Source organism: Pseudomonas sp. KK4, from assembly GCF_001984065.1.
Lineage (GTDB): Bacteria > Pseudomonadota > Gammaproteobacteria > Pseudomonadales > Pseudomonadaceae > Aquipseudomonas.
In genome coordinates this window covers 1-57,671 of sequence record NZ_LYVP01000011.1, presented here as the reverse complement: position 1 = coordinate 57,671, position 57,671 = coordinate 1, and the positions used below count along the sequence as shown (strand labels likewise).

The window sequence follows — 57,671 nt, the reverse complement described above, 5'->3', positions numbered from 1 at the left end:
AGCACCTCGGTTTCGGACTTAGAAACAGGTTTCCATGTTCTCGATAACGTTCAACTGCTCATCCACCAGGCACCCGGTGCGCCACTTGTCGAACGTCAGGCACGGGTGCGAAGTGCCGAACGAAATGATGTCGCCGACACGCAATTGAACCCCCGGCGCCACGGTCATGAACGCATGCTGGTCCATCACCGCCGTCACCTTGCAGGCGCCGACATCGTCGCCCTTGGCCGGCACCACGCCCGCCTTGTAGCGCAGCAGCGGCACCGGCAGACCGGCGTCGTAGGCCACGTCGCGCTTGCCCAGGGCGATGACCGCGAAGCCCGGCTCCGGCAACGACTGCACGTGGGCCCAGACTTCCAGCGCCGGGCGCAAGCCTTCGTGCAAATCGCTGCGGCGGTCGAGCACGCAGCATTGCGCTTCTTTATAAATGCCGTGGTCGTGGGCCACGTAACTGCCCGGGCGCAGCACGCTGAGGAACCGTCCACCGGCGTTCTGCGCTTCGAACTCCTCGGCAATCAGGTCATACCAGGCCGAACCGGACGCGGTGATGATCGGCTTGGGGATGGCGAACGCACCGCTGTCCTGCAACTGCACCGCCAGGCGCACCAGGGAGCCGGCGAACGCACGGATGCCGCTGACGGCGTGATCGCCATGGATCACCCCTTCGTAACCTTCGATGCCGGTCAGGGCCAACGCCGGTTGCGCGGCAATGGCCTTGGCCAGGTCGAGCACTTCCTGCTCGCTGCGGCAACCGCAGCGGCCGCCAACCACGCCGTACTCGATCATCACGTTCAGGCGCACGCCGCGGGAGGCGAAGTAGGCCCCCAAGTCCGCCACGTTGTCGGGGTGATCGACCATGCAATAGAAGTCGAACGTCGAATCGCTCAGCAGGTCGGCGATCAACGCCATGTTCGGCGTGCCCACCAGTTGGTTGGCCATCAACACCCGGCGTACGCCATGGGCGTAGGCGGCACGGGTTTGCGTGGCACTGGCCAGGGTAATGCCCCAGGCGCCGGCATCGAGTTGGCGACGAAACAGGGCCGGGGTCATGCTGGTCTTGCCATGGGGCGCCAGTTGCGCGCCGCTGTCGCTGACGAACTTCTGCATCCAGCGAATGTTGTGTTCCAGCGGCGCGCGATGCAGCACCAGCGCCGGCAGGCTGACATCACGCACCAGGCTGGCACCGAGTTGGGCGGCGCCTTTATCGACGTTGGCAGTATTTGGGGCAGAAGACATGATGGGATTCCTCATCCACGCGGCCGCGAGCAGCCGCTGTTATTCGTTGATACGCCGGGCCAGGCTGTTCGCGCTGTCGATCAGCACCCGGCGATAGTCGTTGTAATGGGCTTTGGCATCGGCCCGCGGGGCGACAATGCACAGGGTCGCGATGGCCACGCCGCTGGGGTCTTTGACCGGGGCGGCGAAGCAATGGGTGAAGGTGTCGGCCACGCTGTCGAAGGAAAAAAATCCATCGATGTGAGCCTGACGTATTTCGGCCAGGAACTGCTCAAGTGGCAGGCGCTCGCCGTTGGGCAGGATGAAGTCGTCGTGGTCGATCAGGTCGATGATCGCCTGATCGCTCAGGTGCGCCAGCAACAGGCGCCCGGACGCGGTCCAGGGGATCGGCGCGTTTTCGCCGATGTCCGAGGAAATGCGGAAATGCCGTTCGCCCTCCTTCATCAGCGCCACCGTGTATTTGCGCCCGTTGAGCAGGCACATCTGCGCGGTTTCGTGGGTCTGGCTGACGATCTCCTGCAAGGCGTGATCGGCCTCGCGGGTCAGGTCGAAATGCCGCAGGTGCGCCTGGCCGAGGAAGTACAGCTGGCGGCCGAGGTACACATGACCGTCCTTGCCCACCGGCTCCAGGATCCGTCGCTCCAGCAGCGAGGCCACCAGTTCGTAGACCGTGGATTTGGGACTGCCGATGCCGCTGGCGATTTCGTTCGGGCGCAGGGGCTGGCCGATTTCCTTGAGGAAATCGAGGATATCGAACGCCCGGTCCAGACCCCGTGCCCGACGTTTGATGGTGTCTTCGGTCATGTCAGTGGTTCCCCTTCAAAAATGCCGGGAGTTTACCCAGAGTTCCGCGGTGGCGGTTAGGCCGCCATCGCGGGCAATCCTCGCGCCTACGAAATCCTGTAGGAGCGAGGCTTGCCCGCGATGGGCGCGACTCGGTTCAGGCCTTTTTCTTGTAGGCGATGCAGTCGATCTCGACCTTGCAGTCGACCATCATGTTCGCCTGCACGCAGGCCCGGGCCGGGGCGTGTTCGGGTTTGAAGTACTCGGCAAACACTTTGTTGAAACTGGTGAAATCCCGCGGATCTTCCAGCCACACGCCAGCACGCACCACGTCTTCCAGGCCATAACCGGCCTCCTGGAGAATCGCGATCAGGTTCTTCATGGTCTGGTGAGTCTGCTCGACGATGCCGCCCACAATGATCTCGCCGTCAACCGCCGGCACCTGCCCGGAAACGTGCAGCCAGCCATCGGCCTCAACGGCGCGGGCGAAAGGGCGAGGCGTGCCGCCTGCAGCGGCGCTGCCGGTGCCGTAACGCGTAATGCTCATGGTGTTTCTCCTGATTGAAAAGGGTGTGTTTAAAACCGCGTGCTCTTGAGGAATTCAGCCAGCCGCGGCGACTGCGGGCGCTCGAACAGTTCCTTGGGCGGACCCTGCTCTTCGATGCGTCCCTGATTCATGAAAACGATCTTGTCGGAAACCTCGAAGGCAAAGCGCATTTCATGGGTCACCAGCAGCATGGTCATGCCTTCATCGGCCAGGCCCTTGATCACGTTGAGCACTTCGCTGACCAACTCCGGGTCGAGGGCCGACGTGACTTCGTCGAACAGCATCAGGCTGGGGTTCATGGCAATCGCCCGGGCAATCGCCACGCGCTGTTGCTGGCCACCGGACAACTGCCCCGGATAGTGATCGCGACGCTCCAGCAGGCCGACACGTTCCAGCCATTTTTCCGCCAGGGCCACCGCCTCGTCCTTGTGCAGTTTTTTCACCTTGAGCAAACCCAGGGTGATGTTCTGCAGCGCAGTCAGGTGCGGGAACAGGTTGAACTGCTGGAACGCCATGCCGGTCATGGCGCGATGACGGGCGATGACTTTTTCGGCATGCCGCACGCGCTTGCCGTTGACCTCGTCATAACCGATGGACTCGCCGTCGAGCAGGATCTGCCCGCCCTGGAACTCTTCGAGCATGTTCACGCAGCGCAGCAAGGTGGTCTTGCCCGAGCCGCTGGAACCGATCAGCGTCACCACGTTGCCACGCTGCATGGTCAGGTCGACGCCCTTGAGCACTTCGAGTTTGTCGTAGCGTTTGTGCAGGCCGCGAATGTCCAGCAAGGGTTGGCCGTTTTGTGCGTTGGTTTGGGTCTGGTTCATGGCAAGGCCACCCGCTTTTCAATGTGCCGGCCGAGTAACTCGATGCCGTAGTTGATGACGAAAAACAGAAATCCGGCGAACAGGTAGAACTCCAGGGTCATGAAGGTCCGGGCGATGATCTGCTGGGTGCTGAGCAGCAGCTCGGCCACGCCGATCACCGACAACAGGGTCGAGGCCTTGACGATTTCGGTGGACGAGTTGACCCAGGTCGGCAGGATCTGCCGCAAGGCCTGGGGCAACAGCACGTAGCCCAGGGCCTGATAGAACGTCAGGCCGATCGCCTTGCTCGCTTCCATCTGCCCACGGGGCAACGCCTGCAAGGCGCCGCGCACGATCTCGGAGACGTGGGAGCCGCAGAACAGCGTCAGTCCCAGGGCTCCGGCCTGGAATGCACTGATCTGCCAACCCAGCGCCGGCGCCATGTAGAAGCATGCCAGCACCAGCACGAACACCGGGGTGCCGCGAATCACGTCCACATAGAAACGAAACGGTGCGCGCATCCAGAACGTGCCGTAGGTCAGCACCAGGCCGGAGAAAACGCCGAGCACAGTGCCGAGCAAAATCGCCAGGGCCGAACACTGCACACTGGTCAGAAAGCCTTGCCACAACACGTCGCGGGCAATCCATAACTCATGCAGCCAACTGGGGGATTCGTACATGGGGCCTCCTATCGGCGGATCGCCAGACGCTGCTCGAGATAGCGCAGCATCATGGCAATGAGGTAACAGGCCGCAACATAGAGCGCTGTGGTCACCATCCAGGTTTCAATCACCCGGTAGCTCTCGACATTGATCTTGCGCGCGTAATAGGTCAGCTCCGGCACGGCGATCGCCGCTGCCAGCGAGGTGTCCTTGAACAGCGAAATGAAGTTGTTCGACAAGGCCGGCAACACATTGCGCAGCATCACCGGCACCGTGACGTAGGCCTTGACTTGCCATTCGCCCAGGCCAATCGCCAGGCCGGCTTCGCGCTGGCCCTTGGGAATGCTCAACAGGCCGCCGCGGAACACTTCGGTCAGGTAGGCCCCGGCATACAGCGACAGGGTGATGATGAACGAGGGAATCTTGTCCAGCCGGACGCCCAGGCTCGGCAAGGCGAAGTAGATCAACAGAATCAACACCAGAATCGGCGTGTTACGGACCACCGTGACATACACCGATGCCAGCACCCGCAGCGCGCGGTGCTTCGACAGCAAAGCAAACGCCATCAGCAGGCCGATCACGCAGCCGATGGCGATCGACACCAGCGCCAGCTCCAGGCCCAGTCCGAGCCCCGCCAGCAAGGTGTCGAAATCGCGCCACACGGCGGCAAAGTTCAACTGATAGTTCATGGTCGGCAGTACCTTGAGCGGGGCGCGTACGCCCCGCTGTCACAGGATCATTTGAATTCGGCGGGAAAACCAATGGCTGGGGTCGGCAGATCGACACCGAACCACTGCTTGAAGGAGGCCGCGTAGGCCGGGAACTCAACGCCGGTCATGGCTTCGTGCAGGGTGGTGTTGACGAAGTTCAGCCAGTCCTGATCGCCACGCTTGACCGCGCAGGCATAGGTTTGCGGGCTCCAGGCATACGCCGGGCTGCGGTAGCGGCCAGGGTTCTGCACCATCAGGTATTTCACCGAGGACTGGTCGGTGGCAGCGGCGTCGGCCCGGCCAGAGTTCACCGCCTGGTACATCAGGTCCACGCTGTCGTACTGGTCGACCTTGGCCTTGGGCAGCGCCTGGTGCACCAGTTCTTCGGCATACACGTTCTGCAGCACGGCCACGGTGACGCTGTCGCCGGCAGCCTTCATGTCCTCGATTTCCTTGTACTTGCTGTTGGCCGGCAACAACAGGCCGACACCTTCGCGGTAGTACGGCAGGGTGAACGCCACTTGCTGGGCGCGGCTGGCGGTCACGGTGATGAACTGGCAACTGATGTCGACTTTGTCGGTCAACAGATTGGGAATCCGCGCATCGGACGACTGCACCACGTACTCGACCTTGGCCGGGTCATTGAACAGACCTTTGGCGATGATGTGCCCGATATCGATATCGAAACCCTGCAACTTGCCATCCGCCCCCTGGAAGTGCCACGGCGCGTTGGTGCTGCCGGTGCCCACAATCAACTTGCCACGGGCCAGAACGCTATCGAGCTTACTGTCCGCCGCCTGGGCCACACCCACGGCAGCAGCAGACGCTGCAAACAGAAATACACACGCTTTGAACAAGGAAGGACGGCGATGCATGGCAAGCACTCCAGGGTGATGTTTATTCCGCTATACCGGAAGTAGGTATGTAACAACGGAACAGACAGCAGAAAGTGTGCCACAGGTCGTGCGGGGAATGTAGAGGGGATTGAAAAGTGTTTTGAATCAAACAGATGGGGTTGAGCGAGGAAAAGGCGTTACCGAAAGACAACGTGGCGTTGCGCTACCGTTGGCTACGTGCAGCGGGTAGTGAGTTCACAAATGGTGCGTGGGTGTTCCCTGATCGAACATCCAACGCAGAACACATGTGGGAGCGGGCTTGCTCGCGAAGGCGGTGGATCAGTCCGCGAATTTGTCGCTGATACAACGCTTTCGCGAGCAAGCCCGCTCCCACATTGGAATGCGTGCCGTGTAGGAGCGAGCTTGCTCGCGAAGGGCCTTCAGCCGTGGCGCACAATCACCCGTCGACGCGAGCCAGGAACACCCGCGTCACCCGCCGCTCTTGCACCGACATCACCGTCATGCGCCAGCCTTCCCATTCCTGGCTGTCACCGATCATCGGCAGGCGGTCCAGCAGGCTTACCACCAGCCCGGCCAGGGTCTGGTAGTCGTCGGTCGGTTCGGCGGCGAAGCCGGTGCGCTGGCGGACGCGGGTCAGGTTGAGCGCGCCGCTGACGACAAACCCACCCTTCTCCTCGATCACGTCCGGCCCTTCGATTTCGCTGGCGTCCGGCAATTCGCCGGCGATCGATTCGAGAATGTCGGTCATGGTCAGCACCCCGACGAAGTCGCCGAATTCGTTGACCACGAATGCGATGTGAGTCGACGCCTTGCGCATCTGCTCCAGGGCATTGAGGATCGAATAGCTGTCCAGCAGGTTGATGGTCTGGCGCGCCAGATGGGCCAGATCGGGCTCGTTGCCGGCCAGGACCTCCTTGAGCAACTCCTTCTTGTGCACAAAGCCCAATGGCTCATCCACCGCGCCGTCGCGAATCAGCGGCAGGCGCGAGTAGGACGAATGCATCAAGCGCGTACGAATGGTCTCGGCGTCATCGGCCAGGTCGATGTGATCGACATCGGCGCGCACGGTCATCAAGGTGCGGATCGGCCGCTCGGCCAGTTGCAGCACGCCACTGATCATCACCCGTTCACGGCGATCGAACAGTTCTTCGTTCGGCGCCTCGCCGTTGTCGAGCATGTCGGCGATTTCTTCACCCACCTCCTCCACCGCCAGTTTGCGTCCACCGAGCAAGCGCATCACCGCATGGGCGGTGCGCTCACGCATCGGTCGCAAGCCTTGCATCGAGCGTTTGCGCCGAGCCCGGGCGATCTGGTTGAACACCTCGATCAGGATCGAGAAACCGATGGCCGCATACAGATAGCCCTTGGGAATGTGGAAGCCCAGGCCTTCGGCGGTCAGCGCGAAGCCGATCATCATCAGGAAGCCCAGACACAGCATGATCACCGTCGGATGGGCGTTGACGAAGCGGGTCAGCGGTTTGCTGGCGACGATCATCAGGCCGATAGAAATGATCACCGCGATCATCATCACCGACAATTCATCGACCATGCCCACGGCGGTAATCACCGCATCGAGGGAGAACACCGCGTCCAATACCACGATCTGCGCCACGATCGGCCAGAACAACGCGTAGGCGGTGTTGGACGTGCGCTGGCCGACATGGCCTTCCAGGCGTTCGTGCAATTCCATGGTGGCCTTGAACAACAGGAACACACCGCCGAACAGCATGATCAGGTCACGGCCGGAGAAGCTCTTGTCGAACACCTCGAACAGCGGCTGGGTCAGGGTCACCAGCCAGGAAATACTGGCCAGCAGGCCCAGGCGCATCAACAACGCCAGGGACAGACCGATGATTCGCGCACGGTCGCGCTGCTCCGGCGGCAACTTGTCCGCGAGGATCGCGATGAACACCAGGTTGTCGATGCCCAGTACCAGTTCCAGCACAATCAGCGTCAACAGGCCCAGCCAGGCGGTGGGGTCGGCTAACCATTCCATATGAGGGTCTCGATCTCGTCAGTGAATTCAGAATGCCGAGCACGGCAAGGCGCGGCGCGGGGGCCGTGGGGACGCAGCGTCTGGGGTAATCAAAGGCGGAAAGACTGGGTGTCTGGCGTGCGTCAAGCGCGCGCAGTGGCGCGAGGGGAACGGGTGACTGGGGGGCTCCGTGAGGGTGTTCATGCAAGTCCTGAAAGGGAAAAAGGACTTGGATCGTACAGGCGGAAGTAACAATTCCTACAGCTGAAAATCATTTCAAGATCTGTAATCAAGCGTGCTCTTGCAGGCGCCATCGCGAGCAGGCTCGCTCCCACAAGGGGTCGCATTCCAATGTGGGAGCGAGCCTGCTCGCGATGATTTTTGCGCTCAGCCTTGTTTCACCCGCTCAATGTACTTGTTCACTGCCGGCGACTTTTCGAACCGTCTATGAATCAACGCCAGCCACGACGACGCCTCGCAATCGGCGATCGGCTTGTACAGCACATTCGGCAAACTGACATGGCCGACCACCGACTCCGGCACCACCGCCACCCCCTGCCCCAGTGACACCAGGGCAATCACCGCCACCAACCCACCGGGCTGCGCCCCGAGCCTGGGCGAGAAGCCGCCGCGGGCAGCGACTTGCAGGGTGCCGATGACCTGTTCGGGCAAGATGAAATTTTCGTTGTGCAGATGCGCCGAGTTGATCGTCGGCAAGCGGTTGAGCCAGGAGTCGACCGACAGCGCCAGCACGAACCCCTCGTCAATCAGACGTACTTGCTCGACGCCCTCGGGCATGGCCAGGGGGCCGCGGATGTAACCCAGATCGAAACGCCCCTCGAGGATCATGTTGGGCAGGCTGGCCATGGGGCTTTCCCGCACGTTGAGACTGACGTCCGGGTATTGCCCGGCAAAACCCTGCACCTGTTTTTGCAGCAGGCCGGAATACACCGCCGACGCGACATACCCCAACTCAATATGACCGATTTCCCCGCGACCGGCGCGCTGGGCATTGCGCTGGGCCGACTCGAACTGGCGCACCGTGGCATCGGCTTCGATCATCAACGCCGCGCCGGCCTCGGTCAGGCTGACGTCCCGGGCCTGGCGCACGAACAACCGCGCGCCCAGCTCCGCTTCCATGTCCTGGATCTGCCGGGTCAGCGTCGGCGGCGCGATCCCCAGTTGCTCGGCGGCACGGGTGAAGTTGCGATGCCGGGCCACGGCGAGGAAATAGCGGAAATGGCGGATGTCCATCGGTGCGTTAGCTCAAAGGTAATGAAATGACGGTGCGGGCCTAACAAAAGCGGCGTCAGCCAGCGATAAGCTGTCTGCAACCTTACACTAGAGACCCGCTGCCATGTCCGTCAAACCCAAGGTGAGCCCGCGCCTGACCTTGCTCACAGCCTCCGCGGTGTGCGCATTGATTGTGCTCGATACCAACATCGTCGCCGTTACCTTGCCAAGCATCGCGCGGGATCTGGGCGCCAACTTCGCGGACATCGAATGGGTGGTCAGCGCCTACATGCTGGCGTTCGCTGCGTTGTTGCTGCCCGCCGGCAGCCTGGCCGACCGCTTTGGCCGGCAGAAAACCCTGATGAGCGGCCTGGGCATTTTTATCCTCGCGTCGCTGGGTTGTGGTGCCGCGCCCAATGCACTGTTTCTCGACATCGCCCGCGCCATCAAAGGCGTTGGTGCAGCGCTGTTGTTGACCTCGGCGCTGGCGTCCATCGGCCATACCTTTCACGATGAAGTCGAACGGGCCAAGGCCTGGGCGTTCTGGGGCGGCTGCATGGGCGTGGCCATGACGGCGGCGCCGACCCTCGGCGGGCTGATCACCGAATACGTGGGCTGGCGCTGGATTTTCTTCCTTAATCTGCCGGTCGGCGGGTTCCTGATGTACATGGTGTGGCGCGCCGTTCCGGAATCGCGCGATGCCCAGGCTGCACGCCTCGATCCGTGGGGCAGCCTGGCATTCAGCGCCAGCCTGTTGTGCCTGATCTGGGGCCTGATCGAAGCCAATCGCATCGGCTGGAACAATCCCGTGACCTACATGCGCCTGTTCGGTGGTGCCGTGCTGCTGGGGCTGTTCGTGGTGATCGAGCGCCTGCAACAACGGCCGATGATCGACCTGAAGCTGTTCCGTCACCCGCGCTTCATCGGCGCGCTGCTCGGCATGTTCTTCTATGCGGCGTGCGCCCAGGTGATGATGACCATGCTGCCGTTCTACCTGCAGAACGGTCTGGGCTTCAGTGCCATTTGCGCAGGATTGGGCATGCTGCCGTTTGCCGTGACCATGCTGATCTTCCCGCGCATCGGCGCTCGCCTGACCGGTCGCGTGAGCCCGGCGAACATGATGGCCCTGGGTTTGACCCTGGTGGGCGCCGGCAACCTGCTCAGTGCCTGGGCGGTGACCAGCGGCGGCTACCTGCCCTTCGCCCTGGCCATTGCCGTGACAGGCGCCGGTGCCGGCCTGCTCAACGGCGACACCCAGAAGAACATCATGGCCTGCGTGCCCCGCGAGCGCACCGGCATGGCGTCGGGCATGAGCACCACCATGCGCTTCAGCGCGGTGATGCTGGGGATCGGCATCTACGGTGCGCTGTTGGCGGGCCACAGCCAACAGCTGCTGCACGACAGCCTCTCGGCGCAAGGCGGTCAGTGGCTGGAACATACCCAAGGCGTGGCTTCGCGGGTGGTGGCCGGTGACATGCCGGCGGCGCTGGACCTGTTGCCGCAAGAGGCGCGGTCGGTGGTCGAGCCCTTGGCGCGTCATGCGTTCGTCGGTGGCTTCAGTCTGCTGCTGTGGGTCGCGGGGCTGGCGGGATTGGTGGCGGCGTTGGTGGTCGGGACACTGATGCGCAATCCGATTCCGGTCCCCACCGTGAACCGCCCTGCAACCACCCCCGCCAACGCTAGGGCTTGATTGAGGCCAGGACCCGATTGGCATTGGCCTCACACGCCATGCCGTCGGGCTTTGCCTGGATGTTGTCGACCAACTCCAGCAAATGCGCCTTGGTTTGCGCCAGGTGCAGTTGCATGGCCTCAATCTGTTCGATCTTGCGTCGCAGGCTCAGCAGCAACTCGTCGTGCTTGAACGCCCCCGTCACGGTGTCCGGCAACAGCTGCTTCAATTCCTCCAGACTGAAACCCGCCTGCTGGGCGCACTGGATAATCTGCAGGGTTTGCAGAACCTGCGGCGGGTAACGCCGGTAACCATTGGCCTGGCGCTGCACCTGACGAATCAGCCCCTGCGCCTCGTAAAAACGAATGCGCGAAGCACTCAAACCACTCATTTGCGCCAACTCACCAATCTTCATGCTGCTCCTCATTGCCGGCTTGACATTGAAGTTAACTTTAAGCTTAGCCTCCACTCTTCACTGATGAGGAGTCAAGCATGTCGCCCTTTCAAGCGTTGAATCTGCCCAACGGTCAGATACTCGGTAACCGTATTGCCAAAGCCGCCATGGAGGAGAATCTCGCCGATGGCCATCAGGCGCCGGATGGGGCGCTGTTTCGCCTTTATCAGGCTTGGGCGGAGGGGGAAACCGCGCTGCTGTTGACCGGCAACGTAATGATCGACCGCCGCGCCATGACCGGTCCCGGTGGCGTGGTGCTGGAGGACGAGCGTCACCTTGAACGCTTCCGTGAATGGGCGCGGATCGGTCGTGCCGGCGGCGCGCATTTTTGGATGCAACTCAACCATCCGGGGCGTCAGACCATGGCCAACCTTGGCCAGCAAGCACTGGCGCCCTCCGCGGTAGCCCTGGACATGGGCGAATTCTCAAAGATGTTCGCGCACCCCAGGGCCATGAGCGAGTCGGACATCGAAGAGGTGATCGCGCGCTTCGCCACCAGTGCAAGTCTGGCGGAAAAGGCCGGTTTCAGCGGCGTACAGATTCATGCCGCCCACGGCTACCTGCTCAGCCAGTTCCTCTCGCCACTGACCAATCTTCGAACCGATCGCTGGGGTGGTTCGCTGGAAAATCGCGCGCGGTTGTTGCTGGCGGTGATCGACGCAGTGCGCAATGCCGTGTCGCCGCAGTTTTGCCTTTCAGTGAAGCTCAATTCGGCGGACTTCCAGCGCGGCGGTTTCGATGTCGACGATGCCCGGCAAGTGATCCTGTGGCTCAACGAAAAACAGATCGATCTACTGGAATTGTCCGGCGGCAGCTATGAGGCACCGGCGATGCAAGGCGAAGCCCGGGATGGCCGAACCCTGGCCCGTGAGGCGTACTTCCTGGAAATGGCCGGTCAACTGGCCGGCGTGGCGCTGATGCCGGTGATGGTGACCGGCGGGATCCGACGCCTGGCCATTGTCGAACAGGTGCTGGACAGCGGCATCGCCATGGCCGGGATCGGCACCGCACTGGCGGTTGAACCGCACCTGGTCAAACACTGGCGTGCAGGCAAGGACCTCCAGCCGCAACTGCCGCCGATTCGCTGGAAGCGAAAGACACTGGCATCCCTGGCGAACATGGCGGTGGTGAAATTCCAGCTTCATCGCCTGAGTCGCGGGCGCACCACCCGACCTCAGGTCTCGGCACTGTGGGCGCTGGTGGTGGATCGCTGGTATATCGGCCGGCGCACACGTCAGTATCGGCAGGCGATGGGGTCATGAGCAGAACTTGCCCCTACGGGGATTGGCGGCCATAAGCCAATTCATCGATATGCCGATAGTCGGCCTGCAACTGCGCCGCCAGCACCTTGCTGCGGCCCAGGCGAATCGGACCGCGTTCGATGTCGATCAGCAGTGCGGGGCAATTGAGGGCTGGCAGGGCCGCCCCGTCTTTGAGGCGGCCATCGGTCACCAGCAGCAACCGTTGCTGCTCGGCCGGGAAACGCTTTTGGCGCGCCGCCAGCCAATGCCTCGCCTCGCTCAGTGCCGCCAGCAACGGCGTACCACCGCCTGCACCGAGGGCATCGAGCCAATGGCGCAGGCCACTGGACGCTTTCAAACCTTGCACCTGCCACTCAGGCGCCGCACCGCTGGCGGTCAGCAGCGCCAGCCGTGCGCGTTGCCGATAGGCATCATCAAACAGTTGCGCCAACAATCCCTTGGCATCGCTCAGGGCCTGATGGCGGCGGGTCGATGCCGAGGCGTCGACGATCACCAGCCACAGGTCCTGGGGTGAATGGGTGCGTTGCTGGAACACCAGTTGCGAGCGTTGACGCGGCCGGCCATTGAGCAACGTGCCAGGCCAGTTGACCGAGCCGTCGCGCGCCGCTTGGCGCTGACCTTGCTTGCCTTGTTCCAGCTGTCCGGCACGGGGTCTGGCATTCGCCCCCGCGTCGGATCGGGGGTGAATGCCTAGGGCTTTTTTGGCCAGCTCGGCACTTCACGGCGGGCACCGACCGGCAGCGCCTGAGCAGGCATTTCGCCCCACTGGCCCTGACCTTCGCCAGGGGTTGAGGGCTGGGGCGATGGCGCCTGCCGTTGTTGTGGTGCGGGCGCTGACTGCTCGCGACGACGATGACGCAGGGCAAACTCCGCGACAGCATCGATATCTTCCCCGTCGATGGCGCTCGCCCCGCGCCACGCGGCATGGGCCCGGGCCGCACGCAGCCAGACCAGGTCGGCGCGCAGGCCATCGACACCGGCGGCAAAGCAGCGCTCGGTGATCTGCGCCAGCGCTGCATCGTCAAGGGCAATACTTGCCAGGGCACTGCGCGCTTTTTCGCAGCGTGCGCGCAGTACCTGTTGCTGACTCTCCCACTCGACGCAGAAGCCTTGCGGATCGCTGTCGAAATCCAGACGTCGACGAATGATCTGACCACGCTCGGCGGGCGCGGTATGGCCGCTGAGCGCGACGTTCAAGCCAAAGCGGTCGAGCAGTTGCGGACGCAACTCGCCCTCCTCCGGGTTCATGGTGCCGATCAGCACGAACCTCGCCGAATGCCGATGGGAAATGCCGTCACGCTCCACCAGATTGGTGCCGCTGGCGGCCACGTCGAGCAGCAGATCGACGAGGTGATCGGGCAGCAGATTGACCTCATCGACGTAGAGCACACCGCCGTCGGCCTTGGCCAATACGCCGGGAGAAAATTGCGCGCGACCTTCGCCGAGGGCGGCATCCAGATCAAGCGTGCCGACCAGGCGCTCTTCGGTGGCGCCCAACGGCAGCGTGACGAACTGGCCGCTGGCCAGCAGGTCCGCCAGTCCACGGGCCAGGGTCGACTTGGCCATGCCCCGCGGACCTTCGATCAGCACGCCGCCGATTTTCGGGTCGATGGCGGTGAGGCACAGCGCCAGTTTCAGATCATCGGCGCCGACCACGGCGGAGAGCGGGAAATGGGGGGTGTCGGTCATTGTTCAATCTCGGTCATGGTCGGTGATGTCATGGTCGCCTGTGATCCTTGTGGGAGCGGGCTTGCTCGCGAAAGCGCAGTGTCAGGCGATTGAGTAGTGACTGACCCGACGCCTTCGCGAGCAAGCCCGCTCCCACAGGGGGCAGTGGTGTTCTAACTGTCTTCTTCTATGTCCAGCAGCAGGTTCTCCAGCGCCTCGCGGTACGCGCCCGGCTCTTTCCACATCCCGCGTTGCTGCGCTTCGAGCATGCGTTCGGTCATGTCGCGCAAGGCATGGGGGTTGTGTTCACGGACGAATTCCCGAGTGCCAGGATCCAGCAGATAGGCATCGGCCAGCAACGCGTACTGGTGATCGTCGATCAACTGCGTGGTGGCATCGAAGGCGAACAGGTTGTCGACCGTCGCCGCCATTTCGAACGCGCCTTTATAGCCGTGACGCTTGACGCCCTCGAGCCACTTCGGGTTGGCCGCCCGGGAGCGGATCACCCGGTTCAGTTCTTCCTTGAGCGAGCGGATCTTCGGCAGGTCGGGCTGGCTGTGATCGCCGTGATAACTGGCCGCTGCCTCGCCGCTCAAGCTTTCCACGGCGGCGAGCATGCCGCCCTGGAACTGGTAATAGTCATTGGAATCGAGCAGGTCGTGTTCGCGGTTGTCCTGGTTTTGCAGCACCGCTTGCACCTGGCTCAGGCGTTGGGCGAACTGCTCGCGGGCCGCAGTGCCCTCGTCGGAGCCGCCATAGGCATAACCGCCCCAGTTCAGGTAAACCTCGGCCAGGTCCTCGCGACTCTGCCACAGGCGACCGTCGATGGCGCCCTGCACGCCCGCGCCATAGGCACCGGGTTTGGCACCGAAAATCCGCCAGCCAGCCTGACGCCGCGCCGACTCTTCATCGAGCCCCGCTTGCAGCAGCGCTGCGCGCTCGGCCCGCACCTTGGCCGCCAGCGGGTTGAGATCGTCCGGCTCATCCAGCGCGGCAACGGCTTGCACCGCCGCGTCGAACAAGCGGATCAGGTTGGCGAAGGCATCGCGGAAGAATCCCGAGACCCGCAAGGTGACGTCCACCCGGGGCCGGTCGAGCAGGCTCAACGGCAGGATTTCAAAGTCATCGACTCGCTGGCTGCCCGTGGCCCACACCGGGCGCACGCCCATCAGCGCCATGGCCTGGGCGATGTCGTCCCCGCCCGTGCGCATGGTCGCCGTGCCCCACACCGAAAGGCCAAGCTGGCGCAAATGGTCGCCGTGATCTTGCAAATGACGCTCGAGAATCAGGTTGGCCGACTGGAAACCAATGCGCCAGGCCGTGGTGGTGGGCAGGTTGCGCACGTCCACGGAGTAGAAGTTGCGGCCGGTGGGCAGCACGTCCAGGCGACCGCGACTCGGCGCACCGCTGGGCCCGGCCGGGACGAATTGGCCATTCAGGGCATCGAGCAGGCCGCGCATTTCGGCGGGGCCGCAGGCGTCAAGACGCGGGGCTACCACGTCCTGCAGATGCTCGAGGATCGTGCTCACTTCAGACCAACCGGAACCTTGTGGGAGCGGGCTTGCTCGCGAAAGCGGTGGGCCAGGCAATTCAATGTCGACTGACACTGCGCCTTCGCGAGCAAGCCCGCTCCCACAGGGGGTATTCAATGTCTGCAGGATCAGCTGTGCAGCGAATAACTCGAGGCGTTCGCGGGTATCGCCGGCCGTGCGCCAGGTTTCATCGCCAAGGGTCAGCAGTTCGGTCGGTCGCGGCCCTGTCCACGGCTCGGCCAATGCACAATCCAGCGGATCGAAGTCCAACTCGAATGCCTTGGCCAATGCCCGCAACAGACTCGACTGCGCGCCGCGGCCATCGCCCCGTGGAATGCGCAGCAGCGCGAGCAACGTATCAATACGCAAACGACCGGTCGGCGACTCACCAAAGATGTGCAACCCATCGCGGATCTGCGACTCCTTCAAGTCACACAGATAGGTGTCCAGACGCGGCAGCCAGATGGCCGCGTCGGCGTCGCTGTCGAGTGGCTCGCCCAACTGCAGTTCGCGGTCGATGTGGGTCTCGCGCACCAGTTGCAGAATGTCGCGCTGCAACTCCCTGGCCCGGCGCGGATCGAGCAGCTGCGCTTCGTAGTACTCGTCGGCCAACAGCTCCAGATTGCGCAGCGGGCCATAGGTTTCGGCGCGGGTCAGCGGCGGCATCAAGTGGTCGATGATCACTGCCTGGGTGCGCCGCTTGGCCTGGGCGCCCTCGCCCGGGTCGTTGACGATGAACGGATAGATGTTCGGCAATGGCCCGAGCAACGCGTCCGGCCAGCAGTTTTGCGACAGGCCGACGCCCTTGCCCGGCAGCCATTCCAGGTTGCCGTGCTTGCCGACGTGGATCACGGCATGGGCGCCGTAGGTGTTGCGTAACCAGAAGTAGAACGCCAGGTAACCGTGGGGCGGCACCAGGTCCGGGTCGTGATACACCGCGCTCGGGTCCACCTGATAACCACGGGCCGGTTGAATGCCGACGAAAGTCAGACCCAAGCGCAACCCGGCGATCATCATTCGCCCGCCTCGGCACATCGGATCGCTTTGCGGCGTACCCCAACGCTCCAGCACCGCATGGCGGTTGGCGTCGGGCAGCGCGTTGAACATCGTCAGGTAATCGTCCATGGCCAGGCTTTGCTGGCAGGGGCGCTGGTCGAGCGTGTCGAGATCGTTGCTGACGCCGCCGAGCAACTGCTGGATCAGCGCGGTGCCGCTGTGCGGCAACTCGGACGGCAGCGGGTAGCCCTGCTGGTGCAGCGCCCGCAGGATATTCAAGGCCGCCGCCGGGGTGTCGAGCCCCACGCCATTGCCGATTCGGCCATCGCGGGTCGGGTAGTTGGCGAGGATCAGCGCCACACGCTTGTCAGCGTTGGGCAATCGCGACAGATCGATCCAGCGCCGCGCCAGTTCGGCGACAAAGTCCATGCGTTCCGGCGCCGGTCGGTAGCAGACCACATCGGACTGACTGCGCTCGCTGCGCCAGGCCAGGTCCTTGAAGCTGATCGGCCGGCTGATGATCCGCCCGTCCAGTTCCGGCAGCGCAATGTGCATCGCCAGGTCCCGGGGCCCGAGGCCCTGTTCGCTGGCGCGCCAGCCTGGCTCGTTGTCCTGGGCGCAAATTGCCTGAATCACCGGAATATTGCGGCGAAACGGTCGCAGATGCGGGGCTTCAGGGCTCGATTGAGCGAAGCCGGTGGTATTGAGAATGACCCCGGCCTCGACTTCGTCCAGCCAGTCCTCGACCACCGAAAGGCAGCCGGGCTCTTTCAAACTGGCCAGGGCAATCGGCAACGGGTTCAACCCCGCCGCCTGCAAGCGCTGGCAGAACACATCAATGAAACCGGTGTTCGCCGCCTGCAAATGCGAGCGGTAGAACAACACCGCCGCCACCGGTTGATCGGGCACCCAGTCGGTTTGCCAATCGCTCAGGGCGGCTGGACTTTTTTGTGGGTGATAGATGGCCGTGCGCGGCAGGACCTGAGGTTCATCCCAGGCGTAATCGCGACCCAGCCAGCGATTGGCCAGGCAGCGAAACAGGTCCAGTGCGTTGCCCATGCCGCCCTGGCGCAGGAAGTGCCAGAGGCGCTCGCGGTCTTCCACGGGCACGGTGCTCAGGTCGCTGAGTTCCGGGTCCGGACGGTCATCGCCGGGTACAAGGATCAGTTGCACGCCGCGCTGTGACAGCTCCACCAGCCGCTCGACGCCGTAGCGCCAATAAGCGATGCCGCCGTGCAGCGAGATCAGGATCACCTTGGCGTGGCGCAGCACCTCATCGACGTACAGGTCGACCGAGGCGTGATTCTGCACCTGCATCGGGTTGGCCAGGCGCACGCTCGGGTAGTCGTCGGGCAACTGCTGCGCCGCTTCGGCGAGCAGCGCCAGGCTGGAATCGCCGCTGCACAGGATCACCAGTTCGGCGGGGGTTTGCCCGAGGTCGGCGATGTTGTCATCCGACACGAAACCGCCGGGCTGGGTCCTGAGCAGGTGCATGGCTTACACGCTGAGCGCGGCGCGCAATTGCGCTTCGAGGGCGGCGGCATCCAGTTCCTGGCCGATCAGCACCAGACGCGTCGTGCGTGCTTCTTCAGCGCCCCACTGACGGTCGAAGTGCTTGTCGAAACGGGTGCCCACACCCTGGATCAGCAGGCGCATCGGCTTGTTAGGGATCGCCGCGAAGCCCTTGATCCGCAGGATACCGTGCTGGACCACCAACTGCGTCAGGGCATCGAGCAGCAGGCTTTCGTCCGCTTGCGGCAGTTCGATGGAGATGGAATCGAAGGCGTCGTGGTCGTGATCGTCTTCACCTTCGTGGTGATGATCGTGATGACTGTGACGGCCGTCGATGTGCTCTTCGGAACCGGCGCCGAGGCCGATCAGCACGTCCAGCGGCAGGCGGCCGTTGCTGGCTTCGATGACCTTGACGGCCGCTGGCAGTTCTTCGGCGACTTCCAGGCGCACCCGGGCCAAGTCTTCAGGGCTGATCAGGTCGGATTTGTTGAGGATCACCAGGTCCGCACTGGCCAACTGGTCGGCGAACAGTTCGTGCAGCGGCGATTCGTGGTCCAGGTTCGGGTCGAGCTTGCGCTGCGCATCGACCTGATCCGGGAACGCGGCGAAGGTACCGGCGGCAACGGCCGGGCTGTCGACTACGGTGATCACCGCGTCGACGGTGCAGGCGCTGCGGATTTCCGGCCACTGGAAGGCCTGGACCAAGGGTTTTGGCAGCGCCAGGCCCGAGGTTTCGATGAGGATATGGTCGAGATCGCCGCGGCGGGCCACCAGTTCGCGCATCACGGGGAAGAACTCTTCTTGGACCGTGCAGCACAGGCAGCCGTTGGCCAGTTCGTAGACGCGGCCGCTGGCCTCTTCTTCGGTGCAGCCGATGGAGCATTGCTTGAGGATTTCGCCGTCGATGCCCAGCTCGCCGAACTCGTTGACGATCACCGCGATGCGGCGACCCTGAGCGTTGTCGAGCATGTGCCGCAGCAGGGTGGTTTTGCCCGAGCCGAGGAAACCGGTGACGATGGTGACGGGGAGTTTGGCCAGTGTTTTCATCGGATGCCCTTTGGCAAGGTGGCGGGCATACGGGACGAGAACCGGCAACGCGCACACGCGCCGGAAGCGTTCGCCACCGGATCACCCCGCCCGGTTGTAGTGAGAATCTGTATCGAGGCAGGTCTCCTGGCTGACGGTGTGCCGGTCGATCGACTGGCGTTGGCTGCGCCTTCCCGCGGGCTCATGAGCTGAGCGTGCAGTGGCGTGGCAGCGAACATCACCGTTCACAGTTGCGGGGGCAGCCGCGGCATTGACCGCGTTCCCTTCTTAGCTTCGACACAGGCCGAAGAACCTCGAAAGCGCAAGGCTACGCATCGTATTGGGGCGGGTCAATCATTGACCTGAGTTCTGTGCTGCCTGATACGGCGCCTTCGCGAGCAAGCCCGTTCCCACAATGGAACGCATTTCAAATGTGGGAGCGGGCTTGCTCGCGAAGAACGCGACCCGGCTTCAAGATGAGAACCCTTGCCAATTGACGCCCCACCCCCGCCCATGCTCTCCTACACGCCTTGTTACGGGTGCCCTTCACAGGGTGAAACGGGAAACCGGTGAATCATGTGCTTTACTCTAAAGCCATGTCAGTCCGGTGCTGCCCCCGCAACGGTAAGCGAGCGAAGCGTCAGATCCACTGTGCCCTGCGGCATGGGAAGGTGATGCTTGCAGGTCGAGGTGAAAACCGACACCCCTCGTGAGCCCGGAGACCGGCCCGCAACACGAAGTGATCCAACTTCAATGAATGACAAACCCGCGGTGGGCGGGCGCTGTTCGAATCCCTGCGCGCCCGGTCGTGCGGGGACTCTGCATGCGCTTTCGATTCCCCGCTGACAGACCAGAGGGAAACGCCATGTCGACCATCAGCAGCACCGGCCACGCCACGTCCAGCACAACCTCCACCCTTGCCCAGCGCATCACTGCCGCCGTCTGCGCCTCGATCCTTGGCGCGTGCCTGGTGTATTTCGCCGGTTTCTCGCACATCGAAGCGGTGCACAACGCCGCCCATGATACCCGTCACAGCGCCGCGTTCCCGTGCCATTGAGACCTGCCGACATGATCAAGCGTATAGCGCAAACCGCAGGGTTCAGCGGGTTGCTGGCCGCCCTGCTGCTGACCCTGCTGCAAAGTTTGTGGGTCTCGCCCCTGATTCTGCAGGCCGAGACCTACGAGAAATCCGAGCCTGCGGCGGTTGAAGTCCACGAACACGCCGCCGGCACCGCCGCCCACACCCACGATGCCGAAGCCTGGGAGCCGCAGGACGGCTGGCAGCGCGTGCTGTCGACCACCGGTGGCAACCTGGTGGTGGCCGTGGGCTTCGCCCTGATGCTCGCCGGCCTGTACACCCTGCGTGCGCCGACCAAAACCTCCCAGGGCCTGCTCTGGGGCCTGGCCGGTTATGCGACCTTCGTGCTGGCACCGACCCTTGGCCTGCCCCCTGAACTGCCAGGCACCGCTGCCGCGGACCTGGCGCAGCGGCAAATGTGGTGGGTCGGCACCGCCGCTTCCACGGCTGTGGGTATCGCCCTGATTGCATTCAGCCGCCACTGGCTGATGAAAGTTCTCGGCGTCGCGATCCTCGCCGTTCCCCACGTGATCGGCGCGCCGCAACCGGAAATCCACTCGATGCTCGCGCCCGAAGCCCTCGAAGCCCGGTTCAAAATCGCTTCTCAGCTGACCAACGTCGCGTTCTGGCTGGCCCTGGGCCTGATCAGCGCCTGGCTGTTCCGCCGTAAAAGCGAAGGGCAATACCACGCATGACCGATGCCAACGCAGCGCCGACCCTGGTGGTCGGCCTGGGTTGCCAACGGGGCTGCCCTGTCAGCACGCTGCGCGCGCTGCTCGATCAGGCTTTACAAGCGCACCAGATCGAACTGCATCAGATCAAGGCACTGGCCAGCATCGATTTGAAACGCGATGAGCCGGCGCTGGCCGAACTGGCCGAGCAACTGGGCTTGCCAGTGCTGTACTTCAGCAGCGACCAACTGGCCGGGTACGAGCCACAGCTCAGCCATCACTCGCAGATCGCTTTCGAGCGCACCGGTTGTTATGGCGTGGCGGAAAGCGCCGCCCTGGCCCTGGCCGAACAACTGGCCAACGCGCCGGCGAAACTGCTCATTCGAAGACAAAAATATGCACAGGCGACCATGGCGTTGGCCTGCGCTGCCTGAAACCGCCGATAATCCCCCCATTGGATCATGAGCAATCTTCATCTGAAGCTTTGCCCTGCCCCTTTTATGAACAGGAACTGACGATGACCGTCTACTTCATTGGCGCCGGCCCCGGCGACCCGGAACTGATCACCGTCAAAGGCCAGCGGCTGATTCGCAGTTGCCCGGTGATCATCTATGCCGGCTCACTGGTGCCCGCCGCCGTGCTGGAAGGCCATGGTGCCGAACAAGTGGTCAACAGCGCCGAACTGCACCTGGAGCAGATCATCGAATTGATCAAGGCTGCCCACGCCAAGGGTCAGGACGTGGCCCGCGTGCACTCTGGCGATCCGAGCCTGTATGGCGCGATTGGCGAACAGATTCGCCACCTTCGCGAGCTCGACATCCCCTTTGAAATCATCCCGGGCGTGACCGCCACCGCGGCCTGCGCAGCGCTGCTGGGCGCGGAGCTGACGTTGCCGGACGTGTCGCAGAGCGTGATCCTGACCCGTTATGCGGACAAGACCACGATGCCGCCGGGTGAGGCGTTCTCCAGCCTGGCGCAGCATGGCGCGACCATGGCAATCCATCTGGGTGTCAATCACCTGGAGAGTATCGTCGACGAACTGGTGCCGCATTACGGCGCAGATTGTCCGATCGCGGTGATTCACAGGGCGACCTGGCCGGATCAGGATTGGGTGGTGGGGACGCTGGAGGATATTGCCGGGAAAGTGGCTGCCAAGGGCTTTCGACGCACGGCGTTGATTCTGGTGGGTCGGGTGCTGGGCAGTGATCAGTTCAGTGAGTCGTCGCTGTATCGGGCGGGGCATGCTCACCTGTTTCGCCCCTGAAGCACCTGTGGCGAGGGAGCTTGCTCCCGCTGGACCGCGAAGCGATCCCTCCATCATCCAACGCATTCATCACGGAAAATGCATCGATTGACGGGCGACTGCTTTGCAGTCGAGCGGGAGCAAGCTCCCTCGCCACAGCGCCGTTTTCAGTTCGCAGCGAACACCTTACTCAGTAGTAGGCGTTTTCTTTCTGCGTGTGGTCGGTCACGTCACGGACGCCCTTGAGCTCGGGGATGCGCTCGAGCAAGGTGCGCTCGATGCCTTCCTTCAAGGTCACGTCTGCCTGACCGCAGCCCTGGCAACCGCCGCCGAACTGCAGCACGGCAATGCCGTCCTCGACTACATCGATCAGGCTGACCTGACCGCCGTGGCTGGCCAGCCCCGGGTTGATTTCGGTTTGCAGGTAATAGTTGATGCGCTCGTTGACCGGGCTGTCGGCGTTGACCATCGGCACTTTGGCGTTTGGCGCCTTGATGGTCAGCTGGCCGCCCATGCGGTCGGTGGCGTAATCGACCACAGCGTCGTCCAGGAAGGCTTCGCTGAAGTGATCGATGTAGGCGGTGAAGCTTTTGAGCCCCAGCGCCGTGTCTTCGGGTTTTTCTTCGCCCGGCTTGCAGTAGGCAATGCAGGTTTCGGCGTACTGGGTGCCAGGCTGGGTGATGAAAACGCGGATGCCGATGCCCGGGGTGTTCTGCTTGGAGAGCAGATCAGCCAGGTAATCATGGGCGGCGTCGGTGATGGTAATAGCGGTCATGGAAACTCCTCGCAGGCTTGGGCGCAGTTTACGCCAATCATCGCCGCGGACAAAGTCCTAGTATTTTTGTCGGGAAAAGAAAGTCCGATTGCCCTGTGGGAGCGGGCTTGCTCGCGAATGCGTGGTATCAGTCGCCATTGCGTCGTCTGACACTACGCCTTCGCGAGCAAGCCCGCTCCCACACTGGTTTTCCGGTGTTTCAGAGGTTCTCGTAGCGATTCATGTCCAGCACGCCCTCTTCCACCGGTTCGGTCTCGTGGATATAGCGGCTCAGGTCGTGGAAGTACTGCCAGAACTGCGGGTGGCTGCGGCGAATGCCCCAGCGCTCGACAATTTTCTCGAAGCGATTGGCATCCTTGGCGTTCTCCATGGCATCCACAAAGGCCGGCACCTGATCGGCCGGGATGTTGAAGATGAAGTTCGGGTAACTGCTGAGAACCCCAGGGAAAATGGTGAGCGTGTCGAGCCCCGGCTGGTACCGCAGCGATTCACCCAGCATGAACGCCACATTGCTGTGGGCGCGGTTGCGCAGCAGGCTGTAGACCACCCGCTGGCCGTTGGCGGTTTCGACCCGCAACAGGGTCGCTTCGGGCAGTTGCTCGATGACCTTGAGCCCCGCTGCCGGCCGCGACGCCAGGCGACTCAAGGCTTGCTCGGCATTCTGCAGTGCCGGGTCGATGTTCGGTCGTGAGCAATAGGCATTGTCGCATCGATTGATCGGATCGGGCTTGGCGTTGAGCTCGCCGTAGCGGGCAATCAACTGCATGGCGAAATCACGCTTGGGGTCCCTGGCGTCGAGTTTCAGCGCCGTCGGCTTGTCGTCATCGATGGCCTCATAGTCCATCCACATCTTGAATTGGCCGCTGCTCTGGTACCAGTCATCAAGGTACCCATCCCGTGAGTCGGCGGGCATCAGGCGCAGGAAGTTCTGTTCGGCACCGTTGCGGATCAAGTCGAAGTACAAGCGCGTCTGGGCCTGGTGGGACACATTGCCGAACACGTCGAAATTCACCGCCAACTGGTAATAGGTGCGTTCGAGCAGCGGATAGTCGAACAGCCAGATGGTTTGCGGCACATCGCCGATCAGGCCCTTGGTCACGGCGGCGCTGTCGAAATGCCGGAAAATGCTCAGTAACGCGTTGTCGTTGCCGGCCCACAACGTCGACCAGCTCGGTGCCGGCAGCTCTGCATAACTGTCCCGGCGCAAGGCGTCGTACTCGTTGCGCTTGTCACGGTAGTCGTGCCACAGGCTCAGCACGCTGCCGACGTCGTCGTTCTGCCCCGGCATCGCCAGCAACGGCGTAGCCTGGCCGCGAAAGTTGGGGTCGGTGATGTAGAGATCATGCTCAGGCGCCTGGAACAACGCCCAGAAGTTGTCGCGAATCACGTCCGTGGCGATCTGCCCCCGGCACACCGGGCCGCGAATGAAAGTGCGCACGAAATACTCGGCGTTATCGAGCATGAACTGGTAACGCGCCTGCGCCGGTATCGCCTCAAAGGTTGCAAACGGGTTGGCCCGGTGCAACGGCCCGTAGCCCGGCAGTGCGTCGACCTGCCAGTTGCCGCTGTAGAACAGGCTTTTGACCCGGGCCATCTTCGCCGGGCTCAATGGATAGGTGATGTGAGTCTTGTGCACGATCACACCCTGCACCGGCCACAAACGGTAATAAACCACGGTGCCCGGGTCGTCATCCGGACGACGGGTGTTGATCAGGTCGATGGGTTGGCCGGTCGGTGTACGCGACCGTACCCACTGGAAGAAATGCCCCGGCTCGCCGTCCTTGAAATAGATGTGCGCCAGGAACAAATGCTCGAACAACCAGCGCGCCACCAGGCTCTGCCGGGCGCCTGGTGCGTTGAGCAGGTTTTCCCATTGCACCACTTGCAGCGCTTCACTGGCGCTGGGCACCAGGCCTTGCTCGTCGATCGGCGCACCGGACGCCAGCCAGCGCTGCAGGGTCTGGTATTGCTGATCGGTCAGGCCGGTGACCGCCAGGGGCATGCCCTGTTTCGGATGAGAGCTGGCGTAGGCGTCGAACTCGGCCGGCATCGCGCACATGTTCTCGCGGTTGAGTCCCAGAACGATGTCGTCCGGCAATTTGGCGTTGGGCTGCAGCGGCGCCTGATGGCCGAACTCAAGCATTCGTGCCATCAATGCTGCCTGGCTGCCCTGTGCGTCGAGCACCGAGTAAAAACCCTTTTGCTGCCAGGCACGCTTGCCGAAGGCGTCGTAAAACAGCCGGGTCGGCGCGGCGGCCTGGGTGCGTTCGCCGTCGTAGACCGGGGTCTTGCTCGCACCGCGCGCCGCGCCTTCGCCGCTGCCGAGGTTCAACTGACAGGCCGAGTCGTAGCAGGCATGGCAGGCCACGCACTTCTCGGTAAAGATCGGTTGAATGTCTCGGGTATAGGAAAGAGCAGGAGAAATGGCCGGCCCTTGCGCCATCGCGCCCCAACTTAATAGCAGCAACACACTGCCGATGACGACGCGATACGACATGCCCTGGTCCCGATCCTTGAAAAAACGCTGCGATTCTACCGGGGGCAAGGCCACACCAACATGAGCGATATTCATGCAAAACCCCGACATGCTCTAAAAGAGCACAGGTTTGCTATTATCCCGTCCCTTCGTCATGGCCTTACCGAGTAGTCCACATGTCCGATCGCAGCGTCCGCCTTCAAGCTCTCAAGCACGCCCTCAAAGAGCGCATTCTGATTCTCGACGGCGGCATGGGCACGATGATCCAGAGCTATAAGCTCGAAGAGCAGGATTACCGTGGCAAACGCTTCGCCGACTGGCCGAGCGACGTCAAAGGCAACAACGACCTGCTGGTGCTGACGCGTCCGGACGTGATCAGTGGCATCGAGAAAGCCTACCTGGATGCCGGTGCCGACATCCTGGAAACCAACACCTTCAACGCCACCCGGATCTCCATGGCCGACTACGGCATGGAAGAACTGGCCTACGAACTGAACGTAGAAGGCGCTCGCCTGGCGCGCAAGGTCGCCGATGCGAAAACCCACGAGAACCCGGACAAGCCGCGCTTCGTCGCGGGCGTACTGGGCCCGACCAGCCGTACCTGCTCGCTGTCGCCGGACGTGAACAACCCCGGCTATCGCAACGTGACTTTCGATGAACTGGTGGAAAACTACACCGAGGCCACCAAAGGCCTGATCGAGGGCGGCGTCGACCTGATCCTGATCGAAACGATCTTCGACACCTTGAACGCCAAAGCCGCGATCTTCGCTGTGCAGGGCGTGTTCGAAGAGCTGGGCCTCGAGTTGCCGATCATGATCTCCGGCACCATCACCGACGCCTCCGGCCGTACCCTGTCCGGCCAGACCACCGAAGCGTTCTGGAACTCGGTGGCCCATGCCAAACCGATTTCGGTCGGCCTGAACTGCGCCCTGGGCGCCAGCGAACTGCGTCCGTACCTGGAAGAGCTGTCGAACAAGGCCAACACCCACGTATCGGCGCACCCGAACGCCGGCCTGCCCAACGAATTCGGCGAGTACGACGAACTGCCGTCGCAAACCGCCAAGGTCATTGAAGAATTCGCCCAGAGCGGCTTCCTGAACATCGTCGGCGGCTGCTGCGGCACCACCCCGGGCCACATCGAGGCCATCGCAAAAGCAGTGGCCGGTTACGCACCGCGCGAGATCCCGGAAATTCCAAAGGCCTGTCGCCTCTCGGGCCTGGAGCCGTTCACCATCGATCGCAACTCGCTGTTCGTCAACGTCGGCGAGCGCACCAACATCACCGGTTCCGCCAAGTTCGCCCGCCTGATCCGTGAAGACAACTACACCGAAGCCCTGGAAGTCGCCCTGCAGCAGGTCGAGGCCGGCGCCCAGGTGATCGACATCAACATGGACGAAGGCATGCTCGATTCGAAGAAGGCCATGGTGACCTTCCTCAATCTGATTGCCGGCGAGCCGGACATCTCCCGTGTACCGATCATGATCGACTCCTCGAAATGGGAAGTGATCGAAGCCGGCCTCAAGTGCATCCAGGGCAAGGGCATCGTCAACTCGATCAGCATGAAGGAAGGCGTCGAGCAGTTCATTCATCACGCCAAACTGTGCAAGCGCTATGGCGCGGCCGTGGTGGTGATGGCCTTCGACGAAGCCGGGCAGGCCGACACCGAAGCGCGCAAGAAAGAAATCTGCAAGCGCTCCTACGACATCCTGGTCAATGAAGTCGGCTTCCCGCCGGAAGACATCATCTTCGACCCGAACATCTTCGCCGTGGCCACCGGCATCGAAGAACACAACAATTATGCCGTGGACTTCATCAACGCCTGCGCCTACATCCGTGATGAACTGCCGTACGCCCTGACTTCGGGCGGTGTGTCCAACGTGTCGTTCTCGTTCCGTGGCAACAACCCGGTGCGCGAGGCGATCCACTCGGTGTTCCTGCTGTACGCAATCCGCGCCGGCCTGACCATGGGCATCGTCAACGCCGGCCAGCTGGAGATCTACGATCAGATCCCGGTGGAACTGCGCGACGCCGTGGAAGACGTGATCCTCAACCGCACGCCGGAAGGCACCGACGCCCTGCTCGCCATCGCCGACAAGTACAAGGGCGACGGCAGCGTCAAGGAAGCCGAGACCGAAGAGTGGCGCAACTGGGACGTCAACAAGCGTCTGGAGCATGCGCTGGTCAAGGGCATCACCACCCACATCGTTGAAGACACCGAAGAGTCGCGCCAGTCGTTCGCTCGCCCGATCGAAGTGATCGAAGGGCCGTTGATGTCCGGCATGAACATCGTCGGCGACCTGTTCGGCGCCGGCAAAATGTTCCTGCCGCAGGTGGTGAAATCCGCCCGGGTGATGAAGCAGGCGGTCGCGCACCTGATCCCGTTCATCGAGGCGGAAAAAGGCGACAAGCCGGAAGCCAAGGGCAAGATCCTGATGGCCACGGTCAAGGGCGACGTGCACGACATCGGCAAGAACATCGTCGGCGTTGTGCTGGGTTGCAACGGCTATGACATCGTCGACCTGGGCGTGATGGTGCCGGCGGAGAAAATCCTGCAAGTGGCCAAGGAAGAGAAGTGCGACATCATTGGTTTGTCCGGCCTGATCACCCCGTCGCTGGATGAAATGGTCCACGTGGCGCGCGAGATGCAGCGCCAGGACTTCCACCTGCCGTTGATGATCGGGGGTGCGACCACTTCCAAGGCGCACACGGCGGTCAAGATCGAGCCCAAGTACAGCAACGATGCGGTGGTTTATGTCACCGACGCCTCCCGCGCCGTGGGCGTGGCCACGCAGTTGCTGTCCAAGGAACTCAAGGCCGGTTTTGTCGAGAAGACTCGCGCGGAATACATCGACGTCCGTGAACGTACTGCCAACCGCAGTGCCCGTACCGAACGCCTGAGCTACGCCGCGTCGATTGCGAAGAAGCCGCAGTTCGACTGGAGCACCTACACGCCGGTCCAACCGACGTTCACCGGCGCCAAGGTGCTCGATAACATCGACTTGAAGGTGCTGGCCGAATACATCGACTGGACGCCATTCTTCATTTCCTGGGACCTGGCCGGCAAGTTCCCGCGCATTCTGCAGGACGAAGTGGTCGGCGAGGCCGCCACTGCGCTATACGCCGATGCCCAGGAAATGCTTGCCAAGCTGATCGACGAGAAGCTGATCAGCGCCCGCGCTGTGTTCGGTTTCTGGCCGGCCAACCAGGTGCGTGACGACGACATCGAACTCTATGACGATCATGGCAAGCCGCTGGCCAAGCTGCACCATCTGCGCCAGCAGATCATCAAGACCGACGGCAAGCCGAACTTCTCCCTGGCTGACTTTGTGGCACCAAAAGACAGCGAGCTGACCGACTACGTGGGTGGTTTCATCACCACGGCCGGCATCGGCGCCGAAGAAGTGGCCAAGGCCTATCAGGATGCAGGCGACGATTACAACTCGATCATGGTCAAGGCCTTGGCCGACCGTCTGGCCGAGGCCTGCGCCGAGTGGCTGCACCAACAGGTGCGTAAGGAGCACTGGGGCTACGCCAAGGACGAGACCCTGGATAACGAGTCGCTGATCAAAGAGCAATACAGCGGCATCCGCCCTGCCCCGGGCTACCCGGCCTGCCCGGATCACACCGAGAAGGCCACCCTGTTCGCCCTGCTCGACCCCGAGGCCAGCGAAATGCGCGCCGGCCGCAGCGGCGTGTTCCTCACCGAGCACTACGCGATGTTCCCGGCGGCGGCGGTCAGCGGCTGGTACTTCGCGCATCCGCAGGCGCAATACTTCGCCGTGGGCAAGATCGATAAAGACCAGGTGCAGAGCTACACCTCACGCAAAGGCCAGGAACTGAGCGTGACCGAACGCTGGCTGGCGCCGAACCTGGGTTACGACGAGTAAAGGCGATCCCTGTGGGAGCGGGCTTGCTCGCGAAGGCGGTTTTTCATTCAACATGGATGTTGGCTGACCCGCCGCTTTCGCGAGCAAGCCCGCTCCCACATTTGCTTTCTGTTCACGCTGGATTGTCTATGCTTACCCTTCACACCTGCGTGACGAGGGGTTTATGGACGATCCAGTCGACAACAAGCCGCCGACCTTCTGGCAAATGCTGCACAGCGTCATGGCCGCTGCGTTCGGGGTACAGAGCGGGAAGAATCGCGCGCGGGACTTCACCCACGGCAAGCCCAGTCATTTCGTGATTCTGGGGATTGTATTCACGGCGGTTTTTGCGCTGACGCTCTATGGCATTGTGCAACTGGTGGTGCATCTGGTGAAGGTCTAGTGCATCAGGGTCTGCAGACTGAAAGGGTATCGGTACGACGTCGGCTGCCCCTTGGCAGAGAGCTTGTGGAAATCCACGCCGAAATTCGCTGCCGTGCTCATCGCCAGCAGGCGTTTGGCCTGCGCGCGGTCGATCACCTGTAACAGCGGGATTTGACGATCACGACCACCGTACTGACTGATGTCGATCCCTTCGTCGAAGTCATGCAACTCCACCATGGCCCAGCCACCCAGGCTGAAATGCCCGCCCAGCAATACGCTCAGGCGGTTGTCCAGCAACGCGTGCAAGGCCGCCGGCGAGTTGTTGATGGTGCCGAACAGCGCATCCTTGCCGGGTTTTCCGCCCGACTCCTCAAAGGCACGCATCACGCCGAAAGCCATTTCATCGTTGGCCGTCCAGACCAGCGACGTCTGCGGATAACGCTTGAACAGCAGCCTGGCCTGTTCGTAAGCCCGCTCCCGGGTCCAGCCGCCGTAAACCAACTGACGCAAACGCACCTGCGGATGTTCGGCCAGCGCCCGGCGCATACCCCGCTCACGTAATTGCGCGGACGGTGTGATTTTCAGCCCGGAGAACGCCAGCAGATCAATGAACTGACCAGGCGGCACCGGCCCATGCAGACGAATCAGCTCCTTGAGCATCAGGTAGCCACCTTCCTCGTCGTTGGGCACCAGGCTGCCGATCCAGTCGGGGTATTTGCCGGGGCGAGCGCCGAGCAGGCCCATCTGGTCCGGCGTCAGCGCATTGTTGACGATGAACAGCTTCACCCCGCTGCCCTGGGCCAGGCGCAGGATCTCCGGGGCGATGTATTGTTCGTTGACGAATACCAGATAATCCGGCCGCTTCGAACCTTGAAGCGCCTCACGGGCCTGTCGGATGGTGGTGTCGGAGTTGCGGTCCGAATATTCGATGCGCAGGTCCATGCCCAGGTCCCTGGCGGCGGCGTGCATGAATTGCGAGTAACTGACCCAGAACGCTTCCGTGGTGTTGCCCGGATTGAGAAACAGTACCGAAGCGGCCTGAGCATTGGGCGCCATGACCATGGACATGACCGTACCCAGCGCCAGCAACACGCCACACAGAAACTTCAACATTGGTTGTCCGAGCCCCCGGAAATTCGCCGCGCATTATAGCCAGCGAACCTGGACCAAACGTCTTTTATTCCGGTTTTTGTCCGACAATCGTCGAAACAGGGCTCAGACCATTGTTTTACTGATGACTCACCCAAAATATCGCTGTGCCAACGACCAGAATGATCAGGAACAGAATCGCCCAGGCATCGACCGTGCTGTCGCTTTTCCTTGCTTTGGTTGGGTTGCTCATTGCATCGCCTCTTGTCGGTTTTATCGGTGATTGCATAAACACTCGACCACAGTTAAGACGATGATTGTCCGCACGACAAATGTGGGTTAGCCGATCACTTTTCCCGTTAGGCGATTTGGTTCTTTACATATATTCAAACATCACTTTTGCGCATAACTGCAAACTGGTATCTTGCCCCGGCTCCGTAGGGAGTGCGCGGCCGTGCGCGCAGAATTGCAGAGGCTCTTGGACTGCGGCAAGCGCAAAAAAACGCAGCTGAATCCGAGCGACCCAAGCCTGAGAACAGGACTTATATGTACGTATACGACGAGTACGATCAGCGGATCATCGAGGACCGCGTCAAGCAGTTCCGTGATCAGACCCGACGCTATCTGGCAGGCGAGCTGAGCGAAGAAGAATTCCGCCCCCTGCGCCTGCAGAACGGGCTTTACATCCAGCGCTTCGCGCCGATGCTGCGGGTGGCGGTGCCTTACGGCCAGCTGACTTCGCGCCAGATGCGCATGATGGCCAAGATTGCCCGCGACTACGACAAGGGCTATGCCCACATCAGTACCCGGCAGAACGTGCAGTTCAACTGGCCGGCGGTGGAAGACATCCCGGACATCCTGGCTGAACTGGCGACCGTGCAGATGCACGCGATCCAGACCAGCGGCAACTGCCTGCGCAACGTCACCACCGACCAGTTCGCCGGTGTCGCCGCCGACGAGTTGATCGACCCGCGTCCATGGTGCGAAATCGTCCGCCAGTGGACCACCTTCCACCCGGAATTCGCCTACCTGCCGCGTAAATTCAAGATCGCCGTCAACGGTTCGACCTCCGACCGTGCCGCCATCGAAGTCCATGACATCGGCCTTGAGCCGGTGCACAACGCCGCTGGCGAACTGGGTTTCCGTGTGCTGGTCGGCGGTGGTCTGGGCCGTACCCCGGTGGTCGGCGCGTTCATCAACGAGTTCCTGCCGTGGCAGGACCTGTTGAGCTACCTCGACGCCATCCTGCGGGTCTACAACCGCTATGGCCGTCGAGACAACAAGTACAAGGCCCGGATCAAGATCCTGGTCAAAGCCCTGACGCCTGAAGTCTTCGCGCAGAAAGTCGATGCGGAAATGGAACACCTGCGCGGTGGCCAGACCACGCTGACCGAAGCCGAAGTGCATCGTGTCGCCAAACACTTCGTCGACCCGGACTACAAGGCACTGGACGACCAGAGCGCCGCCCTGGCCGCGCTCGACCAGCAACACCCGGGCTTCGCCCGCTGGCGCACCCGCAATACCCTGGCGCACAAGAAGCCGGGTTATGTGGCCGTGACCCTGTCCCTGAAGCCGACCGGCGTTGCGCCGGGCGACATCACCGACAAGCAGCTCGACGCCGTCGCCGACCTGGCCGACCGCTACAGCTTCGGCCAACTGCGCACCTCCCACGAGCAGAACATCATCCTGGCCGACGTCGAGCAGGACAAACTGTTCACCTTGTGGGGCGAGTTGCGCGAGAAAGGTTTCGCCACCCCGAACATCGGCCTGCTGACCGACATCATCTGCTGCCCTGGCGGTGATTTCTGCTCCCTGGCCAACGCCAAGTCGATCCCGATCGCCGAATCGATCCAGCGCCGTTTCGACGACCTGGACTACCTGTTCGACATCGGTGAACTGGACCTGAACATCTCCGGTTGCATGAACGCCTGCGGTCACCACCACGTCGGCCACATCGGCATCCTCGGGGTGGACAAGAAAGGCGAAGAGTTCTACCAGGTTTCCCTCGGCGGCAGCGCCAGCCGCGACGCCAGCCTGGGCAAGATCCTCGGCCCGTCCTTCGCCCAGGAAGCCATGCCAGACGTGATCGAAAAGCTGATCGACGTGTACATCGAACAACGTACCGAAGACGAGCGCTTCATCGACACCTACCAGCGTATTGGCATCGACCTCTTCAAGGAACGCGTCTATGCAGCGAATCATTAAGAACAACGAAGTCGTCGACGAAACCTGGCACCTGCTGCCCAAGGATTTCAACATCGACGAAATCACCAACTGCGACGACTACATTGTCCCGTTGCAGCTGTGGCGCGAACACAGCCGCATGCTCCTGGCCCGCGACGGCGGCCTGGGCGTGTGGCTGGACGCCGATGAAGAAGCCGAGGCCATCGGTGAAGACGCCAATCAGTTCCAGGTCATCGCCTTGAACTTCCCGGCCTTCACCGACGGCCGCAACTACTCCAACGCCCGCCTGCTGCGCGACCGCTACGGTTTCAAAGGCGAACTGCGGGCGATTGGCGATGTGCTGCGCGACCAGTTGTTCTACATGCGCCGCTGCGGCTTCGACGCCTTTGCCGTTCGCCCGGACAAAGACCCGTACGAAGCCCTGGAAGGTCTCAAGGACTTCTCGGTGACCTATCAGGCCGCCACTGACGAACCGCTGCCGCTGTTCCGTCGTCGCTGATCCGAACCCACTGCAGGAGCGAGCTCGCTCGCGAGGGTCGTTAACGAAAACGCGGGGCATCTGATGCCCCGCGGTGTTCTCGAGTCCATCGCGAGCGAGCTCGCGCCTACAGGCCCTCCTCTCCTGCCGGAAACGGCCGTCCCAGTGCCACCCAATCGGCGTACAGCCGCGCTCGATCTTCCAGTGCCGTGAACGCGGCGAACGGGTTGTCCAATGCCCCCTGCGGCAATCGCACATCCTGGGTCAATCGGCTCCATAACGCCTCTGACGCATCGGCCTGGGTCAACAAGTGCCAGACCCGTGCCCGAAGATCGAAATAACCGACCCGGAAATCCGCAGTCAGGCTCAGGGTGTTGATCGTCCCCAGAAGCCGCCCGCCCTGTGGCCGAAGTGCCAGACGCTGCCAGATTTCCAATCGCGCATGGCGTGCCCCTTCTTCCATGCCGTGTAACCAGGCGGCCGGGTTTGAATAGTCCTGGCCAGGCGCACTCAACCACAGGTTGATGCCGGTTCGTTGCCGGTGCTCAACCAGCCGTTGCAAGGTGTCTTCATCATCCAGCGGGTTGTTCCACAACAGCACCCGGTCCCTGGCGATCGCCTGATTGAGCACGGCCTGGGGCACACGGCGGATCTGGTTATTGCGCAAATCGAGGGTCGTCAGGTAGGGCTGATCCTTGATCCCTACCGGGCATCGTGTGATACCGGTGTTGTTCAGGTTCAGCGAACGTAGCCGGTCCATCCCCAGCACCACCGGCGGGACGCCCAACGGGTTGTCGCTGAGGTCCAGCGATTGCAGGTGGGTCAGCGAACTCAACTGCGCCGCCGTGGTTTCCCGAAAGGCCAGTTGGGTGCCACGCAGGTTCAACGTCGTCAGGTGCTGCAACTGCGCAATGGTGGGCGGCAATTGGCTTTCGAGGTCGCCGTCGATGTTGATGAACCGCAGGTCCGTGTCTTGCAGGTTCAACTCACGCAAATTCGGGAACCGCTCCAGAAAACGATCCAGGGTCTCAAACTGGGTCACGTGGAAATTTCGCAGATTCAGTTGCACGACATCGTTGAAACGCACATTCAACTTCGGCAGCCGGTGATAGTTCTCGTGGCTCATGTTCATCACGAAACCGTCCACATGATTGCCCGAGTAGTGGCTGGGTTGCTGCGGCGCGCGCTTTCTCCAGATATCAATCAGTTCATCCGCCAGTTCGTTTCGCATCCTGGCTTCCTGGTGCAGGGTGTCCTGGATCAATCTTGCATTTCGTACGGCAATTTGTGCGTGAGTCAGGTTTTCAGTACCGGGATCGCCCATTTGCAGGAACGGGATATCCATCTGGTCGATATCTCTTCCCAATCGATCGATCCACTTGTCAATGTCCCTGTAGAGTTGGTGCAGTTGTCGCCTCAGCTCATCAATATGCTGCTGTGCTCCGCCTTCCAAACGCTGCAACAACGCCTCGGCCTCGCCATCGGAAAATTCGGGGTAGATATCCTTTACCTGCAACCTCAATACCTGGCAGGTCAGGGCCGCGTCCTGAGGCGTGCCCGGATAGCCACCGCCCTTCAAACCCCCGGCCTCGAAGGGCAACCCCGAATCCATCCTGCCCAGACCCAGGATCAACGCCGAGCGGGACAACGGTCGCTCGCCGACTTTCAGTTTCAATTGCGCGCCCGGATCGGCGGATAACAACCCCATCGCCGAACGCTCTTCCAAGGACAGCACGCCCGCCATACCCTCATAAAAATCACTCACGACAGCGCCATTCACCCGATAGCCCTCTGCCGACCTGACAACCACCCGACAATCACGGGAAGCGAGCGGCCCGATGCGATCGAGCAGGCGACCGGCGAGCGACCCCTCGCGCACCTCGATGCGCAGGCCTTCGGGCCAGCCGGGCAGGTTTTGCAGTGAGTGCAGAGCCAGGATGTCGGACTCGGCATGGGTGATCGAGCGCAGATAGAGGCCCTCATACGCCCGGTTCAGGCGAACATGCTGCCCGCACTGGCGGGCCTTGCTGTCCAGTTGCCTGAACAGCTCCCTGGCCTGATCCGGCTCAGGCGCGGCGGTGAAGTCGACGCCATAACGGTCGAGCATCTGTTCCACCGCGGCCTTGGGCAGATCCGGATACTGCCGCTGAAACAACCGGACCCACTCGTGTTCGGACGCTTGCAGGGTTTGGTAACGGCTGTTGAACAACTCGCTGCGGGCAACAAGCGAATCGGCCAGCCCGACGACATCCTGATCGATACGAAAGCGCTGAATGGTGTCGGCCAGCAAGGGCGTCGGCGCGCGTCCAGCCTGCATCAGGCGCAGCATGTCGTCGTCGACCGCACTGACCCTGCCGATCTGCGCCAGTACTTCATCGCTGAACGTGTCGGCCGGTGCACCGACGCCTCGCAGCAGATCAACACGGGTCGGCGTCGCGCTTACAGCGGAATCGGCAATCGACCCTGAAGCGGATCCGCCAACGATTCCGTCTTCGATCAACACCCCCTCTTCCACGCCCTCACGACCGATCGAGGCAACGCCTGCAGCCAACGGCAGCGCATTGAGCACGCCAAACACCGTGCGAGTCACGCCCTGGGAACGCTCGCTGGCGGTCTCACCCTCGATGGCCTGTTCCAGGCCAAAACCGGCATCGATCAGCCCTGCCAGGGCTATCACCCCCTCGCCCCCCGGAACAAACAGCGCCAACGGCCCGAATTGGCTGACCCAATGGACAATCGGTTCGACGACCGCGCTCAAGTTGTCGCGGTTGACTTGGGCATCGTTGCGAATGCTTGCGACACTGGCCTGGGCCGCCTGCTTCATGGTCAGCACAAGCTGGGCAAAGGGATCGGTATCCGAAGGCGCGATTTCGAAACCAATGTAGTCGCTCGGGTCCCAATAACCGTCGTTGTTGAAGAAGCCGGCCTCCCGGGTCAGTCGATGCTGATCCGGATAGATCGCCATGCCCTCCAGCGCGGTGATGACGCCGGCATGGAAGGTACCGTCGCGGCGATCTTCAGCGGCGAAATGCAACGCCAGTGCCTGTCTGGTTTCGGCATTTTTGCCCTGCGTCACGACCCATCGGTGCAAATGGTGGCGGTCGGCGAACTCATGCAGGGGTGAGGAGTTTGCGGGAACATGGAGCAACATCCTGCCAGTGGTGCGGTCGCGGTAGCACCAGATATCCGTGGCGGTGTACCGGTAGATCCTCAGCCTGCTCGCCTCGATCTGCGACGACACGCGCGTCGACGCCTGCAACCGGGCCATCGTCAGCCCGCCCCAGGTTTGCCCGGGCGGAAAACCTGCCGCCTGCATGGCCAGTCGCAGGCCTTTTTCAGTCAGGCAATGTTCCTGACGCTGCAGCCAGGCCGTCATGACAAATGCGGCCTTGGTCGATGTCCTCAGCGGGCAGGCCCCTCCCCCGGTGATCACCGCGTCAGACGGCCAGGTCTTGTCGACATAGGCCTGGTACTGCTCATCGAAAAACAGCGTCCAGACCCACCGCTTGAAGTCCGCTGGCCGCAGTTTGACTTGCGTCTGTGGCCCATAGGTCTGCGGCACGGTGCGCCGGTAGATGCCTTCGTAGGTCCGATGGTCATCCGTAGGTTGCGGCCCGTCCATGATGTGCACGGTGGGGCCGACATCCGGCGGGGTGTAGAGACCGAAGGCGGTTTCGCCAAAGCGTCCATCGCCCACGGTCTGGTAGTTGGACAGCAGCACCTGCACCAGGGACTGCGAACTCGCCACCCGCCCCCGGTGGCTGCCGTCGTGTTCGCTGCGCAGCCAGTCATCGTAATGCAGGGTGACCAGTTGCGTGGCCAATGGATCGAGGTCCGTGCCCCACTGTTCGCGGATCATCTGTTCGCCGTACTGGCACGGGGTTTGTGGCAGCGCGGTTTCGGCCAGCGCGCGCAGTTCGTCCTTGGTCATTTGTTCACTCCCTGTGGATGGCTGGCGCGGGTCAGCCCCGGATGCCTGGCCACGGCCTCGTTGGTCAGGCGCTGGATCAGTTGCTGGTTCTGGTTTCTGTCGTTTTCCATGATCGCCTTCAGGCGCTGGCTGGCAGTTGCCCGGGGCAGATCGGTCTGCGCTTCGAGTTGCACCAGGCCTTGCACCGTGCGATCGGAGACGGCGGTGAACTGGTTCTGATAAGTGGTCACCAGGTATTCGTACCAGAACCCTCGGGCATTGGCCGACGCCAGCAATGCAGTGGGCGTTTCTGCCTTGACGATGGCCTCGAAGGTGTCTTCCAGCTGTTTGGCCGAGACCTCGACGTCCAGCCTGACGTTTATTTCGTTCGGCTGTGCCGGCAGGTCCAGGCGCTGCGCCAGGCCGATGCGATACGCCAGGCTGAGTTCCTGCGCCTGTTCGCGACTGAACGCACCGGCACCGGTGCGGGTCGCGAGGTCCTTCAGGGCATGCTGTTCGACCTGTTGCAGGCGAAACAGGCCTCTCATCAAACGCACCAGTTCGCCTTCCAACGAACGGGTGCCCGTGCGCGCGGCGGCCATGGCTCGAAAACACAGGACGCGCACTTCCAGATTGGCGAACAACGCCGAAGGATCTTCGCCACTGACCCGCCCGATGCGCGCCATTTGAAACAGCGAGCGCCGCCAGGTGTCATCTTCTGCCGCCGCCTCGAGCACATCCCATACGCGTTGCGACAAGGCACCCGGCAGCCGCCTGAAATCGGCCGTACTGATCAGTTGACCCAGCAGGTAGAAGAAGTCTGCGGAATATGAGTAAGCCGCCAGCGACGTCCACAGCGTCTGCTTACGGGTGACTTCTGCGACGGGCAGGCCGGTGATCCATCTGGAGCCCCGTGGGTCCGGCGTCGGCAGCGCAGCGGTAACCGGACGATAGTCGACCGTGATCACCCCCAGATTGATGCCATGCGCCTGTTGATAGGCAGCAATCGCTTTCAGGCTGGACGCTGACAGCGGATTCCCATCGACATTGGTGCCCTGATTCAACTCCGAGCGAGCCTTGAAGACAGCCGGCGCAATCTCCACGATGGCGTTGTCGCGCAAGTCCAGGTGCTGCAGTTCCGGCAGTTCGCCCGCGCCTGCCGGCCATTGGGTAATCCCGGTGGCACGCAGTGCAAGGTGTCGCAGTCTGTGCAGCGAGTGGACCGTCGGCACTCGGCCCAGACCAGGGTTGAAGCTCAGGTTGAGGCTTTGCAGATGCGCTTTGCTGGCCAGCGCTGTGACGGCTTCGGGGGTGAGATGAATCTGGTTGTCGCTCAAGTCCATGTGCGTCAGAGCCGGCATGTCCGCTACCGCCTGAGGAACACGTGTCAACCGGTTGCCGGTCAGGCTCAACGTTCGCAGCTGGGTGAAGTTGCGCAGAAAAGCGTTCAGCCCGGCACTGCCGCCCACTTTGTTCATCTCCAGCCTGCCGATGTGGCTGAAGTCACCGACGATCACCGGCATGTCACCCAGCGTTTGGGCATCGAACGTCAAGCGGTACAACGCTTGCGCGCCCTCAAGGGTGAACTCGGTTTCCTTGCGCCAGGCCCGCAGAATCGCCTGTTGCGCCCGCGCCTTGCTGTGTCGCGGCACCCTGAGCCTGGGGCCATCGCCCTCCTGGTAATAGCTGTCGCGATGGACCCAGTGTTCCAGCGCCGTGCGGATGTTCTGATACTCCAGCCGCAGGCTTTCGAGCGCCCTGAGCGCCAGCACGTCATCGGTGCCCAGCGCCCTCAGGAATCGATCGATCTGCGCCGCACGATGCAATGGATAGAGTTCCTTGGCGCGCTGCACCAGCGCAGGCGAATGGCGCACGGTGACGGTGTCTGCCGGCAGGGACAGTGCGATCGACTGCTCGATGGGTCGATCGGCCAGGCCCATGGGCGACCTGTACCCTGCGCGCACGGACTCGATACCGATCACCTGAGCGATGGCGTCACGCCGTTGCAGGGCCAGTGCCGTGATTTTTTTCTGCAGGTGGACACCGCCATCGTCCGCTTCGATGCCCAGGCTTTTGCGAGCGTGTGCGGGCAGGCTTTCGCGCAACGTCTGGAAAAAATGTCGGCGGGTGCGCCCTGAATGCCTGGACAGCAGGTTGTACTTGGCATCCGAGGCTTCATAGCGGTCAGCGTAGGCGTCGATGTGCACCTTGTACGCCGCCTCACTCGAACCCAGGTCGGGTTTTTCTTCAGTATGCACCGCCCATTCCGTGATCTCGACAGACACGTCCTTCGGCCAGCCGGGCAGGTTTGCGAGGGTATCGAGTACCAGCAGATAGGTCCCCTGGTCGCTGGAGGCATCGAGAAACAGCCCTTCATAGGCCCGATTCAACCGCAGCACCTGCACATAGCGTCGCGCTTCTTCAGCCAGGCGCAGTGGCAACCGTCCCGCCTCCAGCTCCTGCCACTCACCGAGATCGGCATGCTCGACCAGTTCATCGGCGACACTGGCAGGCAACTCGTCGAACGCCTTGCGGACAGGGTCGGCCTTTTCCTGTTGAAGGATGTCGGTGCGACGAATGAGCCGATCGAAAAGGCTCAGGCGCATTGACTGCGCTTTCGCGGCGATCAGGTCAGTCAGCAACCGGGTCGCTGCGCCTGACTCGGCATCGCTCGAACCCCGCAGCAGGGTACGTTCATCGGTACTCAGGGCCTCCCACAGCTTTGCGTGGAACTGCCCCTTGGGCAGCAGCGCGTCATTGATCCTGATGGTTTTGCTGGCGGCGGTCGAGCCGTAGCGCGCGACCTCCGTTCCGACAATGTCGGTGATGCTGACGGCCGTGGTCCGTGGCCATTTCCCCAGAGTGGTCAGTAGATACAACTGCAGATCGGCATCGGCGTAGGGCGCGGTGGCCGGTGTGCGCATCTGTTCAATGAAGCGTGTGATGTCGGCGTCCGCACGGAAGCGACGCGCGGTATCGATCAATGCCGCCATCGGCTTGCGGCGATCGACATACAACTCACGCAAGGGCTTTTCGTCGAGACCGGTCACTGCCAGCACCTGCAAGGCCTGGGTGTCCGACAGTTCGTCGTTGCGATACCCCAAACGCCGGAACAGGGTCAGCAGGGTCCAGTTCTGGGGCAATTCCGATGCATGACGCCATGCGCCTGCACCGTTGGTTTCGAGTACCGGCGAGTAGCGGCCCGGCGACTGAATCGTCCACAGGCCGGTGTCCGGCACCGGTTGCACGGCGTAGCCATCGGAGCCGACTGGCAAATAACGGTGGCCATTGCGCGAGACCAACCCTTGCCTATTGAACGGCATGCCTGGCCGTAGCGGCAGCGGCCGGCGATAAGCACTCAAATCGGGCTTCCATAGCCGCACGGCACCGTCCGTCACAGACACCGTCCTCAGCCCCTGGACAAACTCCGATGCCCGCACCGCCTTGTAGGCCTTGCCTGCCGCACCAGCGCCAGCGCTGATAGCCGCCATCAGGATCAGATTCTCGAGGGTATCGAAAAAATAGTCGGCGGCCTGCTCCTGTTCGCCACGCGCCCAACTGTCGACGCCTTCATAGACCTCCTGCAGCAACTGGAAACCGGCCACGGCAAACATGACTTCACCCACCACCGGCACGAACGAGGCGAAAAACAGCGCGATGTTGATGCCGATGTTTTCGTAGGTCTCCAGCCTGGCCAAACGGCTCTTTTCATCCTCGTCACCGGTCGGCACCACCAGCAACCGCGAATCGGCAATGACCTGGGCGGCACGCTGACGATACATTGCCAGGAACAAGTCGGTTTTCATCTCAGCGGACAGGTCGAAACCGGTGACCTGGGCGTAAAAGCTGGACGCGGGCAAAGGGGTCTTCGGTGGGTTCAGCAGTTTGGCGTCCAGCCCCTTGAGAAAGCGTTCGCGATCCTCCAGCGCAATGAAACGCAGGAAGAAGTTGCGAAAATCAGGGGTTTTCAGGCGATTGCTCAACTCCACTTCGCAGCGGGTAAACGACGGGTACTCCTTCAAGGGGTGTGAAGGATCGTCGGGTATGTACACCACGCAACGATAATCTTCGTTGACGGATTCACTGACAGGCCCGATGAACATCGGGCCATTCAACTTGACCCCGAACATTTCCAGGCGTTGAAAGCTCAGGGTGTTTTTGCCGAATTTGATCGATGGGCTGGCATCCGACACAGACTTCAGCATCTGGTACGCATCGGTGCTGATGTGTTTTTTCATCATCGCGATATGGCGGGCAACTTCAAACTGGTCTTTTGCACAGGCCATGTACTTATCGCGCAAAGCACCCGGTTGAGTGCCGTCACCGAACAGTGCCTTGACGTGGGCTTGATATTGTTTACCCAGATCAAGGGCCCGACACAGTCCCGCGAACTCATGGGGATTGATGGAAAGTACTTTGTTGGGGCGACCGGTCATTCGCTCGGGCAAGTAAATCAATGAACTTTCGTGATAGTTGCCGGGTTTGGTTTCCGATTCTTCGAAGTTTTCACAGGCAGCTGTCAGCAGGTCCCTTTCAATGGGCAGGACCAGTTTTTTTCGCAAGCCCAGCAAGCTCGACGTCGACCGGACATGCTGAAAGACTACACCCTCTACGTCGAACGGCTCGCCCAGCTTGGAGGACATGGCCTTTGCCAGTAAGGGTGCGCAGAATGCCTGCGGCGATTTCAACGCTCGTAAATCATCCAGCGCCGCCTGGCGGGTCAAGAAGCTGGCTTTCAGGCTTTCATACAGTTTATTGCGTAGTTCATCTGAAGATTGCAGCAGCCAGCCAGGCGTCTGCTTTTTGATCAAATCAAAAAAAACGCCTTGTTGAGCAGGCGTTAGGGCAGGCAGCTTTATATTGCTCGTTTTCACATCCATGTTGAACGACCTTGAAACTGATAAGAGCACTCAGCTTAAGTTCGAACTTTTCATGAAAAAAGCGCAATTGCCTGATGGGAATGTACTGCGAAACAACAGCAATAAGAGACGTTAAAACAGATATGTACCGCAGCGGGTCGCACTCGATTTGCACAAGGGTCTTGTGCCTTGTCCAGACACAAGACCCTGGCCGATTTATTACCAGAAGCGCTGCTGGGTAAGACGGCTCCACCAGCTCAGCAATACCCGATCGACCGAACCGCTGGCGGCCATGCCGATGCGCTCGGGCAGGCTTTTGCGTTCGGCGTAGTGCAGGTGATAAAGCTCCGATTGCCTGGCGCGTTGTGCCAGGTACTCGTCACTGGTCTTGAGCTCGTCCACCAGTTGCATGTCCAGTGCGGCAATGCCCAGCCAGATCTCGCCGGTGGCCACTTCGTCGATGGCCAGTTGCGGACGGTAGCGGGCGACGAAGTTCTTGAACAACTGATGGGTGATGTCCAGGTCTTCCTGGAACTTCTCGCGGCCCTTCTCGGTGTTCTCGCCAAATACGGTCAGGGTCCGTTTGTATTCGCCGGCGGTCAGCACTTCGAAATCGATGTCGTGCTTCTTCAGCAGGCGGTTGACGTTGGGCAACTGGGCAACCACGCCGATCGAGCCAAGGATCGCGAACGGGGCGCTGATGATCTTCTCGCCGATGCACGCCATCATGTAGCCGCCGCTGGCCGCCACCTTGTCGATGCATACGGTCAGCGGCACGCCGGCTTCACGGATGCGCGCCAGTTGCGACGACGCCAGGCCGTAGCTGTGGACCATGCCACCACCGCTTTCCAGGCGCAGGACAACCTCGTCCTTGGGCGTGGCCAGGGTCAACAACGCGGTGATTTCATGACGCAGGCTTTCGGTAGCCGAAGCCTTGATGTCGCCGTTGAAATCGAGCACGAACACCCGGGGCTTGGTCTCGGGCTTTTTCTTCTGTTTCTTTTCGGTCTTGATCTGGGACTTGCGCAAGGCCTTGAGCTGGTCCTTGTCGAGCAGGGTTTGCTCCAGGCGTTCGCGCAGGCCCTTGTAGAAATCATTGAGCTTGCTGACCTGCAACTGGCCCGCCGACTTGCGACGACCTTTGCTGCGCAAGGCGGCAAAGCTGGCCAGGACCACCAGAATGGCGATCACCAGGGTGACGGTCTTGGCCAGGAAAACAGCGTATTCGGACAAAAACTCCACAGGGACTCCTTAAACGATGCGCGGTATGAAAGCGCGTGGGATACCTCCAGCATACCCATGCGCCGCCCTTGCGGCCAGCCGGGAAACCTTCGGCAACAGGCCTGTAAACGGGCATTTCAAACAAGCGTATGTTTTTTCATTGACAGCTCACCGCCATCCTCATAACCTCGCCAAACCTTCAACGTACCGGGACGACGCGGACGTGGGCAGCATCTATCTGATTCGACATGGCCAGGCCTCCTTTGGTGCAGACGATTATGACGTTCTGTCGCCCATCGGTATCCGTCAGGCGCAAATCCTCGGTCAGCACCTGGCCGAACTCGGTCTGAGCTTCGATCGTTGCCTGTCCGGCGACCTGCGCCGCCAACAGCACACCGCCACCAGCGCCCTGGAGCAATTCGCTGCCGTAGGCCTGCCGGTACCGATCCTGGAAACCGACTCCGCCTTCAATGAATTCGACGCCGACGCGGTGATCCGTGCGCTGTTGCCGGCCATGTTGCCGGACGAACCGCACGCCCTGGACATCCTGCGCAACGCCGCGCAGAACCGCGCCGAGTTCCAGCGCATCTTCGCCCTGATCATCGAACGCTGGCTGGCCGGCACCTACGACACGCCTGAACTGGAAAGCTGGCTGGCGTTCGTCGAACGGGTCCGCGGCGGCTTGCACCGGATTCTCGAGCAGGCCGACAACACCCAGAAGATCGCGGTATTCACCTCGGGCGGCACCATCACCGCCCTGCTCCACCTCATCACGCAAATGCCTGCCAGACAGGCCTTTGAACTGAACTGGCAAATCGTCAACACCTCGCTCAACCACCTCAAGTTTCGTGGTCGCGAGGTGGCCCTGGCGTCTTTCAACAGTCATGCGCACCTGCAACTGTTGAAGGCCCCGGAACTCATCACGTTTCGCTGAGTCCGGACTATTGTGACCCTGGCTGTAACCCCGCTCCAATCAACCCAAGAAGGATCAAACCATGACCTCCGTAGCTGATGCCGTACAAGCAATGAAAGCCAAGTTCAACCCAGCCGCCGCTGCCGGTCTGGACCTGGTCTTCGGTTTCCGCATCGACGACACCAAGAATTTCTCGCTGGTCGTCAAGGACAGCACCTGCGAGCTCAAAGAAGGCGAGAACCCGGACGCCCAGGTGACCCTGGTGATGGACGGCGAAACCCTGGAAGGCATCGTCAGCGGTGAAACCGACGGCATGCAGGCGTTCATGGGCGGCAAGCTGCGCGCTGAAGGCGACATGATGCTGGCAATGAAACTGTCCGAACTGTTTCCTTCGTAAGTACCTGCACGCTGCATCAACGAATCCCGCCCCCGTGCGGGATTCGTCGTTTTCAGGGCTGCAACAGCAACGCCACCAACGCCGTCCACCCGGTCTGGTGACTGGCCCCCAGCCCGCGTCCGGTTTCGCCGTGGAAATACTCGTGGAACAGCACCAGATCGCGGCTGGCAGGATCGGCCTGTAATTGCGGATAGGCGGCCATCGACGGTCGGTTGCCCTCTTCATCGCGCAGGAACAGCCGGGTCAGGCGTTGGCTGAGGCTGTCAGCCACCTCCTCCAGCGAAGCCAGGAACCCTGAACCGGTGGGGTACTCCACCGAGAAGTTCTGATCGTAGTACCGGTGAAACTCGCGCAAGGATTCGATCAGCATGTAGTTGATCGGCATCCACACCGGCCCACGCCAGTTGGAGTTGCCGCCATACAGCCGCGACTCCGATTCCCCCGCTTCGTATCGGGCACACAACCGGTCGGCACCGATCTGCAAGCCAAAGGCCTGCTGCGCGAAGGCTTTGGACAGGGAACGAACACCAAACGCCGAGAGGAATTCCGCCTCATCGAGCATGCGCCTGAGCAAGTCCTTGGTGCGCTCGCCCCGTAACAGCGCCAGCAGCATGCGGTTACCTTTTCCCGGTTCGGTCCAGCGCGACACCAGGCTGGCCAGGTCCGGCCGGTGACGCATGAACCCCAGCAGGCGCTCCCTCAATCCCGGCAAGCCCTCATGTTCGTGCTGCTCCAGCACCTGCACGGCGAACAGTGGCATCAAACCGACGATGGAACGCAGGCGCAGCGGTTCGTTGACGCCATCGGGGCGATGCATCACATCGTAGAAGAACCGGTCCTGCTCGTCCCACAGGCCTTCGGCTTCAGAGTCGACTTTATTGATCGCCCCGGCGATGTAGAGAAAGTGCTCGAAAAATTTCACCGCGATGTCGACATACACGCTGTTGCGCTTGGCCAGCTCCAGGGCGATGCGCATCAGATCCAGCGCATAGGCGGCGACCCAGGCCGTGCCGTCGGCCTGATCGAGCTGATAGCCGGGAGGCAACGCGGCCGAGCGGTCGAACAGTGCGATGTTATCCAGGCCGAGGAAGCCGCCCTGGAACAGGTTGCGGCCCTCGGCATCCTTGCGGTTGACCCACCAGGAAAAATTCAGCAGCAGTTTATGGAAAATCCGCTCGAGGAAATCCATGTCCCCTGCCCCGGTCAACTGTTTTTCCTGCTGATACACCCGCCAGCAGGCCCAGGCATGCACCGGCGGGTTGGCATCGTCGAAGCGCCATTCATAAGCCGGCAACTGGCCGTTGGGGTGCATGAAACGATCCTTGACCAGCAGTAAAAGCTGATGCTTGGCGAACCCCGGATCAATCAATGCGAAGGCCACCGCCTGAAAGCCCAGGTCCCATGAGGCGTACCACGGGTATTCCCAGGTGTCGGGCATGGACAGGATGTCGACATTCGACAGGTGCCGCCAATGGCTGTTGCGAAGATGCGCGCGCCCGGCCGGCGGCGCGGGTTGCGCCGGATCGCCGTCGAGCCATTGATTGACGTCGAAGTAATACAGCTGTTTGGACCACAGCAACCCGGCCAGTGCCTGACGTTGAACATTGCGCGCATCCGGGTCGTCGATGCGCTGTTGCAGTGCTGCGTAAAAGTCGTCGGCCTCGGCGCGTCGACGCTTGAACAACGCCTCTGCATTGACTTTGGTGGCGCCCAACGGCGCGAAACGCAGATAGACGCTGCGACGCTGACCACCCTCGAATGCCAGCACGAAATGCGCCGCCACCCGCGTTCCGGCATCACGGCGGATCGCATCGTTGTCGCCACCGACCAGGAAATCGTTGATGCCGTCCTTGAACGGGCCATCGGCCGCCACGCCATCGAGTTTCGGGAAGTTGCTCTGGTTCTCGCAGAACAGCCACTGGCAGTCCTCCTCGCCCCAGGCAGTGACCTGTCGATCCGCCACCTGCGGGTGCCAGGCCAGTATCTGCCCGGCCGAAAGCCTCAGGCCAGGTTTCTCGGCATCGGCCGACCAGCTCCAGGTGTTGCGCGCCCAGAGCTGTGGCAACACGTGCAGGCGCGCGGGTTGATCGGCGCGGTTGTGCACCGTGATGCGCATGAAGAGGTCATCGGGGGTGTGTTTGGCGTATTCCACCGTGACATCGAAATACCGGGCGTCCTCGAACACTCCGGTGTCGAGGATTTCGTATTCGCCATCGGCCAGACCACGGCGGGCGTTTTCGGCGATCATTTCGGCGTAGGGAAACTCCGCCTGAGGGTATTTGTAGAGCATGCGCATGTAGGCATGACTCGGCACGCCGTCGAGGTAGAAATACAACTCCTTGACGTCTTCGCCATGATTGCCCTCGGCGTTGTCCAGGCCGAACAGCCGCTCCTTGAGAATCGGGTCGCGCTCGTTCCACAGCCCCAGGCCCAGGCACCAGTGCTGGGCCTTGTCGGAAAATCCCGCCAACCCGTCCTCCCCCCAGCGATAGGCGCGGCTGCGGGCATGGTCGTGGGGAAAATAGCGCCAGGCATCGCCATCGGCACTGTAGTCCTCGCGCACCGTGCCCCACTGGCGCTCACTCAAATAGGGGCCCCATTCGCGCCAGGCATCGGCTTCGCTGCCCTGCAGGCGTTGGCCTTCGACAGTGCCATGGATGTTCGCAGCAGATTGGGCGGTCATGGTCAGTCCATCAAGCCAGAGACGGTTGCATTGTAGGCTGCGACAGGAGTGGTATCCGAGGGTGTCGTCTGCTCTTACAATGCCAGCACTCCCCGACCTGGCCCGCCCATGGACATCGACCTCGCCCGCACCTTCCTGGAAATCGTCCGCCACGGCAGCCTTGCCGCAGCGGCGGAAAAACTCCATGTCACCCAGACCGCGATCACCGCGCGGGTCCAGAAGCTCGAGAGCCAGTTGGGCAGCACCCTGTTCGTGCGCAATCGTGCCGGTGCCCGCCTGACGCCCAACGGCGAGGCCTTCGTGGTGTATGCCAATCAACTGGTGCAAACCTGGGAGGCGGCGCGGCGCGACTTGCCGCTGCCCGAGGGCTATCACGACGTCCTGCACATCGGCGGCGAAGTCAGCCTGTGCAATCCGTTGATGCTCGGTTGGGCCGCCGAACTGCGGGAAAAAATCCCCAGCCATGCCCTGCGCATGGAGATCCGCGACGGTGAAAACCTGCTGCGCCAACTGGAACTGGGGGTGCTGGACGCGGCCTTGGTCTATCAGCCCGAATACTGGCCGCGCCTGCAAGTCGAGCAGGTACTGGAGGAGAAACTGGTGCAGGTCCGCCTGCCCGGGCGTGCCGATCCTTACGTGTACATCGACTGGGGCCAGGACTTCCGTCGCCAGCACGACGCTGCGCTGCCGGAAAAGGCCAAGGCGCCGCTCAGCTTCAATCTCGGCCCGCTGGGTCTGCAATACATTCTGGAGAATGGCGGCAGCGGCTATTTCCGCACCCGCGTGGTGCAGAGTTATCTGGAAAGCGGCGTACTGGAACCCGTGCCCAGGGCGCCGGAATTCAGTTATCCGACCTACCTGGTCTACTCCCGCGATCGGGACTCGCCCGTCCTGCAACGCGCCTTCGACCTGTTGCGCCAGGTCATCCGCGACGATGACGACTGGTCGCAACGCTGGGACCCGCTGACCTGAGGCCGGTTTGCACCGGATCATGGCCGTTGTGCCCTCTAGGTTTGGCCGGCCTGTCTTGCGCCATCGACTAATCTGCTGGAGATAACAAAAACGACAGGTGATTGCAGTGAGGCAGACCACCGAAGCATTCCGCAGCCGCTACCGCGCCAACATTCATCCCCTCTACAACCCCTGGCTGCACGGCACCTTCGTGCTGCTGTTCGGCATGGCGGCCATCGCCGCCTTCTGGAGCAGTGTGCATCAGGTGCAACCGCTGCAGTGGCTGGCGGTCCCACTGACGTTGTTGTCATTCAATTTAGGCGTGTACATGGTGCATCGGCACCTGGGCCATCACAAAAAGGCCTTTGCGCGGATGTTCCATGCCCGGCACGCCGGCGATCATCACAGTTTTTTCGCACCAGGCAACATGGCCTTTGACAGTGCGCGCGACTGGCGGGTGATCCTGTTTCCGGCCTGGCTGATCGTGTTGCACACGCTGGTGATCAGCGTGCCGGTCTGGTGGCTGATCGCCCGGTTCGACGCCAATGTCGCCGGCCTGGTGGGTGGCTGTCTGGTCCTGGGTTACCTGGTCTATGAGGTGTTCCATGCCTGTGAGCACTTGCCGGCGCACAACCCGCTGACACGCCTGCCATGGATCCGCCAGATGCGGCACCTGCATGAATTGCATCACCGTCGCGAGATGATGCAGGAGCGCAATTTCAACATCGTTTTTCCGTTGATGGATTACCTGTTCGGCACCCTCTACTGGGAACCGGAGCAGCCTACCCCGTACCTGACGAGAACGCCCATGACCCGCCTGCAGCATCAGATCGAAATCCCTGGCGACCCTGTCGCCGTGCTTGCCTACGCCAGCACCGTGACCCGTTGGCCCGAATGGCACCCCTCCTCGCTCAAGATCAATGGGCAGAAGGGCCCGTTGCATGCCGGTGCGCGGTTCGACGAGGACATTCGCGCGGGCGGGCGCGACGGGCACCTGAACTGGATGGTCGACGAGTACCTGCCGGGGCGACGCTGGGTCGCCCAGGCCCAGGGCGATCATGGCCTGTCGCTGGTGCTGACTTACGAGTGTGACGCCCAAGGCGACGGCACGCGATTCGTGCGCACCCTCGAGTACCGTTTCAGTGGTCTGGGATTGCGCATTGCCAACTGGCTGTTACTGAAGCGCCGGATCGATCGCGAGTCGGCCGAATCGATGCTGGCCTTGCGTGAAATGGCGCAAAAATACCTGGCACAGTCAGGAGTCAATGTGTGAGGACAATGATCAGGTTTCGCCATGCCGCGTTGCTATTGATCGTGATCATCAGCACTTTCCTGCTGCTGATGCCGACCAAGGTGCGACCGGTGGCCTGGACGCCGCCACCCGCACCTTCTCTGACCGCGGGCGTGTATGCCGAAAACCAACGCCTCAAGGACGTGGAGCGAGTTGGTGCGGCAAACATCGACGGCCCCGAAGCCTTGCTGCTCGAAGGCGATGCGCTGATAACCGGCCTGCATGACGGCCGGGTGATCCGCACCAGCCTCGATGGCAAGGTCACCCAGGTCTTGGCCGACACCGGTGGCCGCCCGCTGGGCCTGGCCCGCCATCCCAACGGCTTGCTGGTGATCGCCGATGCCACCAAGGGTTTACTGTCGCTCGATGCTCAGGGCCGTCTGGTGGCATTGACCACCACCGCCAATGGCGTGCCTTTGGGTTTCACCGACGACGTGGCCATCGACAAGCCCGGGCACTTCGCCTATTTCAGCGATGCCACGAACCGCTTTGGCTACGGCAAGGATGGCGAGGCGATCATCGAGCATGGCGGCGACGGGCGCCTGTTGCGCTATGACTTCCAGACCGGAAAAACCTCGGTGCTGCTCGACAGACTGGAGTTTGCCAACGGGGTCGCCCTGGGGCCGGACGACGCCTTTGTGCTGGTCAACGAAACCGGCGCCTATCGCATCAGCCGTTACTGGCTGACCGGGCCCAAGGCCGGCACCCACGACCTGTTCATCGACAACCTGCCGGGACTGCCGGACAACCTGTCGTTCAACGGCCGCGAGCGTTTCTGGGTGGCGCTCTACGCACCGCGCAACGCGCTGCTCGATGCGACGGCGGAACATCCTTTCATCCGCAAGATGATCACCCGGGCCATGACCGTGCTGCCCAAGCCCGTGGAGAAACGCGCCTTCGCTCTGGGGCTGGACATGGACGGCAAGGTGATCGCCAATCTGCAGGACAGCAGCAGCGGCAACTATTCGCCGATCACCACCGTGCGCGAGTATGGGGACTGGCTGTATTTCGGCTCGTTGAAGGCCCGGAACATGGTGCGATTGCCGTTGAGCACTGCACTCCAATAAACCCCGACACACCCATGTGGGAGCGGGCTTGCTCGCGAAAGCGGTGTGTCAGCCAATGGATAGTCAGCAGGGATACCGCCATCGCGAGCAAGCTCGGCTCCTAAAGGTTTGGGGTGTCCTCGTCTTCCGGGGTGGGGTCGAGCCCTGGTTCTTCTTCGGGGTAGGTGGTGGTGTGTTCGGGGCTGTTGGGCTCGGGATGGGTGGGGATGGGGTCGTAGCCACCCTGCTCTTCAGAGGGAAATTTCGGATCGTTCATGTGGCACCTCGCAGGGAGCCCGATTGGCGGGCTCTGAACATTCGAGGTGCCGTTTACATCGCCGTTCCAACGATTCAATCACCAGTCGTCAGTACACCTGGCCCTGAGTCAGGACGACGACTGGAGTTGTCTGACGATCTTGTCCTTGACCTCCAGGCGTTTGGCCTTGAGCCTCGTCACCGCATCATCACTGGATTTGGCCTGCTCGGCCTTCACCACCTCCGCATCCGCCAGGGAATACTTGTTGATCAGTGAATCCAGTAACGGATCCTTGGTGCGTTTGTGCTGGATCTCTTCCTTCGTGCAACTCAGATCCTTGTAAAGGTCATGGGGCACCGGCATGGAACACCTCCGTTTGTTGATCGGCGGCAAACGCGATTGATTGCGCTCGCCAGCTATCAGAATGGCCTCGGTTGGCCGGTTCTGTCGACCATCTGTCCGACCGGCGGCGACCGTTCGTCGCCGTATCGCAAACGCAATAAAACCTTTGTCCGCGCGACCGCCTCCACAGAGTAACCATCACTCGATCCCCTGCGTGGAGAAATACCAATGGACGGATTCAACCTGCGCCACCTCGCCCTCGCCGTTGCCCTGAGTTCCAGCATGGGCACAGCCTTTGCCGCCACCTCCAACGACTTTGTCGACAAGGCCGCCGCCGGTGGCATATCCGAGATCGAAACCAGTCGCCTGGCCCTGGAAAAAAGCCAGTCGGCGGACGTCAAAGCCTTCGCCAACATGATGATCACCGATCACGGCAAGGCCAATGACGAGCTGGCGGCTATCGCGAAAAAGAATGACATCGAGGTGCCGGACAGCACCACGCTGGTCAAGCAGGCCAAGGAAAAAATCCTCGACATGCGTGACGAGTCCTTCGATGCGGCCTATGCCAACAACCAGGTCAAGGCCCACGAAGACACCATCGAATTGTTCAAGAAACAAGCCGATACGGTCACCGACGACAAAACCAAAGGCGGCGTGGAACTCAAAGGCTTTGCGCAGAAAATGCTGCCAGGGCTGGAAAAGCACCTGGAAATGGCGAAGAAGCTGCAGGCGGCCCATCCCAGCAAATAACCCGTTCGCTCAAAAAAAACCGCATCCAGTATGCGGTTTTTTATTTTGCGCCAGGCGCTCGGCCAATCCGGGTTGAAACGGATGTCGGCTCCTTGATTAACAACGAAAAACCGCAATCCGGGTCCGCGCCGTCTACAGTCCATAGGCAGCGGATAAATATTTGGGAATTATTAACAACTATTTCATCCGCCAAATGTCACTGACTTGCGCTGATCGATGTTTGGGGAATCGGCGCCTACATTCAAGGAGTCCAGTCTCATGGCGGCACTGCAACCCGGCACACTCGATGCGATGAAAAACAACCACACGCAACTGCTTGCCGAATGGACAAATGGCCTCCAGGCCAGCGGAGCCACACGCAACCTCAAGGAACAGGACCTGCAACAACAGACCTCGGAATTCCTGCACCTGGTCATCAGCGGGTTGCAAAACGGTAACGACAAGAACATCGCCGCCCCAGGCTGGGACGATACCCGCCTGTTCCTCGAAAAGCTGTCCCATAGCCGAGCCCTGCTGGGCCATGATTCGCAACAGACCGCCAACTTCATCTTCGCCTTGAAAGGCCCGTTGTTCGCCCTCTTGCAAAAGCAATACGAAGGCAACCCTGCACTGCTGGCGCAACAGCTGTGGGAAGTGTCCGAGCTGTTCGATGCCCTGGGCATGCAAACCATCCGTACCTTCCAGAAATCCCGCGAGTCGGTGATCAAGCGGCAGCAGGAGGAGCTGCTGGAACTGTCGACCCCGGTGGTCAAGCTGTGGGACGGCGTGCTGGCCCTGCCGATGATCGGCACCCTCGATTCGCAGCGCACCCAGGTGGTGATGGAATCGCTGTTGCAGCGCATCGTCGACACCGGCTCCGAAATCGCCATCATCGACATCACCGGTGTGCCCACCGTCGACACCCTGGTGGCCCAGCACTTGCTCAAGACCGTTACCGCCATTCGCCTGATGGGTGCCGATTGCATCATCAGCGGCGTGCGTCCGCAGATCGCCCAGACCATCGTGCACCTGGGCCTGGACCTGCAAGGCGTGGTGACCAAGGCTAACCTGGCCGACGCCCTGAAACTGGCCCTGACCCGGCTGGGATTGACCATCAGCAAGGCGGATTGAGCCCATGGAGCGCATTCCGATTTTGCAAATGGGCCCCTTCCTGCTGGTGACCATCCAGGTCGACATGCATGACCAGTTGGCCCTGACCCTGCAGGATGATTTGTCCGAGCGCATCAGCAAGACTTCCGCCCGTGGCGTGCTGATCGACATTTCCGCGCTGGACATGGTGGACTCGTTCATTGGCCGCATGATCGACACCATTTCCAGTCTGTCGAAAATCATGGACGCCCAGACCGTGCTGGTGGGCATGCAACCGGCCGTGGCTATCACTCTGGTGGAACTGGGCCTGACGTTGCCCGGTGTCAGCACGGCGCTGAACGTCGACCGCGGCATGAAGCTGCTGCAGCAACGGGTGCTCGAGCAATGACCGTGCGCAGCAGCGGCACTCATCCGATCAATATCGAACAGGACGTGGTCCTGGCGCGGCAATTGGCGCGCAAGCTGGCCACCGAATGCGGCATGCGCCTGATCGACCTGACCAAAATGGTGACCGCCGTCAGTGAACTGGCGCGTAACACCATGGTGTACGGCGGTGGCGGCGACATGGACTGGCAAATCATCGATGAAGGTGCACGCACCGGCCTGCGCCTGCTGTTCAGGGATGAAGGCCCGGGCATCCCCGACATCAAGCTGGCCATGACCGACGGCTGGACTTCCGGTTCCGGCCTGGGCCTGGGCCTGACCGGGGCGAAACGGCTGGTGGATGACTTCGAGCTCGACACCGCGCCCGGCCAAGGCACTCGCATAACGATTACCCGATGGACATGAATATCAGTGGGTCGATGACCCAGGTCCTGGCCATTGAAGACAGCAGTCAGATAGGCCACGCGCGGCGCACCGCGCAGCAATTGGCGGAAAAAAACGGGTTCGACGCCACCGACGCAGGGCGCGTGGCGCTGGTGGCGACCGAGCTGGCCAGCAACATTCTCAAGCATGCCGGCCGTGGCGAGATGCACCTGCGGGTGTTGCCCCGGGCCGCCGGCGCCGGCATTGAAATGCTGGCGATCGATCGCGCCAACGGCTTCGACTTGCAGGCTTGCCTGACCGATGGCTTTTCCACCGGCGGCACTCAAGGGATCGGGCTCGGGGCGGTATCGCGCCAGACCGAGGTGTTCGACGTCTACGCCGACTCCCGGGGCGCAGTGCTGCTCACCCGTCTGTATCCACGCCTGGACAAGGCACCGGACCTGCGCGTGGGCATCAGCCAGCATTCGTTGCACCACGACCCGGCGTGCGGCGATGTCTGGCACCTGGCAATCGACGGGCCACGCATCAGTGCCCTTGTGATCGATGGCCTGGGCCATGGCGAAGATGCCGAACGGGCCGCCCGTGCTGGCGAAAGCACCTTCGCCGTGACGCCTTTCGCCTCTGCGGTGGTGGCACTGGAGGACATGCATCGGGCCATGATCGGCACCCGTGGTGGTGCGCTGGCCATCGCCCAGGTCGATTGCGCCGCCGACACCCTCACATTCGTCGGGATCGGCAACATCGGTGCCTGCCTGGTCACGGCGGACACCTCCCGTGGCCTGGCGTCCCACCCCGGGATCGTCGGCGTCCAGTACCGAAAGGCGCAACCCTTTGACTATGCTCAGATCAGTGGACAGCTGTTGATCATGTACAGCGACGGTCTGCAGTCACGCTGGCGACTGCAGGATTACCCCGGCCTGGTGCATCGCCATCCCGCTGTGATCGCTGCCATTTTGCACCGTGATTTCTGTCGTGGACGGGACGATGTCACGGTGCTGGTCATTGCCCTGGAGCCCGCCCATGTCTGAATTACCCCTCAACGCGACTGACGAACAAGCGGTGCTGATCGCAAGGTTGCAAGGCGAAGCCGATGCTCTGCGCGCCGAGCTGGATGAAACCAACCAGGGCGTACTGGCGCTGTATGCCGAACTCGATACCCAGGCCGAACAGCTGCGTCAGGCGTCGGACCTCAAAAGCCGTTTCCTGTCGTACATGAGCCATGAGTTTCGCACGCCCCTGGGCTCGATCCTGAGCATCGCCAGCCTGCTGACCGACGAACTGGACGGGCCCTTGAGCCCCGAACAGCACAGGCAGGTCGCCTTCGTCAGCAACTCGGCGCGGGAACTGAGCGACATGGTCGATGACCTGCTGGACCTGGCGAAAATCGAGGCCGGGCGCATCAGCATTTCCCCGGCCTGGTTCGACATGTTCGATCTGTTCGCCGCCCTGCGCGGCATGTTTCGCCCGATTGTCGATGCCAGCGCCGTGGACCTGATCTTCGAAGAACCCATGGGGCTGCCACGGCTGTACACCGACGACAAGAAGCTGGCGCAGATCCTGCGCAACTTCATTTCCAACTCGCTGAAGTTCACCACCCGCGGCGAAGTGCGGGTTTCGGCGCGCCTGGAAGACGACGACAAGGTGCGTTTTGCCGTGACCGACACCGGAATAGGTATCGCTCCCGAGCTACATGGCGCATTGTTCGAGGACTTTTCCCAGGTCGACTCACCGCTGCAAAAACGCCTGCGCGGCACCGGGCTTGGCTTGTCGCTGTGCAAACGTTTCGCGCACCTGTTGGGTGGCGATGTCGGGGTGCAGAGCACACCGGGTGCCGGGTCGACCTTTTACGTGATCATCCCGCTGGCCATTGCCGTGGAGCCTGCCGATGAAACGTGATCTGCGCTTGCTGATCGTCGACGACAACGTCGCTACGCGCTACGCGCTGCGCCGGCGCCTGGAGAGTCACGGCTATGAAGTGCTCGAAGCGGGCACGGGCAGCGAGGGCCTGGAGCTGATCGACAGCGTCGCGCTCGATGCGCTGGTGCTCGACGTCAACCTGCCGGACATGAGCGGCTTCGACATCGTGCGCAAACTGCGGGCCGATCCGGCCACCGCGCTGCTGCCGGTGGTTCATGTGTCGGCGGCGTCGATCCAGACCGGCGACATCATCACCGGCCTGGACGCCGGGGCCGATGCCTATCTGATCCATCCGATCGACCCGGACGTCCTGCTGGCCACGCTGCGCACCCTGCTGCGGGTGCGGGAAACGGAAAACGCGTTGCGCGAAAGCGAGGCGCGTTTCCGGGAGATTTTCGTCAACGTGTCGGCGCCCATCGCCGTGCTCGATGCCGACCTGAACGTTCATGAATGCAACCACGCCTTCGCCCAGTTGATTCAAGACAACCGTGCCACGGATACCTTGCGCGAATGTTTTGCCGACGATCAACGGTCCGTCATCGAAGAACTGCGCCTGCGCCTGGCCTACGGCGAGCGCTGGAAAGGCACCCTGAGCATGCGGGTATTGGGGGAAATCCGCGAAACCGAGTGGCAGATCTCGCCCTACCGCACCCCGGAACTGAGCCTGGTGTTTGTCGAGGACGTCACTGAACACCGCCACCGCGAACGCTCGCACCTGGCACGGCTGGACGATGCCACCACGCAATTGGCCAAGGAAGTCGCCGAACGGGCGCGCACCGAAGCCCAGTTGCTGCAGGTGCAGAAAATGGATGCGCTGGGCAAGCTCACCGGTGGCATCGCCCACGACTTCAATAACCTGCTGACCGGCATCATCACCAGCCTGGAGCTGATCCAGAAGCGGGTCGCCGATGGCCGCACCGACAAGGTTCAGTTCTACGCCGAGGCGGCCCTGAACTCGGCCATGAGCGCCGCCGGGCTGACCCACCGCCTGCTGGCCTTTGCCCGGCAACAGCCGCTCGATACCCGGCCGGTGGACATCAACGAGCACGTACGCTCGCTGGAAGAACTGCTGGTGCGCACCATCGGCGAACGCATCGCCCTCAAGCTTGAGCTGACGAGCAAGTCTGCCATCGCCCTGGTCGACCCGATCCAGCTGGAAAGCGCCGTGCTCAACCTGGTGATCAACGCCCGCGATGCGCTGCCCCAAGGGGGCAATATCTGGGTCAACACCTATGCCGCCTACTCCCATGGCGACCCGAACCTGGCCGATGGTGCCTATGTGGCGCTGTCGGTGCGCGATGACGGCACCGGGATCGAACACAGCGTGATCGACAAAGTGTTCGATCCGTTCTTCACCACCAAACCCCTGGGCCAGGGCACCGGGCTGGGTTTATCGACCATCTACGGTTTCGCCCGTCAGTCGGGCGGTGATGCGCACATCCGCAGCGTGGCCCGGCGCGGCACCGAAGTGACCATCATGCTGCCGGCCAGCTCCGACCCTACGATCAGCGAAGTCGCGCCCGTCACTGTCGATCCGCAAGGTGCCGGCGAGCATGTGCTGATCGTCGAGGACACGCCATCGGTACGGATGTTCGTGGCTGAGGTGCTGGTGGACGCCGGTTACCGTTGCACCCAGGTCGGCGACATTGAAACCGCGCTGGAACGGCTGCAGAACGACGAATCCATCGACCTGCTGCTGACCGATGTCGGCCTGCCGCGCATGAGCGGCCGCGAACTGGCCGACATCGCCCGGGGCTGGCGCGACCAACTGCCGATCCTGTTCATGACCGGCTACGCCGAAACCGCGATCAACCGCCAGGTGTTCCTTGGCGAAGGCATGGAAATGCTGATCAAACCGTTCCAGATCAATGAACTGCTGGACAAGGTACGGCGCACGTTGGACGGCGCCTGACAGACCGCCTTCGCGAGCAAGCCCGCTCCCACACTGGATCTCCAGTGAACGCCAATTCTGCATCCCCCTCCAATCAACTGTGGGAGCGGGCTTGCTCGCGAAGAGGCCGGCACCTTCAACATCGCCGGCGACTGCCCCCCCCCGCCATCGCGAGCAGGCTCGGTCTCACAGTAATTCTCGGCCGGGCACAAATTCTG

General features: G+C 61.9%; 46 protein-coding genes and 2 riboswitches. Of the genes, 23 read left to right on the top strand and 23 right to left on the bottom strand.

Annotation, left to right across the window (positions count from 1 at the left end):
- Positions 1 to 18: 18 nt before the first annotated feature.
- The 9 genes from B0W55_RS06590 to B0W55_RS06550 form a co-directional block, all read right to left on the bottom strand.
- A complete protein-coding gene (locus tag B0W55_RS06590) occupies positions 19 to 1,236 on the bottom strand; it encodes an amino acid deaminase (RefSeq protein ID WP_077045208.1) in 1,218 nt (405 codons plus the stop codon).
- Positions 1,237 to 1,275: 39 nt separating this feature from the next.
- Positions 1,276 to 2,040 carry an IclR family transcriptional regulator gene (locus B0W55_RS06585; RefSeq protein ID WP_077045207.1) on the bottom strand — a complete coding sequence of 255 codons (765 nt, stop codon included), beginning with the start codon at positions 2,038 to 2,040 and terminating at the stop codon, positions 1,276 to 1,278.
- 136 nt (positions 2,041 to 2,176) lie between these two features.
- Positions 2,177 to 2,566, bottom strand: coding sequence for a RidA family protein (locus B0W55_RS06580; RefSeq protein WP_077045206.1), 390 nt, complete (start codon positions 2,564 to 2,566; stop codon positions 2,177 to 2,179).
- Between the two features lie 29 nt (positions 2,567 to 2,595).
- Positions 2,596 to 3,390, bottom strand: a complete 795-nt coding sequence (locus B0W55_RS06575; RefSeq protein WP_077045205.1) for an amino acid ABC transporter ATP-binding protein — start codon at positions 3,388 to 3,390, stop codon at positions 2,596 to 2,598.
- Entirely contained in the window at positions 3,387 to 4,049 is a 663-nt protein-coding gene (locus B0W55_RS06570) for an amino acid ABC transporter permease (protein ID WP_077045204.1), read from the bottom strand. Before B0W55_RS06570 ends, B0W55_RS06575 begins: the two co-directional genes overlap by 4 nt.
- Before the next feature lie 8 nt (positions 4,050 to 4,057).
- Entirely contained in the window at positions 4,058 to 4,720 is a 663-nt protein-coding gene (locus B0W55_RS06565; RefSeq protein ID WP_077045203.1) for an amino acid ABC transporter permease, read from the bottom strand.
- A gap of 47 nt (positions 4,721 to 4,767) precedes the next feature.
- Entirely contained in the window at positions 4,768 to 5,616 is an 849-nt protein-coding gene (locus B0W55_RS06560) for a transporter substrate-binding domain-containing protein (protein WP_077045202.1), read from the bottom strand.
- 418 nt (positions 5,617 to 6,034) lie between these two features.
- The gene (locus B0W55_RS06555; protein ID WP_077045201.1) at positions 6,035 to 7,594 is read right to left on the bottom strand and encodes a TerC family protein; all 1,560 of its coding nucleotides are present in this window, start codon (positions 7,592 to 7,594) and stop codon (positions 6,035 to 6,037) included.
- 366 nt (positions 7,595 to 7,960) lie between these two features.
- Positions 7,961 to 8,827 (bottom strand): LysR family transcriptional regulator, encoded by an 867-nt coding sequence (locus B0W55_RS06550; RefSeq protein WP_077045200.1) that lies wholly within the window; start codon positions 8,825 to 8,827, stop codon positions 7,961 to 7,963.
- 103 nt (positions 8,828 to 8,930) lie between these two features.
- Here B0W55_RS06550 and B0W55_RS06545 point away from each other — a divergent pair, with 103 nt between their 5' ends.
- Positions 8,931 to 10,496, top strand: coding sequence for an MFS transporter (locus B0W55_RS06545; protein ID WP_077045199.1), 1,566 nt, complete (start codon positions 8,931 to 8,933; stop codon positions 10,494 to 10,496).
- Here B0W55_RS06545 and B0W55_RS06540 read toward each other — a convergent pair.
- Complete coding sequence (locus B0W55_RS06540; RefSeq protein ID WP_077045198.1) at positions 10,486 to 10,890, bottom strand: MerR family transcriptional regulator; 405 nt, start codon at positions 10,888 to 10,890, stop codon at positions 10,486 to 10,488. The genes B0W55_RS06545 and B0W55_RS06540 overlap by 11 nt on opposite strands.
- A gap of 77 nt (positions 10,891 to 10,967) precedes the next feature.
- Here B0W55_RS06540 and B0W55_RS06535 point away from each other — a divergent pair, with 77 nt between their 5' ends.
- On the top strand, positions 10,968 to 12,191 hold the full coding sequence (locus B0W55_RS06535) for an NADH:flavin oxidoreductase/NADH oxidase family protein (protein ID WP_077045197.1): 1,224 nt from the start codon (positions 10,968 to 10,970) through the stop codon (positions 12,189 to 12,191).
- A 13-nt stretch (positions 12,192 to 12,204) separates the two neighbouring features.
- Here the strand turns inward: B0W55_RS06535 and B0W55_RS06530 are convergent, their stop codons facing one another.
- From B0W55_RS06530 to cobW, 4 genes are all read right to left on the bottom strand, one after another.
- Entirely contained in the window at positions 12,205 to 12,762 is a 558-nt protein-coding gene (locus B0W55_RS06530) for a VWA domain-containing protein (protein WP_371807261.1), read from the bottom strand.
- Between the two features lie 119 nt (positions 12,763 to 12,881).
- Positions 12,882 to 13,880: an ATP-binding protein gene (locus B0W55_RS06525; protein ID WP_077045195.1), complete on the bottom strand. Its 999-nt coding sequence runs from the start codon at positions 13,878 to 13,880 to the stop codon at positions 12,882 to 12,884.
- A 152-nt stretch (positions 13,881 to 14,032) separates the two neighbouring features.
- On the bottom strand, positions 14,033 to 17,881 hold the full coding sequence (gene cobN, locus B0W55_RS06520) for a cobaltochelatase subunit CobN (RefSeq protein ID WP_077045194.1): 3,849 nt from the start codon (positions 17,879 to 17,881) through the stop codon (positions 14,033 to 14,035).
- 3 nt (positions 17,882 to 17,884) lie between these two features.
- On the bottom strand, positions 17,885 to 18,946 hold the full coding sequence (gene cobW, locus B0W55_RS06515; RefSeq protein WP_077045193.1) for a cobalamin biosynthesis protein CobW: 1,062 nt from the start codon (positions 18,944 to 18,946) through the stop codon (positions 17,885 to 17,887).
- 98 nt (positions 18,947 to 19,044) lie between these two features.
- Positions 19,045 to 19,257, bottom strand: a riboswitch (cobalamin riboswitch).
- Between the two features lie 188 nt (positions 19,258 to 19,445).
- A riboswitch (cobalamin riboswitch) is annotated at positions 19,446 to 19,671 on the top strand.
- A gap of 119 nt (positions 19,672 to 19,790) precedes the next feature.
- On the opposite strand from cobW, the gene B0W55_RS06510 reads away from it, so the two are divergent.
- The 4 genes from B0W55_RS06510 to cobM all read left to right on the top strand — a co-directional run bounded on the left by B0W55_RS06510 (position 19,791) and on the right by cobM (position 21,938).
- Positions 19,791 to 19,982, top strand: coding sequence for a CbtB-domain containing protein (locus tag B0W55_RS06510; protein ID WP_077045192.1), 192 nt, complete (start codon positions 19,791 to 19,793; stop codon positions 19,980 to 19,982).
- An 11-nt stretch (positions 19,983 to 19,993) separates the two neighbouring features.
- On the top strand, positions 19,994 to 20,698 hold the full coding sequence (locus B0W55_RS06505; RefSeq protein ID WP_077045191.1) for a CbtA family protein: 705 nt from the start codon (positions 19,994 to 19,996) through the stop codon (positions 20,696 to 20,698).
- A complete protein-coding gene (locus tag B0W55_RS06500; protein ID WP_077045190.1) occupies positions 20,695 to 21,108 on the top strand; it encodes a cobalamin biosynthesis protein in 414 nt (137 codons plus the stop codon). The genes B0W55_RS06505 and B0W55_RS06500 overlap by 4 nt, the downstream gene beginning before the upstream one ends.
- A gap of 83 nt (positions 21,109 to 21,191) precedes the next feature.
- The gene (cobM, locus tag B0W55_RS06495) at positions 21,192 to 21,938 is read left to right on the top strand and encodes a precorrin-4 C(11)-methyltransferase (protein WP_077045189.1); all 747 of its coding nucleotides are present in this window, start codon (positions 21,192 to 21,194) and stop codon (positions 21,936 to 21,938) included.
- Between the two features lie 169 nt (positions 21,939 to 22,107).
- Here the strand turns inward: cobM and nfuA are convergent, their stop codons facing one another.
- Together nfuA and B0W55_RS06485 are read right to left on the bottom strand one after the other, a co-directional pair.
- Positions 22,108 to 22,692 (bottom strand): Fe-S biogenesis protein NfuA, encoded by a 585-nt coding sequence (nfuA, locus tag B0W55_RS06490; protein ID WP_007912592.1) that lies wholly within the window; start codon positions 22,690 to 22,692, stop codon positions 22,108 to 22,110.
- Between the two features lie 199 nt (positions 22,693 to 22,891).
- A complete protein-coding gene (locus B0W55_RS06485) occupies positions 22,892 to 25,189 on the bottom strand; it encodes a fatty acid cis/trans isomerase (RefSeq protein WP_077045248.1) in 2,298 nt (765 codons plus the stop codon).
- A gap of 155 nt (positions 25,190 to 25,344) precedes the next feature.
- On the opposite strand from B0W55_RS06485, the gene metH reads away from it, so the two are divergent.
- A complete protein-coding gene (gene metH, locus B0W55_RS06480) occupies positions 25,345 to 29,055 on the top strand; it encodes a methionine synthase (RefSeq protein WP_077045188.1) in 3,711 nt (1,236 codons plus the stop codon).
- A 163-nt stretch (positions 29,056 to 29,218) separates the two neighbouring features.
- Complete coding sequence (locus B0W55_RS06475) at positions 29,219 to 29,437, top strand: DUF2970 domain-containing protein (RefSeq protein WP_077045187.1); 219 nt, start codon at positions 29,219 to 29,221, stop codon at positions 29,435 to 29,437.
- Here the strand turns inward: B0W55_RS06475 and B0W55_RS06470 are convergent.
- Complete coding sequence (locus B0W55_RS06470; RefSeq protein WP_077045186.1) at positions 29,434 to 30,531, bottom strand: ABC transporter substrate-binding protein; 1,098 nt, start codon at positions 30,529 to 30,531, stop codon at positions 29,434 to 29,436. The genes B0W55_RS06475 and B0W55_RS06470 overlap by 4 nt on opposite strands.
- Before the next feature lie 522 nt (positions 30,532 to 31,053).
- Here B0W55_RS06470 and B0W55_RS06465 point away from each other — a divergent pair.
- Positions 31,054 to 32,712, top strand: coding sequence for a nitrite/sulfite reductase (locus B0W55_RS06465; RefSeq protein WP_077045185.1), 1,659 nt, complete (start codon positions 31,054 to 31,056; stop codon positions 32,710 to 32,712).
- Positions 32,696 to 33,190 carry a DUF934 domain-containing protein gene (locus B0W55_RS06460; protein WP_077045184.1) on the top strand — a complete coding sequence of 165 codons (495 nt, stop codon included), beginning with the start codon at positions 32,696 to 32,698 and terminating at the stop codon, positions 33,188 to 33,190. Before B0W55_RS06465 ends, B0W55_RS06460 begins: the two co-directional genes overlap by 17 nt.
- A 106-nt stretch (positions 33,191 to 33,296) precedes the next feature.
- Here the strand turns inward: B0W55_RS06460 and B0W55_RS06455 are convergent, their stop codons facing one another.
- Positions 33,297 to 37,100, bottom strand: a complete 3,804-nt coding sequence (locus B0W55_RS06455) for a dermonecrotic toxin domain-containing protein (RefSeq protein WP_077045183.1) — start codon at positions 37,098 to 37,100, stop codon at positions 33,297 to 33,299.
- Complete coding sequence (locus B0W55_RS06450) at positions 37,097 to 41,722, bottom strand: NEL-type E3 ubiquitin ligase domain-containing protein (protein WP_256576219.1); 4,626 nt, start codon at positions 41,720 to 41,722, stop codon at positions 37,097 to 37,099. Before B0W55_RS06450 ends, B0W55_RS06455 begins: the two co-directional genes overlap by 4 nt.
- Here B0W55_RS06450 and B0W55_RS31075 point away from each other — a divergent pair.
- Positions 41,721 to 41,912: a hypothetical protein gene (locus tag B0W55_RS31075; RefSeq protein WP_256576218.1), complete on the top strand. Its 192-nt coding sequence runs from the start codon at positions 41,721 to 41,723 to the stop codon at positions 41,910 to 41,912. The genes B0W55_RS06450 and B0W55_RS31075 overlap by 2 nt on opposite strands.
- A 245-nt stretch (positions 41,913 to 42,157) precedes the next feature.
- On the opposite strand, the gene sohB is transcribed toward B0W55_RS31075, so the two are convergent.
- Positions 42,158 to 43,180 (bottom strand): protease SohB, encoded by a 1,023-nt coding sequence (gene sohB / locus B0W55_RS06445; RefSeq protein WP_077045181.1) that lies wholly within the window; start codon positions 43,178 to 43,180, stop codon positions 42,158 to 42,160.
- A gap of 202 nt (positions 43,181 to 43,382) precedes the next feature.
- On the opposite strand from sohB, the gene B0W55_RS06440 reads away from it, so the two are divergent.
- Positions 43,383 to 44,093, top strand: a complete 711-nt coding sequence (locus B0W55_RS06440; protein ID WP_077045180.1) for a histidine phosphatase family protein — start codon at positions 43,383 to 43,385, stop codon at positions 44,091 to 44,093.
- Positions 44,094 to 44,154: 61 nt separating this feature from the next.
- Entirely contained in the window at positions 44,155 to 44,469 is a 315-nt protein-coding gene (locus tag B0W55_RS06435) for an SCP2 sterol-binding domain-containing protein (protein ID WP_047529794.1), read from the top strand.
- A gap of 52 nt (positions 44,470 to 44,521) precedes the next feature.
- Here B0W55_RS06435 and B0W55_RS06430 read toward each other — a convergent pair whose 3' ends face one another.
- Complete coding sequence (locus B0W55_RS06430; protein WP_077045179.1) at positions 44,522 to 47,152, bottom strand: glucosidase; 2,631 nt, start codon at positions 47,150 to 47,152, stop codon at positions 44,522 to 44,524.
- Between the two features lie 108 nt (positions 47,153 to 47,260).
- Here B0W55_RS06430 and B0W55_RS06425 point away from each other — a divergent pair, with 108 nt between their 5' ends.
- The 3 genes from B0W55_RS06425 (at position 47,261) to B0W55_RS06415 (ending at position 50,461) form a co-directional block, all read left to right on the top strand.
- Complete coding sequence (locus B0W55_RS06425; RefSeq protein ID WP_077045178.1) at positions 47,261 to 48,124, top strand: LysR family transcriptional regulator; 864 nt, start codon at positions 47,261 to 47,263, stop codon at positions 48,122 to 48,124.
- 106 nt (positions 48,125 to 48,230) lie between these two features.
- Positions 48,231 to 49,376, top strand: a complete 1,146-nt coding sequence (locus B0W55_RS06420; protein WP_077045177.1) for an SRPBCC family protein — start codon at positions 48,231 to 48,233, stop codon at positions 49,374 to 49,376.
- A gap of 5 nt (positions 49,377 to 49,381) precedes the next feature.
- Complete coding sequence (locus B0W55_RS06415) at positions 49,382 to 50,461, top strand: SMP-30/gluconolactonase/LRE family protein (protein WP_077045176.1); 1,080 nt, start codon at positions 49,382 to 49,384, stop codon at positions 50,459 to 50,461.
- Positions 50,462 to 50,561: 100 nt separating this feature from the next.
- Here B0W55_RS06415 and B0W55_RS30735 read toward each other — a convergent pair whose 3' ends face one another.
- Both B0W55_RS30735 and B0W55_RS06410 read right to left on the bottom strand, forming a co-directional pair.
- Entirely contained in the window at positions 50,562 to 50,717 is a 156-nt protein-coding gene (locus tag B0W55_RS30735; protein ID WP_175645475.1) for a hypothetical protein, read from the bottom strand.
- Between the two features lie 108 nt (positions 50,718 to 50,825).
- Complete coding sequence (locus tag B0W55_RS06410) at positions 50,826 to 51,059, bottom strand: DUF465 domain-containing protein (protein ID WP_077045175.1); 234 nt, start codon at positions 51,057 to 51,059, stop codon at positions 50,826 to 50,828.
- A gap of 207 nt (positions 51,060 to 51,266) precedes the next feature.
- Here B0W55_RS06410 and B0W55_RS06405 point away from each other — a divergent pair, with 207 nt between their 5' ends.
- The 7 genes from B0W55_RS06405 (at position 51,267) to B0W55_RS06375 (ending at position 57,474) form a co-directional block, all read left to right on the top strand.
- The gene (locus B0W55_RS06405) at positions 51,267 to 51,788 is read left to right on the top strand and encodes a DUF4142 domain-containing protein (RefSeq protein ID WP_077045174.1); all 522 of its coding nucleotides are present in this window, start codon (positions 51,267 to 51,269) and stop codon (positions 51,786 to 51,788) included.
- A 258-nt stretch (positions 51,789 to 52,046) separates the two neighbouring features.
- A complete protein-coding gene (locus tag B0W55_RS06400; protein ID WP_077045173.1) occupies positions 52,047 to 52,898 on the top strand; it encodes an STAS domain-containing protein in 852 nt (283 codons plus the stop codon).
- Between the two features lie 4 nt (positions 52,899 to 52,902).
- On the top strand, positions 52,903 to 53,265 hold the full coding sequence (locus B0W55_RS06395; RefSeq protein ID WP_077045172.1) for an STAS domain-containing protein: 363 nt from the start codon (positions 52,903 to 52,905) through the stop codon (positions 53,263 to 53,265).
- Positions 53,262 to 53,666, top strand: a complete 405-nt coding sequence (locus tag B0W55_RS06390) for an anti-sigma regulatory factor (protein ID WP_077045171.1) — start codon at positions 53,262 to 53,264, stop codon at positions 53,664 to 53,666. The genes B0W55_RS06395 and B0W55_RS06390 overlap by 4 nt, the downstream gene beginning before the upstream one ends.
- Positions 53,663 to 54,673, top strand: coding sequence for an ATP-binding protein (locus tag B0W55_RS06385; protein ID WP_077045247.1), 1,011 nt, complete (start codon positions 53,663 to 53,665; stop codon positions 54,671 to 54,673). The genes B0W55_RS06390 and B0W55_RS06385 overlap by 4 nt, the downstream gene beginning before the upstream one ends.
- Positions 54,666 to 55,541 carry a sensor histidine kinase KdpD gene (locus tag B0W55_RS06380; RefSeq protein ID WP_077045170.1) on the top strand — a complete coding sequence of 292 codons (876 nt, stop codon included), beginning with the start codon at positions 54,666 to 54,668 and terminating at the stop codon, positions 55,539 to 55,541. The genes B0W55_RS06385 and B0W55_RS06380 overlap by 8 nt, the downstream gene beginning before the upstream one ends.
- On the top strand, positions 55,531 to 57,474 hold the full coding sequence (locus B0W55_RS06375) for a response regulator (RefSeq protein WP_077045169.1): 1,944 nt from the start codon (positions 55,531 to 55,533) through the stop codon (positions 57,472 to 57,474). Before B0W55_RS06380 ends, B0W55_RS06375 begins: the two co-directional genes overlap by 11 nt.
- Positions 57,475 to 57,671: the final 197 nt, after the last annotated feature.

Excerpts from the sequence above, each read along its gene's own strand:
- B0W55_RS06435 (WP_047529794.1), top strand. The coding sequence starts at position 44,155 with ATGACCTCCGTAGCTGATGCCGTACAAGCAATGAAAGCCAAGTTCAAC.
- B0W55_RS06390 (WP_077045171.1), top strand. The coding sequence starts at position 53,262 with ATGACCGTGCGCAGCAGCGGCACTCATCCGATCAATATCGAACAGGAC.
- B0W55_RS31075 (WP_256576218.1), top strand. The coding sequence starts at position 41,721 with ATGGCCTTTGCCAGTAAGGGTGCGCAGAATGCCTGCGGCGATTTCAAC.
- cobW (WP_077045193.1), bottom strand. The coding sequence starts at position 18,946 with ATGAAAACACTGGCCAAACTCCCCGTCACCATCGTCACCGGTTTCCTC.
- B0W55_RS06585 (WP_077045207.1), bottom strand. The coding sequence starts at position 2,040 with ATGACCGAAGACACCATCAAACGTCGGGCACGGGGTCTGGACCGGGCG.
- B0W55_RS06375 (WP_077045169.1), top strand. The coding sequence starts at position 55,531 with ATGAAACGTGATCTGCGCTTGCTGATCGTCGACGACAACGTCGCTACG.
- B0W55_RS06485 (WP_077045248.1), bottom strand. The coding sequence starts at position 25,189 with ATGTCGTATCGCGTCGTCATCGGCAGTGTGTTGCTGCTATTAAGTTGG.
- nfuA (WP_007912592.1), bottom strand. The coding sequence starts at position 22,692 with ATGACCGCTATTACCATCACCGACGCCGCCCATGATTACCTGGCTGAT.
- B0W55_RS06405 (WP_077045174.1), top strand. The coding sequence starts at position 51,267 with ATGGACGGATTCAACCTGCGCCACCTCGCCCTCGCCGTTGCCCTGAGT.
- B0W55_RS06450 (WP_256576219.1), bottom strand. The coding sequence starts at position 41,722 with ATGTCCTCCAAGCTGGGCGAGCCGTTCGACGTAGAGGGTGTAGTCTTT.
- B0W55_RS06475 (WP_077045187.1), top strand. The coding sequence starts at position 29,219 with ATGGACGATCCAGTCGACAACAAGCCGCCGACCTTCTGGCAAATGCTG.
- B0W55_RS06540 (WP_077045198.1), bottom strand. The coding sequence starts at position 10,890 with ATGAAGATTGGTGAGTTGGCGCAAATGAGTGGTTTGAGTGCTTCGCGC.
- B0W55_RS06525 (WP_077045195.1), bottom strand. The coding sequence starts at position 13,880 with ATGACCGACACCCCCCATTTCCCGCTCTCCGCCGTGGTCGGCGCCGAT.
- B0W55_RS06400 (WP_077045173.1), top strand. The coding sequence starts at position 52,047 with ATGGCGGCACTGCAACCCGGCACACTCGATGCGATGAAAAACAACCAC.
- B0W55_RS06565 (WP_077045203.1), bottom strand. The coding sequence starts at position 4,720 with ATGAACTATCAGTTGAACTTTGCCGCCGTGTGGCGCGATTTCGACACC.
- B0W55_RS06555 (WP_077045201.1), bottom strand. The coding sequence starts at position 7,594 with ATGGAATGGTTAGCCGACCCCACCGCCTGGCTGGGCCTGTTGACGCTG.
- B0W55_RS06570 (WP_077045204.1), bottom strand. The coding sequence starts at position 4,049 with ATGTACGAATCCCCCAGTTGGCTGCATGAGTTATGGATTGCCCGCGAC.
- B0W55_RS06560 (WP_077045202.1), bottom strand. The coding sequence starts at position 5,616 with ATGCATCGCCGTCCTTCCTTGTTCAAAGCGTGTGTATTTCTGTTTGCA.
- cobN (WP_077045194.1), bottom strand. The coding sequence starts at position 17,881 with ATGCACCTGCTCAGGACCCAGCCCGGCGGTTTCGTGTCGGATGACAAC.
- B0W55_RS06395 (WP_077045172.1), top strand. The coding sequence starts at position 52,903 with ATGGAGCGCATTCCGATTTTGCAAATGGGCCCCTTCCTGCTGGTGACC.
- B0W55_RS06465 (WP_077045185.1), top strand. The coding sequence starts at position 31,054 with ATGTACGTATACGACGAGTACGATCAGCGGATCATCGAGGACCGCGTC.
- B0W55_RS06535 (WP_077045197.1), top strand. The coding sequence starts at position 10,968 with ATGTCGCCCTTTCAAGCGTTGAATCTGCCCAACGGTCAGATACTCGGT.
- B0W55_RS30735 (WP_175645475.1), bottom strand. The coding sequence starts at position 50,717 with ATGAACGATCCGAAATTTCCCTCTGAAGAGCAGGGTGGCTACGACCCC.
- B0W55_RS06575 (WP_077045205.1), bottom strand. The coding sequence starts at position 3,390 with ATGAACCAGACCCAAACCAACGCACAAAACGGCCAACCCTTGCTGGAC.
- B0W55_RS06510 (WP_077045192.1), top strand. The coding sequence starts at position 19,791 with ATGTCGACCATCAGCAGCACCGGCCACGCCACGTCCAGCACAACCTCC.
- B0W55_RS06380 (WP_077045170.1), top strand. The coding sequence starts at position 54,666 with ATGTCTGAATTACCCCTCAACGCGACTGACGAACAAGCGGTGCTGATC.
- B0W55_RS06545 (WP_077045199.1), top strand. The coding sequence starts at position 8,931 with ATGTCCGTCAAACCCAAGGTGAGCCCGCGCCTGACCTTGCTCACAGCC.
- B0W55_RS06590 (WP_077045208.1), bottom strand. The coding sequence starts at position 1,236 with ATGTCTTCTGCCCCAAATACTGCCAACGTCGATAAAGGCGCCGCCCAA.
- B0W55_RS06550 (WP_077045200.1), bottom strand. The coding sequence starts at position 8,827 with ATGGACATCCGCCATTTCCGCTATTTCCTCGCCGTGGCCCGGCATCGC.
- B0W55_RS06415 (WP_077045176.1), top strand. The coding sequence starts at position 49,382 with ATGATCAGGTTTCGCCATGCCGCGTTGCTATTGATCGTGATCATCAGC.
- B0W55_RS06455 (WP_077045183.1), bottom strand. The coding sequence starts at position 37,100 with ATGACCAAGGACGAACTGCGCGCGCTGGCCGAAACCGCGCTGCCACAA.
- metH (WP_077045188.1), top strand. The coding sequence starts at position 25,345 with ATGTCCGATCGCAGCGTCCGCCTTCAAGCTCTCAAGCACGCCCTCAAA.
- B0W55_RS06430 (WP_077045179.1), bottom strand. The coding sequence starts at position 47,152 with ATGACCGCCCAATCTGCTGCGAACATCCATGGCACTGTCGAAGGCCAA.
- B0W55_RS06385 (WP_077045247.1), top strand. The coding sequence starts at position 53,663 with ATGAATATCAGTGGGTCGATGACCCAGGTCCTGGCCATTGAAGACAGC.
- B0W55_RS06500 (WP_077045190.1), top strand. The coding sequence starts at position 20,695 with ATGACCGATGCCAACGCAGCGCCGACCCTGGTGGTCGGCCTGGGTTGC.
- B0W55_RS06580 (WP_077045206.1), bottom strand. The coding sequence starts at position 2,566 with ATGAGCATTACGCGTTACGGCACCGGCAGCGCCGCTGCAGGCGGCACG.
- cobM (WP_077045189.1), top strand. The coding sequence starts at position 21,192 with ATGACCGTCTACTTCATTGGCGCCGGCCCCGGCGACCCGGAACTGATC.
- B0W55_RS06470 (WP_077045186.1), bottom strand. The coding sequence starts at position 30,531 with ATGTTGAAGTTTCTGTGTGGCGTGTTGCTGGCGCTGGGTACGGTCATG.
- B0W55_RS06505 (WP_077045191.1), top strand. The coding sequence starts at position 19,994 with ATGATCAAGCGTATAGCGCAAACCGCAGGGTTCAGCGGGTTGCTGGCC.
- B0W55_RS06410 (WP_077045175.1), bottom strand. The coding sequence starts at position 51,059 with ATGCCGGTGCCCCATGACCTTTACAAGGATCTGAGTTGCACGAAGGAA.
- B0W55_RS06460 (WP_077045184.1), top strand. The coding sequence starts at position 32,696 with ATGCAGCGAATCATTAAGAACAACGAAGTCGTCGACGAAACCTGGCAC.
- B0W55_RS06425 (WP_077045178.1), top strand. The coding sequence starts at position 47,261 with ATGGACATCGACCTCGCCCGCACCTTCCTGGAAATCGTCCGCCACGGC.